The organism is Evansella sp. AB-rgal1, assembly GCF_041820985.1.
Lineage (GTDB): Bacteria > Bacillota > Bacilli > Bacillales > Salisediminibacteriaceae > Evansella.
In genome coordinates, this window is sequence record NZ_JBGUAU010000010.1 from 1 (window position 1) to 57,671 (window position 57,671).

Here is a 57,671-nt window from a genome sequence, read left to right on the forward strand (position 1 = left end):
GGTTATTTTTCACAGCAGATAGCGGATGAAGCTAGACAAAAAAAGTGCTTTTTACTTTTAATCGGTCAGGTTATTTGACACGAGGTCCTGGCGCCTGGAGCTAGACACCTTTCTAAGTTCAAAAAATTTTATAAATTCTTATCTTTCAAGCAAAATCACATGTGACTTTTTTCTGTTAAATCAGTGTTTTATAGATAAATAGATGTGAAATCACAAAGTAAACCACAGCCCTATTCACATAGGTGCAAATAAATATATCCTTCATGTGATTTCGATGTGAATTGCCCTGCCAATTTTAATGTGAAAGGGAAGTACTTGGATATTTATATTTAAGTATATGAAAAGATATATAGAATTTTTCAAGCAATGTAATGAAAGAAACGAGGAGAAATGTTCAATGTTATAAATAAACGGAGAATTTTCCCTTATTTAATAAATAGCACGGAAAACAGTCAGAATAAACGGAGAAATTCCGCTTATTGACTTGATCTATTTAAAAAGGGGGGATTTTCCTTAGTATAGGCGGAAAAACTCCCCTTATTTGCTAAGAAATTAGGTGAATTTTGATTTTAAACGGAATTTCTCCGCTTATTTTATTTCACTGGTCAGTATAGGAATACATAGACTTGGCGATAAGTTACGTTTATCTAATAAACTTCCAAGAAAACCTCATTTACTTCAAGAAACGGTTAATGAAATAAGCAAATATAAAAACAATGGCACGAAGAACCTTCGTGCCATTGTAATATGCGAAATATACTATGGATCTAGTTACGAAAGATGTGTGATTTATCGTGTGAATTCGTCTGTGATTTGACGTTTTGCTCCTCTGAAGTAAACCCGTAACTATTTTCAGTAGGTGCTTTTTTTTGGGCTTCATTCAAGGAATCACGCGAACCGTCCCCACTGCTTCCTCGAAGGGTCTGCAAAACCCGCCATAATACTTCCACTTTATCGGTGGTTTCCCATGGGAATGGGGTGCTGTTTTGTTTAAAATGACCATACACGGCGGTGTTTCGATAGATTGGTTGCTTTAGTTGTAAAGTGTTGATGATTCCCGTTGGGGTAAAATCAAATATTTTCTCTACCAAAACTTGTAGAATCTCCATTGGAATTGTTTCTGTGCCAAAGGTCTCCAGATGAATGGAGATGGGATTTGCTACACCGATGGCATAGGAAACAGAGGTTTGACAGCGTTCCGCCAAGCCTGCCGCTACTATATTTTTCGCTACATATCTAGCCATATATGCCGCAGATCTATCTACTTTCGTTGGATCTTTTCCAGAAAAAGCACCGCCACCGTGAGGAATGATTCCTCCGTACGTATCAACAATGATTTTCCTTCCTGTGAGACCTGTATCTCCTGCAGGACCTCCGATCACAAAACGACCTGATGGATTAATTAATATCTTTGTCTTTTCATCACGTAACTCAGGTGGAATAATAAAATCGATCACTTCTCGTAACACATCTTGCTGAAGCTGTTGCTGGGAGGTTCCTTCATGATGCTGTGCAGAGAGAACGATGCTTGCAATTCGTAATGGAGTGTGATTGTCTCCATATTCCACTGTTACTTGTGTCTTCCCATCTGGATATAAATAATCAATCACTCTATTTTTACGGACAAAAGCTAATCGCTCTGCCAATTTGTTTGCGTAATAAATGGGCGTGGGCATGAAATCCTTTGTCTCAGAACAAGCATAACCATACATAATTCCTTGATCTCCTGCACCAATCTGTTCCTTTGCTGGTGGCACCTTTTGAACTCGATATTCATAAGCAGTATCCACTCCAGCTGCAATATCCTCTGACTGTTGAATTACATTTTTTATAATAAGACACGAATTCCCGTCAAATCCTGTTACCAGCGAATCATATCCGATGGAGCATAGCGTTTTTCTAGCAATATGGTCTATGTCCACTTGTACCTTCGACTTCACTTCCCCAGCGATGACTAATAGATTATTGGAAATCATGCACTCTATCGCCACTCTTGCATCTCGATCCACTGCTACATACGCATCTAAGATGGCATCTGATAGTTGATCACATACTTTATCAGGATGTCCTTCGGTTACTGATTCCGATGTTATGAATGTTGTTTTCCCCATCATAGATCATCTCCAGTCAAACATTAACTCTGTTTGATCATCTCTTTTTTCAATTGATTCGGCGTAATCTTTTCAATCTTTTTGAAAACTTTACAGAAATAACTTGGTTCGCTATATGATAGTTGAAAGGAAATATCAATAATCTTGCTATCATTATAGAAAAAACCTTGCTTTGCTAATTGCATTTTTTTCATTTGAATATACGTGTTAAACCCTTGATTATAGTTTTCCTTAAAGATTCTACTCAAATATCCCTGACTAATATGACAGTTTTCTGCCGTATCATTCAACGAAAGGTCATCATAGATATGTTTGTCTACGAAGCTAAATAATGTAGACAATTGAGGTTTCTTTTGAATGGTGCGTTGTTTGTAAATTTCATCAAACATCGTAAAGAGAAAAAACTGCGTTGGAAATTTATCTTGAAAGGAAATTTCGTCAAATTTGAGCTTCTTATATAGATAATCTTGATTCTCTTTTTCTGTACAATTGATCAACCGAAATATTTCCTTCGACATACTTTCAACGAGGCTTTGCTTATCATTTGTTTGCCCAACTTCTTTTTCCAGCAATTGTTGTAAACTTTCTAACGAATAATACACTTCACCAAAGTTCTTATTCATAACAAGATTACGAATTACTTCCATAACTTTTACCGAAGTATCGAAGCTAGTTTGCCTCTCCTCTAAAACCTCATTTACTTTTGCTATAGTAATCGGTTTGACTAAGTAATCTTGAACGCCGTATTTTAATGTTTTTCTCATATATTCATAGTCATTATAGGAAGATACTATGACTACAGAGGTGCTCTTATGTTCTTGTTGTAAGATTTGAAGCAACTCAAAGTCGGGAACATCAGTGTAGGTAACATCTACAAATAACAGATCTATTTTGTTTTTATAAAGGATAGAAAACAACTGATGGACCGTTTTTGTAACAGCGACAAGCTGATAGTTTTTATTTTTCCCCACGATAGATTCCATGGCTTTTCCCGCTAAATAATCCCGATCAAATATAACAACATTCTGCAAGGATTACTCCTCCTTCGTTTCTTTCGGCAAAATGATTGTCACAGTAGTGCCCTTTAACGGTGCCGAACGAATCGTAATATCATATTTTTCACCAAACATCGTAATCATTCTTTTGCGAGTATTGTTTATATTTAACCCAATGAGCTCTTTATTGGAGCTATTTTTCTCTAACCGTTTCCCGTATATTTTGTCGAGAATTTCTTCCTTCATTCCGCGACCATTGTCTTTTATATGAATGATAATATCATCCTGTTTTTCCTCAATGGAAAGCTCTATTCTCCCTTCCCCATCTCTAGCCTGAATACCGTGAACAACTGCGTTTTCTATGAATGGGAAAAGTACTAGCGGCGGAATCTTTATGTTACTTATTTCACAATCAATTGTAACCGAAAGCTCCAAAGTTTCTCCAAGCTGCATTTTCTTGATGAGCATGTAGTTTTTCACATTTTCTATTTCCTTTGCCAAAGAAACCATCGCTAAATTAGAGCTTTGGTTATATTTCAGCATTTGAGCAAATAAATTCACCATTTCATTCGTTTTGTTTGCTGACTCTATGATGGATAGATTATTAATAGATTCCATGACACTCATGAGAAAATGAGGTGCTAGCTCAATACCTGTTTTCTTGATTTCCATTTTCTTATATTCATTTATCCTGTTATCTTTAATTAGATTTTCCGAGAGGAGGCGATTATTTTCCTTTTTTAACTCCTTTTCCACTCGAAGTGCTAACTGCTTTTCTATCATTTCATTTACTAGAAAATGAGCGAGACTTGCTACTGTCTGCAGACGCTCAATCTCAATAAGAGGTGTTTCCATATATTTTTCAAATAAAGTTGGATGGTCCTCCATCTTCATTTCTTCTTTGATAAAACTGCCAAGCTGTTCTAAATTACCAACATCGTTTACTCGAACTTGGCCCATCAAAACTGCACCAAGATGTTGACCCTGAATAACAATAGGCACTGCGCAATCTACTAATCCAGCAGGGCAACAATAAATGTACGGTTCGTTTTTCATTGCAGCCTTTAACCCTCCATAAGCATCAGAAAAAAAGCAGCTTTGTTTACACGAAGTAACTTCTCTACGAAACTTGCAAAAATCAGAGAAGGAAGTTTCTTTTGTAATAGGCTTTCCTTTATAATCCACTGTAACCATAGAAATGCCCGTAAGCTCTGCTAGTTTATTTTGAATTTGCTGTAGGGTATCTGTATTGATAATCGTCCTCAGTGATAAATCACTAAGAATTTTATTTTCCATGCCCTCATCATCTTCAAATAAATCAAATAAATAATTATTCGTAGATATGCTCAAGTAACCCACCTCCTAAAATAAAGCGCAAAAAAGAAAATGCTTACATTTCATTATACTTTATTTTAGGGCATGTTAATTTAAATTGTTTACGAGTTCACATATTATTAGAATTTATTACCATGAGAGAAGCAGTGGTTAGTCGTATCCAAGAAATTATGGAACTATTCTTCGCTCTTGGCATAGAGCATCGAGCACGTTCACACCCCATACTTCTGGAAAAATAATGCGCGGTACTGACACCATCATTTGTTCTTTTTATATGATAGATAAATATATTCTCGCTAGCTCTTCATTCGACAGATCCACTGGATTTCCAGCATAGGTAAAATCTTTTTTGGTGTTTTCGATCATGACTGGTAATGCGGAAATATACTGATGTTGATCGAATTTTAACGATTGCAAACTTTGCTCACACTGTAAGATTGTAGACAAAGCTTCTACTTTTCTTACAAAAGCTTCTACACACTCTGTATTGGAAGCATGTGCTGGAGAGAACTGTAGTTTCTTCGCTAGATCAGCATACTTTCTTTCCACTGATTTCTCCTTGCTATTATGCTTTACAACTTTTGGCAGGAGAATCGAATTAATGAGTCCATGAGGATAATGAAAATGTCCACCAATTTGGTGTGAAATGGCATGACAAATCCCTAATCCTGCACTTTCAAATGCTAAGCCAGCTAAACAAGAGGCTTCATGCATTTTTTCTCTCGCAACTAAATCTTCTCCATGTTCATAGCATGTTGGTAAGTAGTCAAACACATAAGAAATAGCTTTCTCCGCAAAAGAATCACTGAAAACATTCGCATTTTTTGCCACTAACGCTTCACATGCATGAGTTAGAACATCCATGCCACTGTATGCTGTTACGGTTTTCGGACAGCTTACTACAAGCTCTGGAAGTAATAACGCCACGTCAGGTACTAACCGTTTATCTACGATGGGATGCTTTATCTTCTCGTCGGTATCCGTCACAACAGAAACACTTGTCACTTCTGTGCCAGTTCCACTCGTGGTTGGCATAGCCAGAAAGCTTTTTATCTTCATGTCATGCGGTCCTTCCACAAAATATCGCACCGCTTTTGCCGTATCGATGGCAGAACCACCACCAATAGCAAGAATAACGGACGGGCGAAATGTAACCACCTCGCTTATCCCCTCCACAACATTTTCAAGAGGTGGGTCAGGTACGATATTACTAAAAAGCTGAACAGTATTTTTCTCCGTCAAAAGCTTCGTTAGTTTAGTTAACATTGGTGAACCTACTAAGAAGGCATCACAAACGAGCCAAATTCGCTCCTTCTTAATGTTTGCTAGCTTTGTCTCTACGGATGATGATCCATAAATAATTTCTGTTTTCATGGTAAAAACATTCATTCTGTCACTTCCTCTACTTAATAGAGAATCCATCTGTTAATACGCATCTTCTCGTTCTTGCAAAATGCCTTGCTGTTGTCGTTCCTTCTCCAGTAGGAGTGGCAATGGTAAAGGTAGTTGGTCCTTCTCCTCGAAATCCAATGCCAGCAAAGGATGGTCCATTTTTTACAAAAATAGAAGTTTGTAATTCTCGTGCTGCTTTATTTAAACGAGTAACGTTTTGTGAATGCATTGTTGCCGTATGCTGTAAGCCTTGTTCTACCTCTAACGCCAGCTCCAACGCTGTCTCAAAATCAGGAGTTCGCATAATAGGTACCACCGGCATTAACATCTCTTCTACGGTGAACGTCATTTTCGGATTACCTTCCACCACGACTAATCTCGGCTCTCCTTGGAAGTGAATTCCTGCGTCTCGTAAAATCATTGATGCTGGTTTTCCAACATATGCTTTATTTGGTTTCCCATCGATCACTAGTAATTGCTCTAGTTTGCGAATTTGTGATAACTCTTTAATATAGACTGCTCCTGCTTTTTCCATTTGAAAAATCAAGAAATCTGCGATACTTTCCACAGCGATGATATTTTTCTCCGCAATACACGGAATGTTATTGTCAAACGAAGCTCCATCTACAATGTCTGCTCCTGCTTTTTCAATATTCGCCGTTTCATCTACAATCGTTGGAGGGTTTCCAGCTCCCGCACCTAGCACCTTTTTCCCTGTCATCATTGCTTGACGAACTACGCCAGGTCCTCCTGTTACCACTAATAGATTAATATCTTTATGCTCCATCATTTGTTGTGCCGCTTGGATGGACGGTTTGTTAATCGTTACAACGAGATGGTCGATCCCACTTGCTTCTTTCACTATTTTGTTCATAAGCTCAATCAACCAAATGGACGTTTCTTTCGCCCCAGGGTGTGGACTGAAATACACAGCGTTTCCTGCTGCAAGCATTCCAATGGCATTACTAATCAACGTTTCCGTAGGGTTCGTACTCGGAGCAATGGCTCCAATGACGCCATAAGGAGAAAGTTCATATAGAGTCATTCCACAATCCCCAGTGATCACTTGAGTGACAACATTCAAATCTTCTACCCCAGGTGTTTGGGTAATAGCAATCGTATTTTTTTGAATTTTGTCTTTCACACTACCCATTTGCGTTTCTTCGTAGGCGCGAGTAGCTATCTCCTCTACGATCGGTAATAACTTATTTCGTAAGTCTTCAATGACTTTTTTCCGACGAGATAAGGAGCTATGAAAATACTTTTTCTGTGCTATCTTTGCAGCTTGAACTGCTTCATCTACCGTGTCAAAAATACAAATAGCATCTGTAACCACTGGTTGATGAAACGTTTGTTTCTTAGAAGGAACCTCTTCTTTTTTTATAGAAGTAGTTACTTCTGTTCCACGAATTATTTGGTTCACTAACTCTTCTATATTGATGTTTTCCATAAACGTATCTCCTTCTTTATTATCACTGTTGATCTTTTAAATCCCTTCATAGCTATCGATAATCCCAACGATAGCTGCATCCACTGGAGATTTAGGATTTGCTAAGCTGGCTCTTGCTGAACTTCCAAAGGAAATTAGTACATGTTCTCCTCTTCCCGCACCAACTAAATCCACTGCGACGATGGTCTTTCCAGCATCTAGATCCTTCGATTGAACTAGATTCACAATCATCAACTTCTGACCTGTGAGAGATTCTTCTTTTTTTGTCGCCACAATATTTCCAATAATCTTCCCTATATACATCTTCTTTCAGCTCCTAATTCCTCTTGTTTACTAATCATTGCGATGCCTAGCGGGGTAACAAACTGCGGGAAATCAGGCTGAATCACAGGTCTTCCTAGTATTTTTGAAAATGTAGATGCAAATTGTGGAAAGTCCGTTGCACCACCTACTAAATAGATATGTTGAACCGGCTTTCCATACGCAGTCAAAAAGGAAGTAACAATGGACGCCATTTTTTCAACAACAGGAATGAGAATAGGAAATGTTTCCTCTTGCTTGCTTTTATCCCTCTTGATTTGCTCCCCTTCTTCCGTGGGAACTCCTAAATATCCAGATAACACGAGGGTCATTTGGGTACCACCGGTTGCTTCATCTGCGGAAAACACAACCTCTCCATCTTTGAATATACTGATTCCCGTTGTTCCTCCACCAATATCAATAACGGCACCTTCCTGTATATTCAGTACCGTTGCCGCGGCTGTGGGTTCATCCACAATAGAAACGAGCTCCATACCACTTCCTTCGATGATGTTGCCGACTACTTTTTTGTTATTTCCGATCGTTCCAGGAGGGATCGCCCCCGACGCACATGTTAAGGGAATCCCTAACGTTGACTCTGCAAGTTTTTTTAATTTGGTAGTTTTCTGAAGGGCTTCGATATAATTCACCACTAAACCGTCTCGAACAACATTAGCATTCTCGAATGCTGCAAAAAGTGGTTGATCATCTTCGTCCACAACCACAAGAACAATGGAGGAAGTGCCCAAATCGACCCCCACTTTTGTAATGGATGTTTGTTTGAGTGATTGCTCATTTCCGTTCGCTAACGCATTCACTCTTGCTAAAGTTTGGTTTGCGGTTATTATATTCTCCATAAAGATACGCTCCTTCTTGTTTTTTAAAACTATACATGTTGTCCTATATAGAGTGGATAATCGCTACGACCTTTTGTTACTCTACAAATCTAGCAACACTCTGTGGAGTGATATTTCCTGCGTTTGCTTCGTCTGTATCGATATGCATTTCTAATTTAAATTTTTCACCAATTCGGATAGCACAGTCCTCGAAGATAATACTTCGGCCTTCGCTGTTTACTCGAACGTTCACACATTCTCCTTGGGTTACTTGCAATAGCTTGGCATCTGCTGGTGACATGTGAATATGTCTCTTCGCTACAATGACACCTTTCTCAAGAGTACATTCTCCAAATTCACTTTTTAACGTAATGCCTGGTGTGTGTTCAATTTCTCCAGATAAGCGAATAGGAAGTTTCAAGCCTAACTGTCTTGCATCCGTCATAGAGAACTCAACTTGGGACTCTTTTCGGAACGGACCTAGTATTCTAATATTTCGGAGTTCTCCCTTAGGACCAATGGCAGTTACCGTTTGCTCTGATGCAAATTCTCCTGGCTGGTTCAGTTCCTTCAACACCGTCATTTGCTTGTTCGGAAATAACTTTTGAAAATCAGCTTGTGACAAATGGATGTGTTTGTTGGAAATACCAATAGGAATTGAGATGGCAGATTTTAAATTAGAAACAATTCCTCCGATGATGTCTAAAAGTGCCTGGTCATTCATTCCTTATCCCTCTTTGTTTGTTAAGAATTTCTCCACATCTGCATGGGGTCTAGGTATAACGTGAGTGGAAACAACCTCCCCAACTTTTCCAGCCGCAGCTGCTCCTGCATCTGTTGCTGCTTTCACCGCTCCCACATCTCCTCGAACTAACACCGTTACTAACCCTGATCCAATCTGCTCATAACCAACTAATGTAACGTTTGCTGCTTTCACCATGGCATCTGCTGCTTCCACAGCTCCAACAAATCCTCTTGTTTCAATCATCCCTAATGCATTATTCATGTCTATTCCTCCTATTTTTGATTTTCTGATAAAATATTGAGTGATTTTTCTTTCTCATTGGCCTATTATTTTTCATCCGTTTTTTCTACTGAATCCTCTTTCGGTTCGGATTCTTCTGTTGCTGTTGATTTGGTCACTGGCGCTTTTTCAATAGTATTCGTTGACACGGACTCTTCCTTTGGAGACTCTGTTTGACTTACTTTCTTTGTTTGTTTCTTTGGTGTTGTTTTTCGTCTCGTGCTTTTCGGCTTCGTTTCTTTTTTCGCCGGAGTCTTCTCTTCTGGCTCCTCTTTTGATACATGGTCAACTGTAACGATGAGGGTTTCCTTCAAATCAGCCGCTGGTCTTGGAATCACCTTCGAAGACACATACTGATTTTTTTCCCTGCTATACTGTTCGCCCGTTGCGATTGCTGCCTGAACTGATGCCACATCTCCTTCGATAAAAATGGTCATCCAACCATTCCCACGCGTTTTTTTCATTTCTACAATGGAAATGTTCGCTACTTTTGCCATCGTATCCGCTGTATCAATAGCAGCAACTAGTCCCGCTACTTCAATCATTCCTAACGCTTGTGTCATTTTGCACCTCCTGTTTTGTTATTCACAAATCAGTTGTATGTTTCGTTCTTGTATCAACTCTTTCGCTAATTTCGTAATTATCGTATCTCTTGAAATGAGATAAGTAGAATGTGGTTCTATCATGCGCACATCCTCTGCAGTAAGACATCGTGGTTGTTCCACCTCTTTTATTACCCGACGATAAAATGCCTCTTTTTCCATAATCGATATTCCAAATTCCTGAATAGTTCGTTCATACGCAACAAACATTTTGGAATATTCCGGTGATGTCTGGAATGTGCAGGAAGAAAGTCCTTCCCTCCACACAACAACCTCCATTGAATTCTCTAGCCATTGTTGGACCACTTCTGTCTCGTAATTATCCGCGATACCCAAGGCAATTTTTGCTAGATTACTTTTTGATAAAATTGGAATCAATAAGCAATTTCGTTGATTGTTTCTCCAATTACCTAGTTTCATTGATTGCTTTTCTGTTTCAGAAAGATACACAATCTCATACTGCTTTTTAACACTCTCTATATGTTCAAGAGAAACGTCTCTATTTTTCCCAAGTACATATAAGGAAGGTTTCGTGCTCGATCTTTGCGATTCTTTCTGTTGCTCCTGAGCAACTATCTCAGCAACTACCTTTTTCACAATTTCCTCTATTTGTTCATGAGTCAACGGACTTCCCCCTTCCCATAACAACATCCTCACTTTGCAAATTTCTAAATGTAGGGAGTTGTCACAGATACAGGCGTTTCTCCAAGCGTACCTAATAAGGAAATACCAATATCTCTTGCGGCCATCACTGCTTGTCGAACAGCTCCAGAATCACCACTAACTGTGAGAATCACTTCATTGGAAAAACTCGTGCCATTTGCTGGCGAAGAATAGCTAACTACTTGCACGTTTGCAGCTTTTACTGCTGCATCTGCTAACACAACGCCAATCGCTGCTGGCCCCGCACAAATGAGGCCAAACGATTTCCCAAGAGGCGCTCCGAATGCTTTTTCAATGGCGTAGCTTGCACGAGCAGTATATTGGAACTCTAAGTGACCTGCGTCATTGCTATACACGTCGCCCATCGTTGTTTCAATGGTTTGCAGTGCAACCTCTATGGCACGGCGAGCATCCGATACGTCTTCACTTCCAAGGATAATCAAGCTTCCGTGTCCTGCTCCACCCTTTGTATCTCGTGGTAATTCAATAGAAAGAACTTCTGTATTTGTCGCTTTTACAGCTTCGTCCACCGCCATAATATGTGGTCCTGCACCAGTGCGGGCACCGAGAATTCCGATGGATCGATATTTTTTATCAATATTCATTTTTTCATGAAGTAGTTGATCCACATTCGCGATAACTAAGCCAATGGTATCTCCTATCGCAGTACCAACAAACTCTGTCAAAGAACTTTGCTTTTCACTTCGCTTCAAGGTATTTTTACTAGACTGTAATTGCTTTTCTACTTCTTCCATTACTTTTTTCCGAATTTGTTCGTCCATATCACTACCTCTTTCTCGTGGTATCGTTTACATAGGTACGAAGTTTTAAAATGAGAATCGTCCACTATCCTCATTTCCATTCAGTTCATGCGCTCTCTTTATACACTTCATTTTAAAGAAGTTTAATTTCAAGCATTAATAAAATCACGCTCAATTTATGGTGAAATTCAAACCAGTTGGGGGAAATTGAATGATTTGTCGGTGGGGGAGGCGATCTCTCATGGGTTTTTATTTGGCAGTTATTCTATGAAAAACCTCATTACTGGTACAAGAGCTGCGGCAGATTATCTCACTAAAGGTAACCCGGTAGAAAAATAAAAAGAAGGGCGTTTTTTGCCCCCCTTTAGTTAAATGATTTTTTTTGATTGTACTCTTCTACATATTCTTCATAGTCTAAAACTTCAATTGCATTCGACCAGTGTAATACAGTTCCAACGAAATCTTTTATATCAAGACCTTTCATTTCATATGTATCTTCTGTATTAACTGTTCCTGTTGCATCTTCTATAAAAGTAACCTTGAACCCTCTGTCAAAAGCTGAAATAGCTGTAAACATACAACAGAATTCAGTGTTAAATCCAGTGATAAACAAGTGTTTCACACCCAGTTCCTCTAATTTTTCAGACAAGTTTGTATTAAAAAAAGAACTTGGAGTTTGTTTCTCAATTACATAATCAGCGTAACCTTTTAAGGATTTATGTAATTCAGAACCAACGGAATCCTTATAAAGAGGACTTTCCTCATTCTCATCAAAATGTCTCATAAAAATAACCGGCATCTCATTTCCCTTGAAATCCTTTATTACATTTTCCATAGTGGATAACTCTTGTTTAAAGTTTCCAAAGTTCACAATTCCATTTTGAACATCAATTACTAATAAAGCCTTCATTGTAATATATTCACCATCCTTGTTAGTATTGAATAAACACTTCAAAGAAAACTACGTATTTACTATTTGTACATTAAAATTACAAACATATAATTGTATTGAAATTGCGAGTACCTTTACTCAATATCAACCCAATTGAGTTCATTTCCTTCTACTAGCGAGTGAATCATTTTTAAATGATCCTATCGTTAAGTATTTCATATTGATACACATAACGATCATTTCCATAGAAGGAAAAACGATTATGTGATGTAAGTTCTATACGATACTCCATCTCATACTCTCGTCGCATATCGTCATCCAATTTAAGTTCCATACCAGAAAAGTTTTACACTCCCCATTTGTTTTAGCAGTTTTTCTATCCATTGTTCCATTCGATCTCATTCTTAGAGAATCTCAAAACCATTTTACTCAAAATTCGAAGTAAAAAATAAATTAGGAAAAAATTAAATAAAAAGCCTAATAAATGCAGTGAAACATAGCCACTCGGAAGATAATAACTAAGCCATTGCGCAGGAAATCCATAAAAACGATTTCCATTTTCAATAAACACCCCAATAACAGGTACAAAAGCAATCCCTATCGTAATAACATAACTTAGGAAGTACAAATTTTTATATAACCGCATATCTTTTCCGAATAAATATATACCAATTACTCCAATAGCCAATGCAATAATAATACTCGGTACGTAAAAACTAGGATCTCCTACGTTATACGACCTTGTACTAAAAAACGCAAGAAATAGAAAAACAATAACAATATAAAGAATCTGAAGTTTATTCTTCATCATTTTCCCTCCCCTTTTATCCTAATTCCCCTTAATTCATGAAGTGGATCTTTTGTTTACTCAGGTTAATTCTACCATATATACCCAGTGTAAAATCCTTTTTTTACATGTTTCCTCATAAAAAAAGCAATTGTAAGCTTGACTAACGCGTTTACTTCAGAGGTGCAAACAAGCTAATCACAAGCAAAAACACATGCGATTTCATAGCTTAAATCACATGTGTTTTTTTGTTGATATATAAGTGTTTTATAGTTAAATAGACACAAAATCGCACGTTAATTCACATGCCTATTCACATAGGTGGAAGTAAATATTTCCATCTTGTGATTTTGATGTGATTTGCTATGTGAATTCTAATTCGAAAGAGAAGGATTTGGATATTTATGTTAAAATGAAAGTAAGAAAAACATAGATTTTGTGAATGATTTCACTTAAACTATCGGGGAGATTCCTTTAGGAAAGGATGCCCTTTTTCAATGCCGATAAGGAAATGAATGTTAAACTAAAGGAGCATTAAATTTATTTAGAAAGGCGGGAGGAAATGTTTGCACAGATATTTTTAGGACTTGCATTGATTATTGTAGGGGTATGTCATTTACTAAATAAAAGGTTGTTTCTACACAAAAATATTGAAAGTTATGTAAGTGATGTTCGCTCATTTCAAAAAGGAGCAGCGTTGCCCTATTTTTTATTAGGAATACTTTTTATGGTTATGGGGATTGTTGAAAAAAAGGCAATTCTCGAAACATTAACTTTTGTAATGGTATATATTATTTTAGCTATAGTTCCTCTCACTATCGCGTTAGTAAATAATAAAAAGCATGGAGGAAAGTATTGGTTTCGGTGAATCTAATTTTGTCTTTAATTATTGTGAATAAATGTACTTAAACTATCGCTCTTTAATTTAATAAGCCGCAAGCTCTGTCTTGTTCAAAGGCGGAGTTATATTTGCTTAGATAAGATATAGCTTTCATTAAAAGTAGAGGAGTTTTTTTATGAAAGTAATTTATTCTTTTGAAGAAGGAAATTATGTGATGGAAAGCCCCGAAAAAGTAGAAGTAGCTTTTGGGAGGTTTTTAGCTCTATTACATAGTTCGTATGAAGAAAATGAATTTATAACAATACTGGACGAAACATCAGGAAAGTACATCCAAAAAGGCATACAAGATGTAAAATCAATAAATATTATTTTTGATAACGAACACCCTTCTTTCTGAGTCTGAATTCTTTTTAAAATATGAAAGGAATTTGTGGAAGTTTTAACTAACGGGGTGCGTTTAGTGCGATAAGCAAATATGAAAACAAAGGCATGAAGAACTGATTCTTCATGCCTTTTTAATATGCGAATGATACTGTGATTTCGGTTGTGAAAATTGTTAGCCTGTGAATTTGTCTGTGATTTTCCGTTTTGCACCTCTCATGTAAACCCGTTAAAGCTTGACTAAGTGGTTAAAAATCCTACTATAACAACATAGAAAGACTAACAAACAACCTTTAAGTTTGTTAGTCAAATGAAACTTATTTTTTTAATGTTATAAATCACGGACGGATCCTAAACTAAAAGGAGTTATCCCTCCAGTTCCAATACCTTCCGATAAGCAACCAAACGCGAATACCTTCTCTTTGCATCCTCCTCGTTCTTCAATAGCAGCACCGCCGCAGCCTCACGATTTTTGTTCCATAGACCTGAAAACCGCTTTTCTCCCATTAAAAATTCAAGATAGTTATCCCACTTCGGTTCCTTCGAATCAAGCATCAACCTCGGTTTCCCTGTTTCAGAATCCATCGACGTATAACGAAACAACGGCCAATAACCGACTTCCACCGCCTTTTTTTCCTGCACCAATAAAGACGAATTCTCATAACCATGCAACACACACCGACTGTACGCAATGACAATCGAAGGACCATCATGATTTACCGCCTCCTGAAACGCTTGAAACGTCTGCTGCGGCTGCGCACCAAGAGAAATCTGCGCAACATACACGTTATCATAATTCATCGCCATCATCGCCAAGTTCTTCTTCGCTGTTTTCTTACCACCAGTAGAAAACTTCATCCTCGACCCCACCGGACTCCCCTTCGTCGCTTGACCCCCAGTATTGGAATAGCCCTCATTATCGAGAATCAAAATATTTACGTTTTCACCCTTGGAAAGAATATGATCGATCCCGCTGAACCCAATATCGTAAGCCCAACCATCACCACCAATGATCCACTGACAACGCTCGGAAAAATAATGACGATACGCAAATAACCGCTCCAACTCCTGACTGCTATGCATTTCATTAAGCAACGCCATAGTGAGATTCGTACCAACTTTTTCGGAAAACTCCTGACGTTCGAATGCTTCGCACCAAGACGACATTGCTTGTATTAACACACTACTATATTGAGTTCCCCTCATAATCCCACGCATCATTCCATACAGCTTCCGCTGGATCACTTTTGCTCCCATATGCATTCCAAAACCATACTCCGCATTGTTTTCAAGTAAAGAATTGCCCCAAACAGGTCCACGACCATTTTCATCCGTAGTATAAGGAACAGATGGTGCAGTGCAACCCCAGATGGAAGAACAGCCTGTGGCATTGGCGATGATCATCTTATCTCCAAACATTTGCGTTAATAACTTCACATACGCTGTTTCACCACACCCTGCACAAGCACTGGAAAACTCTAGTAAAGGCTTGGAAAACTGCGAATCTCTAACACTCTTGTTTTTCGAAAAACGAACAAGACTTTTGTTTTTATTCGCAAACGCCCAGTGGTCCGCTTCCTTTTGATGTTCCGTAATCGGCTTCATCATTAACGCCTTCTCTCTAACTGGGCAGACATCATGACAAATCGAGCAACCAGTACAATCGAATGGAGATACTTGTATTCGATATTTTGTTTCCGAAAATCCTTTTGCATCAATCGTTTCCACATTCATAGTTTCCTTATCTAAAAGAAATGGTCGAATCGCTCCATGTGGGCAAAGCAAAGAACATAGATTACACTGACTGCATTCATCCTTATTCCATATGGGAATTTCCGCGGCAATCTCTCGTTTTTCCACTGCTGTTGTGCCTAAAGGCAACGATCCATCGTTCATCCCGTGCTTCTTCAATGTTCCAACGGAGATGTCATTCCCTGTTTGCAGAAGCATCTTCCTTTGTATATCTTCATAAAATGAATGTGATTTTCCCACAAAATGTTCTTCTTTCATACAAGCTAGCCACTCCTCCGGTACAGAGACACGAAGCAAATGTTCAATGGCCATATCCATCGCCTGACAATTTCGATCCACAAGGTTGAGATCTATATCTCCATATCTCAAACGATACTGCTTTTTTAGCTGATCCTTTGCCGCTTCAAAATCCATTAGATTCGTAAGATAAAAGAAACAGATTTGCATAATCACGTTTATATGAGGATACAAACCAACCTTTCGAGCGATTCGGTCTGCTGGGATCGTAAATAGCTGAATGTCATGCTGAGCCAGATAATTCTTCATGAAAGCAGGAAGAATGTTTCCTACCTTCTCTCCCGCTTCAGAATTAAGTAGGAAAATGCCGTTCTCCTTTAAGCCTTCCAGAAGATCATATTTCGTTACATATTGCTCCCGATAACAAGAAACAAAGTCCGTTTTGTTCACAGAATACCTCGAAATTATAGGTTTTCCGGAAAAACGAAGCTGAGATATTGTAACGTTTCCTGACTTTCTTGGATCGAACCAAAACTTCCCTTGCACATAGTTGCTAGTGTTTTCCCCTATAATTTTCACCGTTTCCTTACTACAGCTAACTGCGCCATCGGAACCAAATCCCCAGTTTTTCACCTGGAAAGCGGTGGTGTCTGTCAGATCCTTTCCACCAACTGGATCAAGAGATAAACAAGTCACATCATCGTTAATCCCGATTGTAAATCGCTTCTTCGGTTGAGACTTTTCTGCTTCAAAGAACACTCCACGAATATGGTCCGGAGTCACCTCTTTAGAACCCAATCCATACCTTCCTCCGATGATGACTGGACGGTGTTGCAAATCATAGCACACACTTTGCACATCGAGTAATAACGGTTCCGCTACAGAACCTGACTCTTTTGTTCTATCTAATACTACGATTTTTTTAACCGAAGCAGGGATCGTTTCTCGAAAAGTTTCCACTGGAAACGGTCGGTACAAATGAATTGTTATTACACCATATTTTTCCCCAAAAAAAGCTTGTTCGTCGATGACTTGCTTAACCGTCTCTGACACAGAACCCATTAGGACAATGATAATTTCAGCATCGTCCGCACCATAAAAGTCGACTAGGTCGCAAGCAATCGGAAAAAGTAATGCTAGTTTTTTCAAATTATCTTGTACGATCATCGGTACCTTTGCATATAAATCATTGTTTATTTCTAGCTGTTGAAAAAATATGTCGGGTGTTTGGGAGCTACCATATGCTCGTGGTTGATCATTTCGAATAGATTGCTCTTTGAAAGCTGCATATACATCCTCATTCACACAGATTCGTAGCTCCTCATATGTAGGTAGCTGGATCGACTGCATTTCATGACTCGTATCAAACCCTTCAAAAAAGTGAATGACGGGTAACCTCGTTTCCATCGCAAGGAGGTGAGCAACCGTCGCAAAGTATGCTGCTTGCTGAACAGATGCGGACGACAACAGGATTGCCCCGGTCTGACGAACGGCCATTACGTCGGTGTGATCCCCATAAATGCTCAATGCACTGCTTGATAGGGAACGAGATGAAACGTGAATGACCGCCGGCAATAATTCTCCAACAAATTTATATATGGTAGGCTCCATTAACAACAATCCTTGTGAACATGTGTAGGTTGTTGCCAAAGTGCCTGATTTAAGAAGTCCATGCATCGCACCAGCAACTCCACCTTCGGATTGCATATCAATGGTAGTCACTGGTTGATTGAAAACATTTTCTCTGTTTTTCTGGCTCCATGACTCCACCTGTTCTGCCATTGGAGAAGAAGGGGTAATTGGGTAGATTACCGCTGCTTCTGTGAATGCGTAGGAAATATAGGCAACCGTTTCATTCCCATCCATTACTTTCTTCATTTTGTTCCCTCCCCTTTTTTATTTGAAAAATCTGCTGGTGACTCCGTTCATGGTTATCTAACTCAACTTTTTCATTTATAAATAAGTCTAATGGACTGTTACCAAAACGAGTAAAACGATTATGTTTGTTTTGTTGTAAAATCCAACGCTCTTCCAACAGATTTGCGGTTGTAAGTTATGGGCTCGGCCCCATTACACCACTTCCTTCTATATATAAATCTCTTCTACTCTCTCTCCTAAGGGCATATCCCAACTTAGTAAGTTAGAAAGCTTACTAGAAATCCCCCCCATGTTCTTGCGGTTTGCAATTTACACTTTTTCGGTTGGATAATTGCCTTTTTTCCTTTTGAAAAACATTTATACTAAACTCGTGTAATCGTTTTCGTCCACTTTTGTTTTATTACACACTCTGGTTAGAGTATGTTGATTCTTTCATGCGCGATAAGAATCATTGATTTATAAGATTTTCCATAGTAATGAGTCTTCAACTTTATTTTTCACAAAAGGAATTTCTAATTAAAGGGGCAATGTAATGTCAGATCAAGAGTATCTCACTGCATTGATTAGCAAAGTCGTTGCGAAATACTACGGTATCGGGGAAGCGAATCCGTTCCATGAGGACTATGATTCCATTCAACTAGTAGAGCACCTTACATTTGTCACAAAGAAAGTTATCGAGAAAAGTAACGAGTTAAATGTGAAAGTGTCCATTGCAGTTGCTAATACGACAGGAGAACCCATCTTCTTTTATCAAACACCAGGAAGTATCCTTGCTAGTAATGAGCTTTCTAAACGGAAGGCATATACCGCTGTTGCAATGAAGAATTCAACAAAAGCATTGCACGAGCTCGTCCAGCCAAATAGAGCGTTGTATCAATTAGAAACTGTCACCGATGGGAAAATTGTTACTTTTGCTGGTGGAGTTCCACTCTTTGATAAGCACGATAGGTTGCTTGGAGGAGTTGGAATTAGCGGTGCTCCAATACCTGAAGATGATCACCTATTAGCAACGCTGTTCGTAACAGAGTTTAGAAAACAATGCTTTGGAATTTAAAGGTTTCTTTATTACCATAATTGGTATCGTTTTTTCCATAAAAACTTTAAGTAAAAATGATAACGCTATCTTTTTTTTGGAAAATCGTATCTGATTTTTTACCATACCCGTTCATCAAACTATTTTCATAAATAACAAGGTTGAGAGGAGATAGATTTTTTATGAAAAAATATGTTGTGAAACAAGGTTTTTCTGAGCCAACACAAAGAGTCAAGGATTTAAAAGCAGCTATCTTAAATGCGAACCCTCGTATTGAAGCAGAGCGTGCGGTTTTAATCACGGAATCTTACAAACAAACAGAAGCACTTCCTGTTGTATTACGGCATGCGAAAGGTTTAGAAAATATATTAAACAATCTTCCTGTTGTGATTCGTGATAACGAGTTAATCGTTGGAACGGCAACAGTGGAATCTCGTTCATGCCAAATGTTCCCGGAGTTTGGTCCTCAAGGATTAGATCAAGAGTGGGAAACAGTAGCAACTCGATCTGCAGATCCTTTCGCTATTTCTAGTGAAGTGAGAGCACAATTAGAAGAAGTATTTGCATATTGGAAAGGTCGTACAACGAGTGAATTAGCAACTTCCTATATGTCCGAAGATACAATGACTGCGTATCAAGCAGGAATTTTCACCGTGGGGAACTATCACCAAGGGGGAATCGGACATATTGCAGTAGATTATGAAAAAGTTTTGACAAAAGGAATTAGAGGAGTTATCACGGAAGTCATTCAAGCAATGCAAAAAGCAGATAAAAAAGCTGCAGATTGGATTGAAAAAGAAGCGTATTACCAAGCGACGTTAATTACATTAAAAGCTGTTATTACTTTCGCAAACCGCTATGCTGATAAAGCGAAGGAAATGGCGACATATACAACAGATCCAACAAGAAAAGCAGAGTTGCTAAAGATTGCAGACATTTGTAGACGTGTACCAGAATATCCAGCTTCTACTTTCCATGAGGCTCTACAATCATTCTGGTTCGTTCAATTAGTTATTCAAATCGAAAGCTCTGGTCACTCCATCTCTCCAGGACGTTTCGATCAATATATGTTCCCGTTCTACGACAAAGATGATTCTATCACGCAAGAAGAAGCACAGGAATTATTAGATGTATTATTCGTAAAGTTTAACGATTTAAATAAACTACGCGACATTGGAACAGCCACTGCGTTTGCTGGATATCAGCTATGGCAAAACGTCAACTGCGGAGGGCAAACAAAGGATGGTCGAGATGCGGTAAACGCTCTTTCTTATATGGAAATTGATGCAATGGCTCACGTCATGTTAGCAATGCCATCTTTATCCGTTCGTGTTTGGAACGGTACGCCTGACCAATTTTTAATAAAAGCAGCAGAACTAGCTCGACTCGGAGGAGGTCAACCTGCTTTTTATAATGATGAAGAGATTATCACTGCAAAGGTAAACCGTGGCTTAACGTTAGAAGATGCTCGTAACTACGCGGTCATCGGTTGTGTAGAGCCAGAAAGCCAAGGAAAAGAAAATAGCTGGGCAGATGCTGCGCTATTCAACTTACCGAAAGTATTAGAAATTGCCATGAACAACGGACGTTGTAATGGCGAGCAATTAGGACCTAAAACGGGAGAATTTGCAGATTTCAAAACATTTGACGAGTTCGTCGAAGCTTATGTGGAGCAAATGAAATTCTTCGTAAGTCTGCTTGTAAGAGCTTGTAATGCGGTAGACGTAGCTCATCGTGAGCTTGGGCAAATGGCCTTCGTTTCTACTCTACTAGAAGATTGCATCGGTCGTGGGAAAACGATTGAGCAAGGTGGAGCAGTGTACAACTTCACTGGACCTCAAGGAATTGGATCTGCAAATATCGGTAATGCACTGATGGCTGTAAAAAAACTTGTTTTTGACGACAAATCATTAACGATGAGAGAGCTCAAAGAAGCAATCGATAATAACTTTGGTGCTCCACAAGGAACTATTTCTGATTCTAGTATTTCCTCTACTTCCAGCGATGTAGCCTATGACTCTATCGTAGAAGCGGTAAAACGAGTGCTTGGGGAAAACAGTAGCATCAGTTTAGATAATATCGACATCGATAAAATAATTGCCTCCACACAAGCAAGTCAGCATGTAGCTGCTACTTCTACTGGTGGAAATTCTCGATACCAACAGATTCACCAGATGATCATGGATGTCGACAAATACGGGAACGATTTAGATGAAGTAGACTACTTAGCTCGTCTTGGATCTCGCGTATATTGTGAGGAATTAGAAAAATATCCAACTCCTCGTGGAGGAATCTTCAACGCAGGTCTGTATCCAGTATCCGGGAACGTGTTGTTCGGATCATTCATTGGAGCAACTCCAGATGGTCGCTACGATAAAGAAACGATTGCTGAAGGTGTATCACCTACACGCGGAACAGATGTGAACGGTCCTACTGCTGCATCAAACTCTGTAGCAAAACTAGACCATTTCATCGCATCAAACGGTACGTTATACAATATGAAGTTTAGTCCTTCTGCCGTTGCAGGTACACAAGGCTTACAAAACTTAGTTTCTCTTGTTCGAGGATATTTTGATAAAAAAGGCGGTCACGTTCAATTTAACATCATAGACCGTAGCATTTTACTAGATGCTCAAAAGAACCCTCAGAACTATAAAGATTTAGTTGTCCGAGTTGCAGGTTATAGTGCCCAATTTATTGCACTGGATAAAACAGTACAAGACGACATTATCGCAAGAACAGAATTTTCAAGCTTCTAACCTATTTTTTCAAAAGGAAGGAACTCAAAGGATATGGAACAGGTTGATTATGAAAAACAAGCTTGTGTGTTCAACATTCAACGTTTTTCCATTCACGATGGCCCTGGAATTCGAACAATCGTTTTTCTAAAAGGATGTCCCCTTGCTTGTAAGTGGTGCTTTAATCCTGAATCACAATCCGCTAAGCCTACGAAGGATTTTGGAGAAATGATGACCGTAAAAGATGTGTATGAAGAGATAAAAAAAGATCAAATTACGTATCGCCGTTCTGAAGGAGGCATCACCTTCTCTGGAGGCGAAGCGTTAATGTATCCTGATTTTTTAGATCAACTCATTACGGTTTGCCAAATGAACGGATGGACCACAGCGATCGAAACAACTGCATTTGCTAACGAGGATATTATTCGTAGAATTATTCCCAGATTAGATCATGTCCTTCTTGATATAAAGGCTATCCCGTTCGATGTTCATATAGAAGGAACGGGTGTAAAGAACGATGGCATTTTAAAAAATGCGTTGCTCATTAATGAAATTGCTCAACATGTTATCATTCGTATCCCGGTGATTCCAAACTTCAATTTCAGTGAAAAGCAAATTCACTATATTTGTGAATTTGCGAAGCATATGTCAAATGTGTCAGAAATCCATCTGCTTCCTTATACCAATTTCGGAAAAAGCAAATATGAGCTATTGAATCGCGACTTTGAATGGAAGGATATTGAACCACTTCGCACGGCTGATTTAGAATCTCTGAAGGAATTAGTAGAAGGACACGGATTTACTTGTAAAATCGGCGGTTAACGCAAGATAGGAGGGATTTATTTGGAAGATCTATTACAAAAGGTACTTCAGGAAGTGGAAAAAGAAATTCATTCTAAAAAAGGAGATTCCCAACCAATGAAACAAAAACAATGCTCCATCACAGAGTTCGTTGGTACAGCCATAGGAGATACGATCGGCTTAGTCATTGCGAACGTGGACCATCTTCTCCATGAAAAAATGAACATTGATAAAAAGTATCGATCCATCGGTATTATCGGTGCCCGCACTGGTGCTGGTCCTCATATTATGGCGGTAGATGAGGCAGTAAAAGCGACAAATACGGAAGTTCTTTCTATTGAACTAGCTCGAGATACAAAAGGTGGTGCTGGTCATGGATGCTTGATCATCCTTGGTAGTGAAGATGTTTCCGATGCTCGTCGCGCTGTAGAAGTTGCATTGCAGACCATTGAAACAACGATGGGAGATGTGTACAGCAACGAAGCAGGTCACTTAGAGTTTCAATATACTGCTCGCGCAAGCTACGCTATTGAGAAAGCATTCAGAGCTCCTCTCGGTAAATCGTTTGGTCTCATTTGTGCAGGGCCTGCAGCTATTGGTGTGGTTTTAGCAGATGCTGCGGTTAAAGCTGCAAATGTGGATGTAGTAAGTTACGCATCACCAGCAAGTGGCACTAGCTTCTCTAATGAAGTAATTATTACGGTAAGTGGCGACTCTGGTGCAGTTCGACAAGCGGTAATCGCCGCAAGAGAAATCGGGATTACCTTACTAGGCACATTGGGTGAAACTCCAGTCTCTGTGACGAAACCATATATTTAAAAGATAGGCTATGGAAAGGTGCTTTTGGAAACTATTCCGTAGCTACCCAACTAATGAAGGAGGAACAAAAATGAATTCAGATGCTTTAGGGATGATTGAAACAAAAGGTTTTATTGCTGCAGTTGAGGCAGCAGATGCTATGGTAAAAGCAGCAAACGTTACTCTTATCGGCTATGAGCGAATTGGCTCCGGACTCGTAACAGTACTTGTTCGTGGAGATGTTGGGGCTGTTAAAGCAGCTACTGATGCAGGAGTTGCTTCCGCTCGCAATGTAGGCGAAGTAGTTTCCACTCATGTGATCCCACGCCCACATATTGATACAGAGAAATTTTTGCCCAGTAAGTAATTACTAGAAAACAAAGCCTGTTATGGTAATCCATGATGGGCTTGTTTTTATTCCCTATTCTATGAAGCTACTTACGATCTTAGGAAGTCACTACCAAACGAATTTGAATCTCTGATTTTTGCCCAATCATTTAGTCGCCAAACCCTTTCGCAAACCGAATCAAATGAGGATACAGCACCTCAAAATTACATCTTTTTTGTCATTTTTCGACTTTATCCGTCAATATTAACAAATTCTTAAACTTATTATTCTAAAAGTGTGTTATTATTTATAAAAAGACATGTAAATCGTAGAGGAGTCAAGGTATTCATTACATTCTTAAAATCCTTGAATATGACATTATGATTATATATATTATCATTATATTAACTCAAACTTTATTGAACATATTTTTAATATCTTCCATTGTCATATTTGAAGATAACATCACTATTATTGGTGTACCAGTACACCTTCTTTTCATGATGATGTTAAATATCTTATGTCTCGTTCTATTAGCTGTTACGGCAATAAGAGAACAGAAGCGAAAAATTTCTTTAACAGAAAATACTCATGAAGAACAATTTCAAGCACTAGTTACTTCTGTTCGTTCTGACCGACACGATCTTAACAACCATCTAACTGTTGTGGCGGGCTTAATTAAACTAAATAAATTTCCCTCAGCAGCTAGCTATATTGATAATATCGTTGGTGAAGTTCAAATCACGAATCGAGCATTACAAATAAGTAACCCAATACTTTCCTCTATGTTATATACAAAAATGGGTAATTATGCAAAAGAACAAATCCCATTTGAGCTTGCTATTGAAAGTGAAACCTTTGCAGCTAAGTTATCATCAACAGACTTCATTCGCTTACTAAGTAATTTACTAGACAATGCACACGATGCAACAGTGGAACTACCAAAAGAGAAACATAAGATTGTTCTCGCTATGACAGAAAATGATCGTGGATACCAGTTAACGATAAAAAATACAAGTATACACACAACCTTTAACGAAAAATTTCTGGAAATGGGATATTCTACAAAATCTCAGGGGAACAGAAAGAGAGGCTATGGACTAGCTATCATTAATCAAATTACACAAAAGTATCATGGGGAGTTAAAAATAACGAACGAAAATTCACTCGTTGTAATAGAAATCCATTTACCAAGGAGTTAGATATGATAAATCAAATCAGTCAAAGAACTGCTGTTTTCTTGTGTAATTTAACTGATCGGAATAAAGAAGTGGAATATGTTCGGTATGGACTGGAGATTATTATTGGTGCCATACTCAAAGGCTTCACTCTGCTAGGTTTAGCCTACATCCTTGGGTTTATCATTCCAATGCTTGGAGTTTTTATCACGTTTGCTGTCTTTCGTTCTTTAACCGGTGGGCACCATTATTCCACCTATTCCCGTTGTCTATTTTCTGGAGTTATCATTTTTCTCTCTATATCTTTTGCATCTACAAAATTAGTAAACATCATATCGTCAGAAAAATATGTAGTTCTCTTATTACTTTCTGTTCTATTTGGACTGTTATTGGCTTACTTTTATGCACCTTCTAACCACTTTTATAAAAAAATGAGCGAGCGGCAACTAGAAAAATTGCGCAAATTGTCATTATTTTTCATTTTTCTATGGGGAGGTATAATATACTTCTTACATACGAAATTCGGCCTTCAGGAATGGATACTAGCATCTATCTTAGGGTTTATTGCACAGTTAAGTAGTATTCATCCAATAACATATAAGTTTGTTGAAAGAATGGAAGAGTTTATTAACAGGATGGAGGGAATAAAATGAAAAAACTAATCAAGGCATCTGTTGGTGCTTTAATTACAATTGTAGTACTTGTAGCAAAGGCAGATGTGAGTTCTGCATCTAGTATAATATACTACCAGCCAAAACTCCCTGAAAATAAATTGTAAGATTTAGAATTATTAGTGGATTATCCTAATTAGACTAAAATAAGAGAGTGTGAACATCATGTCTTGGTACAGCTTTATCTTATTATCCGTTCCTGAAGCATTTATTTTAGCATTATTTCTTTTTATTCTTTTTAGGATAAACGTTAGAGATAACACACAGCATCTCATTTTATTTGCAGTTATCTATGGTGGATTTACTTTTTTGCTAAGTGTTTATTTTGATACTTCCTATAAGCCTTTTTTAACGTTTACCATGTTTATATTATTAATGTTACTCCTTTTTCGCTTTAAACCGGTACAAAGCTTATTACTTGGCTTATCAGCTTTCGTAACGCTAGGTCTTATGGAGCTATTTCTAACATTAATACTTATCCATGTCTTTCCAATCAATTTAAATTATGCTGAAATATTAAGTGATCCATGGACTCGCATTTTATTTAGCTATATAACTGCATTGATTCCTTTGCTATTACTCACAATGCTTTTGCATAAACTCCGGTTAAAAATTGATCTCTTTGCATTAATTTCAAAGTAATGAATAAGAGATATATAAGGTCTTACACCTGATGATGAGCAACGCAGCTTTCAATACTTCGGTGTAAGACTTTTTTTTTGTATTTTAGTTGGTGTTCTAAGAAAGCACGAGAACCATTCTAACTGCTGATTAACGGTTTTTGACGTAAGCTGATATTACATCTTTTACTCTTTCTGCATCTTCTGTTTTGATGATGTAATGATCTCCGTCTATCGTGATGGATACATCATTAATTCCTTGAACCTTTAGACTCCTTTTAAATCATCGTTCTGCCCTATGATTAATTTTTTCCCCACTGCTTCCTATTCAAACTTTGGTAGCCAATCTCCGTGGGCTTCGATTAGGTCGTCGCATAGGGAGATGATGTCGTCAATGGATAGCTCTGAAGCTGTATGTGGATCGAGCATGGCTGCTTGGTAAATATGCTCTCGTTTTTTCGTCATTGCTGCTTCAATTGTGAGTAATTGAGTATTAATGTTCGTTCTATTAAGCGCTGCTAACTGTTCTGGCAGTTCGCCCACATACGTTGGGGTCACACCATTCGAATCCACAAGACACGGTACTTCCACACAAGCCTTTTCAGGTAAGTTACTAATTAATCCTCCCGAGTTCAGAACATTTCCACCTATCTTGAACGGCTTATTTGTTTCCATTGCTTCCATAATGAAAGAACCATATTCATTGGAACGTGTATGTGTTAAATTTTTATTGTTCACTAAATCATTTCGCATGTTGTTCCAACCTTCTATCTGATTCACACAACGACGGGGATATTCATCCAACGGAATATTAAAACGGTCAATTAGATCTGGGTATTTGCTCTTGATAAAATAAGGATGATACTCTGCATTATGTTCGGAGGATTCTGTCACATAATACCCAAAACGCTCCATCAACTCGAAACGAACCATATCAAGATGCTTCGTCTTCTGTTTTTCCCGCGCTCTTCGTTTAATTTCCGCATACAAATCTTCTCCATTACGACTGATTTCCAGTAACCATGCAAGATGATTAATTCCGGCTATCTTCCACACCACATTATCTGTTGGCATTTCTAATCCCTTCAGCAAGTGGTCCGCGCAGATTTGAACACTGTGACACAAACCAACTGTCTTGATATTCGTATAACGGAGCATCGTTCCCGTTAACGCAGCCATGGGATTTGTGTAATTCAAAAACCAAGCATCCGGACATACTTCTTCCATGTCTTTTGCAAAATCCATCATCACAGGAATCGTTCGCAAGCTGCGGAAAATCCCCCCAATGCCAATCGTATCAGCTATCGTTTGTCGTAAACCATATTTTTTCGGAATCTCAAAATCAATAATCGTACTAGGATCATATCCCCCGACTTGAATCGCATTGATCACATACTTAGCACCGCGTAGTGCTTCCTTCCGATCGGTGTAAGCAACTACCTTGCATGTTGATCCTAAGCTTTCTTTTAAGTTTTCCAACATCATCTCAGAATCTTTTAATCTTTCTTGATCGATATCAAATAATGCAAACTCAAAACCTTGCAGTGCTGGCACTGTCATACAATCTCCAAGTACATTTTTCGCAAAAACGGTACTTCCAGCTCCTAGAAACGTAATTTTTGACATGAATGAATCCCTCCATTAATAGGTAAAAAAAAATGAATTTTTATTTCCATTAACATCGTCTACAAAATACCTGTTATAATCATCTTAAGAAAAATTAAACGGTTTCACAATGGTAAAAAAAGAGGGGGATGGGTAAAATTTTGCTGTCTGATTCACAACATTATCGTTCCTTTGGTTTTCGCTTCAAAGGAAGTCAGCAGGAGCGCGTTGCAGGTATTTATTCGATAGGCTTGGAAAAACAAGAGAGTACTTCGTATGATTGGGATGGATTAACAAGGAATGAGTTTGGAAAAATAGTTTTTCAGTACACTCTCCGTGGCACAGGGGAAATTACATTGGGTGATCAAACTCACCCCCTTCAATCAGGGGATGCCTTCTTCGTTAAGCTTCCTAGTGCTCACCGCTATTATTTACCCCAACATAGTCAGGGATGGGAATTTGTATACATTACTTTGTTTGGTGAGGAAGCCCATCATATCTATGAATCGATTACGAAAGAAGTAGGAAGCATTATAAAGGTCGACCCAAACTCCACGCCAATCAAACTACTTTTTTCCATTTATGAAAAAGCAAGTGGAAATGAACTACAAGATGCTTTTGCTACTTCCAATCTTGCTTACTCTTTCTTGATGGAGCTGAACCGCTTCATTTTTCATCTAGAAAAAAAGGAGCAGGGATATCCAAAATCCGTTGTCAATGCGGTCACCTTCATGAACAATAACTATGAAAAGCCAATATCTCTTGATGATATCGTTGCGGCTTCCGGGATTTCGAAATACCATTTCACGAGAACATTTCAAGAAGCAACGAATTCTACACCAATGCAGTATGTCACGAAACTGAGATTGAACAAAGCTGTGAATTTATTAAAAAAGGAGGAGCTTTCGGTGGAGGAAGTTGCGGTGAGAGTAGGTTATTCCAACGGCAATTACTTCACGAAGGTGTTTCGCACCCACTTAGGAATCTCTCCTGGAAAATATAGAAGCAGCAAGTCGTTTGTTCCGGTGGATCATTTGATATTGTAAGCTCTGAAGCGGCCTGAATTTGATACCTGTCTTCCAACTGCGAAGCATTGCCATGCTTGGAATGGTAGGGGTAGCCTATATTAAAAAGTTGCCAATCCCCACGGAATTGGCAACTTTTTTTCTATATGGAAGCAACGAGAACCGTCCCCGATGCTTCCTATTACCCTTTAATAGACCCCATCATCCCTGCGACAAAGTGCTTCTGCATGATAAAGAAGATCAGGGCGGTCGGTAAGGTTGCGATAACAATGGCTGTCATAATTACTCCGAAATCAGGGGAATAACTGGATCCTAAGTTTGAGATCAATAAAGGTATCGTCATTTTGTCTGGAGACTGTAATACAACCAACGGCCACAAATAGTTATTCCAACTTGCCATGAACGTAATGATTGCGGCCGCTGCATAGGTAGTTTTCATGGTAGGGAGATAGATTCGGAAGAACAATCCTAATTCCGATAATCCATCCATCCTTCCTGCCTCAAGCAATTCCCGCGGAAACATTTTGGTACTTTGCCGGAAAAAGAAAATTAGGAAGGCCGTTGTCAGTGTTGGTATAACCACGGCAGTTAAAGTGTTAATACCAATCATAGGAAACACTTGGGAGAATCCTGCAAACATACGAAACAAAGGAACCATTAAGGCCGCAAAGGGAATCATCATAGACAACAGTAAAATAGTAAAGACCACATCGGTCGTTTTGCTTCGATAAATTTCAAACCCATACCCCGCTAAGGAAGCTATTAGTAATGAAAGAACCGTCGTAGAAATGGATATTTTTGCTGAATTCATAAGTGACGGAACTAGATTCACCGTATCTATTAGATTGCGAAAGTTCTCGAAGAAATGTGTTCCAGGTAATAACCTCCCCTTTGTAACGTCCACCGAACGGTTAGTAGCACTGACGACCATCCACAAAAAGGGAAAGATAGAAACGAGAGCAGCTCCCGATAAAAAAACATAGATGAATACTCTTCTTAATTTAGCCATTTTTATCACCTGCCACTTTAAACTGAATAATAGAGAAGAAGACAATCATTACCACAATGGCGTACGATACCGTTGCCGCATAACCAAAGTCTGGTGTGTATTTAAAGGAAATATTGTAAATGTATTGAGAAATGGATAGTGTGGCATTTCCTGGCCCACCACCAGTTATATTCATTACCTCATCAAATAATTGAAGAGTACCAATAGTAGAAACAATGGAAGTAAACAAGATAATTGGCTTTAGCATCGGTATGGTTATTTTAAAGAACTGTTGGAAGGCACTAGCCCCATCAATTCTTGCAGCCTCATAGATAGAGTTATCAATGTTTTGTAAAGCCGATAGATAAAAAATCATATTATAACCGGTCCAACGCCAGGTAATCGCAATAATAATCGTTATCTTTGCCCAGAATGGATCAGTGATCCACTGAATTGGTTGAGCTATTACAGCCATTTTCACGAGCATCATATTAATTAATCCATCCGAACCAAATAAGTATTTAAATATGACGGAATAGGCAACCAATGAAGTTACACATGGTAAAAAGATAGCTGTTCTGTAAAAGCCTTTAAACTTTAATCTTTTGTCATTCAATAAAACGGAAATAATTAGAGCTAGAATAATCATTACTGGTACTTGTACAAGTAGATAAATCACCGTATTTCTCACCGCAGCATGGAAAGTTGGGTCACCGAATAATCTGCGATAATTATCTAAGCCAACATATTGTAAATTTGTTCCTGAACCAGATTGAAAGGATAACAATAGTGCTTGAACCATTGGATAGAAATAAAATAAACCAATGAGAAATACAGATAACCCAATAAAAGCCCAACCTACTAACGTATTCTTCGTTCGCAATGTTCCCCTTGATCTTTTTGGTGGTACTGGGAGACTTGCCTTATTTCCTTTAGTATTCTGATTTATCTTAACGGGTGCTGGTATCAAATGAAGTCACTCCTTACCTTTCAATAAAAGAAAAGAGCTTCGGAACAACTCGCCTGGTGCAACCATGTCTCCGCTAGTTACGGGAGTAGGCGAAGCCGGCTTGTTACCGAGGCTCAGTCTCTTATTTTTTAATAGAATGGATGGAAATATAAGCTAATTTGTTTATTACTTAATTTGTGCTTCTGCTTGACGGTGTGCATCAGCTAAAGCTTCGTTAACGTCTTTTCCATTTAGATAGTTCTGCATTTCCACCACTAAAATGTCCTCAATAGCGTACGTGTGTAATCCAAAATTCACTTGTGGAATAGCTTCCGACCAATTAGAGAAATCAGCAAGAATTGTTTGACCGCCAAAGAAATCATCTTCTACTTGGTAAGCATCTCCTTTTGCTGCGGGAAGGTACGTACCCATAGCACCAATCTCTGTTACGAATTTCTGATACAATTCAATATTAGAACCGAATGTTTTTGCTAGAAAATCCGTTGCTTGCTCTTTACCATCAATATCAAGGACATACCAAGAGCTACCACCAAGGTTAGAGGCATTAACGGAATTGGCCATTCCTGCCATTTTAGGTTGTGGTACTACTGCCCAATTTCCTGATTGAGAATCTTCTGCTTTTACAGACGGAGTGATCCAGTTACCAGTAACAACGGTGGCAACGTCTCCATTATTAAACCCAGATACGAACTGACTCCAATCGGAAATAGGCTTCACTAAGTCTGCTTCAATCAACTCTTTGTAAGTAGCAAATGCTTCTGCCAACGCTTCATTTCCATCGATGTCAGGTGTTGATCCATCTTCTTTCACATACCAAGATCCGCTTGATTGTATCATCATACGAATAATCCCAAGATCGTTCGGATCTAATGTAATCATGTGCTTTCCAGTTGCTTCCTTTACTGCTTTACCAATTTCAATGTACTGGTTCCAATCAATATTTGTTACATCTTCCACTGTATAGCCAGCTGCAGCTAAATAATCTGTTCGCACGTACATTCCCGTAACACCGGTGTCAAAAGGAAGTCCGTAGTTTTCCCCATCAAGACTTGTAGGGGATAATTTGTAAGGTGCAAAATCATCAGTATCAAATGATCCTGTTATTTTGTGAAAAGCATCTGGGTATGCTTGTAGGAAACTTTGTGCACGGTAATCCTCAATAAGCACAATGTTTGGTAATCCTGTATTCGTTCCAGAACTTAAGCTAGTGTTTAATCTTTGGATAATATCATCCTGTGCGTTTTCAACGATTTCAATTTCCAAATCTCCGTCTACGGAAACATAAACATCTTTCGCCAAGTTCAAGGCCCTAATGTTAAAATTTGGGTCCCATGCCCATACCGTAATCTTATCAACTTCGCCTCCAGAAGATGCATCATCGGAACCCGATGAACAGGCTGCTAACACTATGAAACTTACTAATAACAAAACGATAATTACTTTTTTCATCTTTTCTTACCCCCTATGTTTTAGCAATTTCATTTTTGTAAGCGTTTACTCTTACACTTTTCATGTTAGCATCTGCCTCCATATTACTGTTAGGACGATATTTTCTTAGATTTGTTATATTTTTATATTTTGAATTTTCTTTCTCTATAAGATTGGGATTATTTTTAGATTGTATAAAAATCTTTAGTTAACATCCGTAGGTAGGGTGATTCTTACCTTTGTCCCCTTACCTATTTCGCTCGTAATGGTCACTCCGTATGGCTCACCATAAATCATTTGAATACGATCATGAACATTTTTTACACCAATCCCACTGAAAAGGTGCTGATTTCGCTTTGTACTCGGTAAGTTATTTTCCTTTCCAACTTCCATCCCATCACCGTCATCCACCACTTCACAAATGAATGTATCACCTTCCTGCCAAACAAGAACATTTATCTGCCCCTCGCCCTTTTGGTTAAAGCCATGGAAAAAGGCATTCTCCATAAATGGTTGTAGGACTAGCTTAGGAATATGATAATGAACACAACTTGGGTCTATGAAGTAATTTACCTTGATTCGGTCTCCATACCGCTTCTGATTTATGAAAACATAGCTTTTTAGATTATCGATTTCTTGCTCAATCGTTACCGTTTCACTTACATTTCCAATGGTATTTTGCAACAAAGATATAAGGGCATTAATGGTATGCGATGCATCTTCCTTATCCCCTTGGAGCACCATGAATTTAATAGATGTTAGGGTATTGTATAGGAAATGTGGATTGATCTGCTGCTGCAATGCCGCAAGCTCGGCCTTTCGTTTTTGTTTTTGTATAAGGACAAGCTGATCTACATACTCGTGAAGTTCATCCAACATAGCGTTAAAGGCATTACCTATCTGTCTCGTTTCATACATCCCTGAAACTGAAACGTATTGGTGAAACTCTTGTTTCGGTGCATTTTCCATATGTTTAACTAGATTCGTCAAAGAATTGGTCATTTTTTTAGATATGAAAAAGATAATAATCAATACAACGAAAACAATCGCCATACTAATAAGAACAATGGCCTTTTTATCTACAAAATTTCCGATAGCTGTCCTTTTATCAATCAAATTCAATAAGTACATATCATATGTAGGAAGGTATTCTGACAAGATGATATAGTCCGCTCCCCTGAAAGTGGTATCTTTATAGTTCTCCGCCCCATTTGTCAATGAGAATGCATGATCAAGGAGATCTTCTGCTTCCTGCCCAATGAGTTCTGTACGATTACTGGAGACTATTACACCTGAATCATTTAGAACGAGGACATCATTGCCAGGACTGGTGAAATTGGAGTAAAATTGGCGGAAATCACGTTCATTAATAGCAAAAAACATAGCGCCATATACGTTCCTAGACATTCTTTCGTAAAAGGCTCGTGAGGCTACTATGTAGTTATTCTCTAGCATATTGGACTCATCAATACGGTGATAATAGTGATACTTTAGCCAATAAGGTTCATTGAGGGTTTGGATAGCAATTGGATGGTTTTCTAATTCCTCATCAGTGATAGGCCAATGGGTACGGTGGTCCGTTGCATACCTAATACCATTTGTACCCATTACCATCATTCCCAAGTCATAGGCACCAAAGTTCAATTTTACCCGTTCCATTTGGATATTTAGATCATAGTAAATATTCATTAATTGAATATTCGTATATTCTTCTAAAAGAATTTGCTTCATCGCTCCGTTTTGCAACAGATTGTGGGAAGCAATGACGACAGAGTAGTTCAAGGATTCAAAGCTCTCCTTTATTTGGTTCACCACTTTTGCATTGGTAATACTAAAGGTTTCAATGAAGAATTCTTCCGACATCCGCATGGTTGTCCAGGTGATAATAACCGTTACGCTGATAATACTAACGACAGTTATAACAAACATGATAAGAAACATACTACTTGCTTTTAACCGTTCCACTATTTTTTTCATAAAAACACATCTCATCTCTTATTCAATTGTTGTGTCCTTCGATATTGACTGGGGGACATTCCCTTTACTTTCTTAAAAACTTTACAGAAGTAACTGTGATCGGAATAGCCAACCTTACTTCCTACCTCTGAAATGGCAGCTGATTTTTTTACTAACAGCCTAGATGCTTCTTCAATTCGAATCCTATTCAAGTATTCTATAAAACTCTCTTTATTATGTGTTGCAAAATAGTTTGATAAATAAGAAGGATTGAAATGAAAGTGCTTCGCGACCTCTGTCAGGGTGATTGGCTCTGCATAATGGTCCGTAATATATTGCATGAGCTTCTTCATATTTGGATTCCTGGCTTGATTTTTCCCAGTGGCAAGTAGTTGTTTCACTTCAAGCAAAAAATGATCCCACTGTTGAAGAACTTCCTTAGCCGTCCTGGCCTCATCTATGGATTTAAAATAGGTGTACTTCGCCTTGTCCAACTGCTGGATATCGTAATCCATATTGCTGAGAAGGATAGTTATGTTAAAAATAATATTATTGAAAAAGGACTTAAATTCGTACACATCCTTCGTGTAGCAAAAGGAAAAGGAGGATATATGCTCCTCTAAATAGGTAAATGACGAATCAAACTGCTCCCTTTTAAATTCACTTATAAAACTGTCCAAGTCAAAACCCTTGCAGGTTGGTAATGGTTTGGGTAGCTTATCAAAGGTGAGAAGTGCCTCTTCTGAAAAATAAAAGGTGTACTTCAGTAATTTCATCAGATCCACTTTGTAAGCGTTTACTAAATTGTCTATTCCTTTAAAACCCGTAATAACGATAGTGACTTCTGACAGAGATTCTGCTAGTTTCCTAGCTGCCTCCATGAGAATATTATCTTCCTCCTTATCTAAATTAATTAGGATTACAAGCATATCTTTCTGCGGTCTAAAGATGGAAACTAGTTTATTATTTAAGTGTTGCAGTAACACCTTTTCTATTTGCTGTTGTTTAATCGTCATGTCAATAGATGCCTGGTTATTATAATGCATTCCCATTAAATAAAAGTAATCATGCGAGAATGCTTGGTTAAGTATATCAAGCATTTGTATATTCTGTTCACCAGTAATTAGTTTGGTAATGCAATCTTCTATCGTTAATTCGGGATCTTCTCCTTGCTTCACCAATTGAAAATGAGGTATTCTAGTAACCGCTTTTTTAAGAGCATCTAGTAGAATTTCCCCATCTAGTTTAGGCTTTAAAATATAATCAACCACGCCGTGTTGAAAGGTAGAACGGACGTAGTCAAATTCTCCGAAACTGCTAAGTATGATTACTTGAATCTGAGGAAACTCCTTTCTCACGACCCTCGTCAACTCTTCCCCATCCATAACAGGCATGACAATATCTGTTATGATAATATGTGGGGCCTTGGTACGGATGAGTTCCATTGCTTCCTGTCCGTTGGAAGCCTCCCCGACAATTTCAAAGCCTTCTTGCTCCCACTCTATATAATGTTTAATCCCCTGTCTAATCAACAACTCATCGTCAACAATAATAACTCTACATAATTCTCCGTGACTCAACTTACTCCACTCCCTCATTGGCGACGAATTTAATCTATAATTTTTATTATAAACCTTTCGAGGGGCATGTTGAATGAAATTCTTTTTTTAGCACATTTTAAAAAGGTGTTTGATCCCCGCTGCGTTAAAGCTATATTACACTAGGGGTTAGGCACTTGCTAGCATGGTACATAAGAAATGCGCAAGGCGCCCTTTCATGACCTATATGCAAATGTTCTGGACGATAAAAAGTACTTTTGGCTTTTAATCGGGCAGGTTAATTCCTGATATAACTAGTAGTATCTATATTTATTCTGAATGTTCAGTCTACTTACTGCGTAATTTGAACTAACCAATAATGACCTTATCTCAACTCTTCCTTTAGATTACTAGAATTCTTTTCTTAGCCAAGATCACCTCCATATTTAAAAGACTATAAATCTAATCCGCTAAAGAAGACAAAAGAAATATCCGCTTCGAATGGAAGCGCTTTCTATTTTATTCGCAATTATTGTAACACCACATAAATAAAGGTGTTATAACATTATTTTGATTAACTTGTAATAATTAAATGATGTAATGGGAGGTAGGTGTGGAGGAGTTTGTATTATTTAAATAAATTTGTAATTTTTTTAGATGAAATCTCAACTTTCCCACTCCTAGTACATTAAATCAACCGATATTGCTTCTTGGATGGATAACATTTAAGTTAGTAGACTTGAAAAGAAAGAAAACAAAGTACCTGAACGATTTGTCCGAATTCAGGTACTTTGCATCATTTCTTTATATACTTCTCCATCATGACATTGGATATTACTTTTTGGAAAAATATAGTGGGGTTACGGAGCATGCAGACATTTTACATGTCCGTTCCTTCCACTATTAAATACCTGATGGGATCTCAAATGCTATCAACACTACCTACAATGACTTTCTATCATCACTGTAAGACAGCTACTTATTGAATAAAATGATGCCTCCTCACGAGGAACAGGCACCATTTTTATTCGCAGTATTTGTCGAAAAGGAAGCAGCGAGAACCGTCCCCAGTGCTTTCTTCAAATCCTTTCCAACTTCTTTCCTATATCTTCGAGAGTCTTTTGAGTAACATAACTTGATATCAATTTATTAGCTCTAATTTCACGAAGTGGAATATCTAACAACTCGCCCTTATATAGCTCTTGTGTTGCATAGTGATACTGAAGATCTTCTTGAATAATTTTTCTCGTTTTTCCATTAATCAATAACTCTCTCAACGTACTATCTATACTATATTTCTTTACGTAAGTACGAGGAAGTGGATAAATGATTTCATAGTCACCAGCAGTTAACTGTGTTATTACATTTTCACCATGTTGCCTCGCATCAACATAACTAGCACTTTCACCATTAATTTTGATATCATCAACACTAGCATTTGGTAGGATGAGATCTGCCTTCGTATCAAATGGCACACTGAATGTAAAGACTATTTCTTGATCCTTCCTTATCTTCCACCCTGACTTAATCGTTCCTGATGCAGATTCAAAGCTTGCTTCTACAAACTCTATGCGGCCATCCGGTTTAGGCTCTAACGTAAATTGACGATATCCTGGATAATCCTCATTTGGACGAATTCCACACATATGTTGGTACATCCAGTCAACAATCGATCCGTATGCATAATGATTTAATGAGTTCATGCCAGTACCGCTAATACTACCATCCTCTAATACAGAGTTCCATCTCTCCCAAATCGTTGTTGCTCCTAAGTGAATGGAATAAATCCAGCTTGGATAATCCTCATTTAGCAACAGACTATAAGCATACTCATTTCCAGCGTAATTGGATAATGCGTGACAAAAATATGGTGTACCAACAAAACCAGTTTTCAAATACATATTATTATCAATCAACTTTCGTTTTAAATCATCAATCACACGAGGTTTGTAATCTTCATATATCAAATCCATATACAGAGCTAGTATTAATCCAGTTTGTGTATTTATTGCCAACCTCCCATTAGTGGTGATGTATTCTTTATTCATAGCGTCTTTAATTTCAGTAGCTAATTGAGCATACTTTTTCCCGTCGGATTCTTTCCCAAGAATGTACGCGGCTTTTGATACAATATTAGTAGAATAGTAGTAACAAGCAGAAGCAATATAGAATTGGTCTGTTCCTCCTAATCTACCCGCGGGATCTTCTCCATCAAGTGCAAGCCAATCTCCTAAATGAATACCTTTCTTTAACAAGCGTTTACCACCTGTTTCTTCATCAAGTGATTTCATATATTCTACCCAATCTTTCATCGTATCAAATTGAGATTGTAACAATTGCTTGTTACCATAATGTAGATAAACCATCCAGGGAATAATTGTAGCTGCATCAGCCCAAGCTGTGGATCCATGTCCCATTACAAACCCATGTACACCTTTTGGTTTGATAGCCGGAACAATAAACGGAACAGACCCCTGTAAATACTGCTGCTCTTTTCGAAGGTCAAACATATATTTTTTAAAAAATGCTGGTGAATACATATTAAAGCAAGCAGTAGAAGCAAAGATTTGTGCATCTCCTGTCCACCCCATTCGCTCATCTCGCTGAGGACAATCGGTTGGAACATCCAAGAAATTACCTTTCTGACCCCACATAACATTTTCAAATAATTTATTTACTAAAGGATTAGATGTTTTAATGAAACCTGTTTTTTCCATTTCACTATATACAACACAGCCCGTAAAATCTTTTATATCAGGACATTCACCGAATCCCTCTAATCTCACATAACGAAAACCGTAGAAAGTGAATTTTGGCTGAACTTCCCGCTTTTCCCCATTTGAGATATACGTATATTGCGCCTTTGCGGAGCGGAGATTCTTGTTATAAAAGTTACCCTCTTGAAGAATTTCCCCGTACTCTAACTTTTGCTTTACGCCTTTCTTTGCTCTTGAAGCAAATTTTACCCATCCAGTCATATTTTGACCAAAATCTAACACTGTTTCACCTGCAGGAGTTTGGATCACTTTTAGAGGTTTGATTTCCTCCATAATTTTTACAGGTAAACTATATCTTCCTTGTAGCTTAGGGAAGGAGTCTTTATTGAAATACACTTCTGTTGTTGGTTCTTCTTCCAACTCTGGACTACTCCATAGACTTTCTTCCTTATTAGCGTCATACACTTCACCATCATATATCCCGCTAAAAGTAATAGGTGCTTGCATACATTTCCAAGTATCGTCCGTCACTACTACTTCCGATGTTCCATCTTTATATCTTAGATGCATTTCCGCAATGAAGGAAAAGGAATCACCGTATATATTCTCATATCCTCCACCAAAACCAAATCTTCCTTTATACCATCCATTTCCTAGCATAATTCCTAATGCATTTTTTCCTTGTTTCAAATCTTTCGTAATGTCGTAAGTTTGATATTGTAACCAAAAATCATACGAATGAAAACCAGGGGCTAGATATTCTGAACCTACTTTTTTACCATTTAATTCAAGATCGTATAAACCAAGTCCAGTTATATACATTCTTGCATTCACTACCTCTTTCTTGATTTCGAATGGGCGACGAATGATAGGGTGAATATCTGAAGGTAAATTGGGACTAATCCACTTTGCCTGCCACTCTTCAGCTATTTTACCAGTTTCAAACCAAGCAGCTTCGCTCACTCCGACTTCCTCATTCTCTCCCCATACCGTAACACGCCAATAATATCTGGTACGTGGGTGTAAAATTAGATCAGGCTGATAACAAAGTCGGTTCATTTCTTTCTTTTTTCCACTATCAAATAGTACATCCTCAAATCCAGAAGACAGTGAGATTTCTACTCTAGCTTCCGACTGGAAACTTGCTGATGATTCCGCTCTATCAATTACCCAAGATAAACTTACATTATCTAATTCAAATCCTAATGGATTCGTAACATTATTTGTTCTCATATTATATATCCTCATACGACATCCTCCTCTATATAAAAGAAGCAAGGATGTTCCTTGCTTCTTTTGCATAATCATTGAAAAAAGTAACTTAAGAATTTCATAAATACTTGTTACTATTATTCTAAGTATCTTTTACTATTAAAATGTAATTAAGTCATCCACTTCCACCGCTTGACCAGTTTGTAAGGAGATATTCCCTGCAATTCCTGTTAATATGGACATTGCTCCGTCAACATGGGAGGCCGCTCTATGAAACTCATCTTCTGTTGGAGTACCAAAGATATCCTGAAGTAATATTGGATCGCCTCCTCCATGACCACCTATCCCTTGGACTATTTCTACTTCATAAGGTTTTCCAAACATAGGTAGGACTTGAATAGACTTTTCTTTTAAAGCACCTTCCTTTGACTTTTCACCGCCAGCATTAATGTACGACCGTTCTCGAACTTTCACTTCAATTCTTCCTTTACTACCATTAAATGAAACGATAAATCCTTCCCATGGCAAGTAAGCATTTAACGAATAGGTTAAAATTGCTTTATTTTTATAAGTAACCATTACACCAAGTGTATCTTCAATACTTATCCCATCACCGAAAACACTTTGGTCTCGTTGATAACCATCTTCTTTCTCTGCATCAAGATACATCGCTTTTAAGTGATCATTCTCCTCTAATTGGATTGCAAATGGATCTCCACTTGCATTTTCACTTCCATGTGCTCGCTGATAAAACTTTGTTACTCCTCTCGATTCTGCATTCTCTTTACCGTAAAAACGCAGTCCTCCGTTTGCATATACTTTTTGGGGCTCTGATCCAAGCCAAAAGTTTACCAAATCAAAGTGGTGAGTAGATTTATGAACGAGTAAACCACCGCTATTACGTTTATCACGATGCCATCTTCTAAAATAATCTGCACCGTGTCGTGTATTTAATGCCCATTCAAAATTTACGGAAAATACATCACCAATTACTCCGTCTTTAATAAGCTCTCGAATTTTTGTGTTATGTGGAGCGTAACGATAATTGAACGTCACACGAACCTCTTTTCCAGTCCGGTTTACCGCATCAATTATTTCCTGACATTTCTCCGCATCTACTGTCATAGGTTTTTCCGTAATAACATTACACCCTAGTTCCAAAGCTTTAATAATATACGTATGGTGAGTTCTATCTACCGTTGTAACAATAGCAAAATCAGGCTTTTCTTTCTTTATCATCTCTTCGAATTGATCACTCATATAGGTGTTGATTGCAGGATGCTCATATTTTTCCATCAGTAATCTATTTGCATAATTCATTCGAGTTTCATTTATATCACAGAACGCCACTAATTCTCCTGTTTCTTTAAAATCCCTTGCTAATGCCCCATAGAAAAACTCTGCTCTACCACCGGTTCCTATTAATACATATCTCTTTTTCATTGAAAATTCTCCTCTCGAAATATTGTTTCCCCTGAAAATACGTATACAGACTAATATGGAATATTAACTTTGTTGGTTTGTATTCCATTCGCTTCAGCCAACTCCCTTTCCTATGGGGAGTTGAGTAGGCTTACGCTCATTGCATATATAGAAGATGTTTCTAACATCTTATAACGTATTTTCATTCTCTATAGTGCAAATTCTCATCTGCATGGAGGTCTACTCTATAAAAATTACTCTATCTCGTCCATCATTGGCAGCTTTTCAAATGATGGAACGTCTACTAAATAGACATTTGCATAGCCATCCATATCGCTTGTAAATAGTACTTTTTTTCCATCAGGACTAAACCTTGGATGCACATGCACTTTTTGAGTATGGAAACTTCCTCTATGCTTACAGAGAATTCGAGGTCCTTCTAGGTCATCATTTACTTTTTTCCAAAGATAAATGCAGTCACTATTTGTATTACCGTAAGCGCTTGCTTGTTGTCCATCTCCAACGATCATACTAGAATCATTTGAATGAATATGCATATTTTGATAGGGGAAGTCATATTCCTCAAGATTTGTATTATCATATTTTATCGACCCCAGAAACTTCCCATCTTTCCTGGCTACTGATTCAGTAAATCCATGAAATCCAATATGAATTCCATCATCATGCCAATATTCATGTCCTGCAAATTGGTTTGGATATCCGTCTCTTAGTTTCCATACCTGATTTTTACTTATATCCATTACCCACATTCGATGATCAACTCGACTCCAAGGCCCTTCATGACAAAAAGAAAGCAAATGAGGTTGAGTAGGAGACGTGTTAATATGGCCAATCCAACGATTTTCTTCATGAATCACGTTCATCGTGTTTGTTTGTAGATGTAACATACAAATTTGTGTATGTGGCCTCGCTGCTTCCACTTCCTTAAACCCAACATACCCATTCGATAAATTACTATGAATTCTATGTGATAAATCTTCCCTTAGTCCAAAACAAAGGTTTTCTCCGTCAGCCGTGCAACTTAAACTACTATAGATGTATCCATTTGGTAGCGTAAAAATTTCTTCTTCCTCTAATGTATCAAGGTTCAATGCGATAATTTTGTCATTGAAAGTGAAATAGGCTTCCTTTTTTGTGGGGTTAATATACGTACCCTGAATTCGAGCATCGTCATTAATAGTGAAATTTGTTAATTGCGTAAGTTTTCCAGTTTTCAATTCTAAGCTATATAAGTTAGAGCAATTCCCTCTATCAGAAACTAATAATAATTTACTGTTTTGTTCGTACCACCCGTTATTTGTAAAATACGTGTGAAAATTATGTGCAAGATAATTCGTTAATTTAGTAATCTTTACACCACTTATAGAATCAGTAAAAACAGACATTTCACTATCGTATACATATCCTTTTCCCATTTTTTTGTCCCACCTTATATATCAAATTTAACTATGAAGTTACATTACGTAGTTGATATCATTACTTTTTGATTTGGATACATTTCAACATCATAATAACTTCCACCTAATGAAGAGTTTGAAATTTCCACTCCATCGCCTATTAGATCATAACCAGTAAAAACGCTTGGTAGTTGTAACGTAGTCTTAGTTTTTCTATCTGCAACAAGTGATGCTTGAAAGAAGTTCGTATCCACATCCCAAGAAAAAGAGATTTTTCCCGTACAAAATCGAAAATCTCGAACACTACCTTTTTTCCACTTATCAGGCAGAGCTGGTAAGACTTTCAACATATCTTTGGAAACAAAGAGAAGCATCTCTTGAACCGCATTGACCCACCCCATATTCGCATCCATTTGGATAGGAGCAGTTTCAATTTCCATACTTAACCCCATATTTCTCCAATCGTTATGAAGTGTATAAAAGTTATTTAATAAACAAGAACGGGATAAATATTCTAAACTTTGTAGTGCTTTATTTCCCTCATGTAACCTAGCATAAATACACGCCATATGCATGAAAGACCAACCTGTTTGAGCACCAATGACACGGTTTTCTACTGCTTTTTTGAAAGCACCGAATAAATGCGTTCCCGTTTTTTGCATACATTCGTTACCTGGAAATAAGGGGTAAATATGAGAAAGATGACGATGATCATTTCTTTCTTCAAATGCTGGATGCAACCATTCCTCTATCGCCCCATCTTTCGTTACTGTATACTCTGGTAAACGGGAAATCATTTCTTCCCATACACGAATTTCATCTAAATAGACTGATCCTTCTCTACATCCCTCTACCAAGTTAGTTAACAACTCTTTTACAATAGCGATATCCATTGTTGCATTAATAGTTGTAGGCATAGGATGTGCAATAGGATTTCCATCCTTTGGCATGAAATTTTGTGGAGTATTTTCTGGAGAAACAGATGGTAGATAATCATATTGATTATCATCACCTAGAACTAAGAAGTCTTGATAGAAAAGCGCAACCTCTCTCATATATGGAAGTAGTTGATTCGTTAAGAAATCTTTATCACCTGTATATAAGTAGTAATCATAAAAGTGTTGTGCAAGCCAACCAGCGGCACCTGTCCAATTCATAATAACGGGAACAATTTGATTAGGAATTCCAATATTCGGTGTAGTTCCTGCAGGTATATAAATTCCACGGCATCCATATAGCTTTTTGGCACTATCACGGAAATCGTTTATCATTTCCTTATAATAATAAAACAACGTTGTTATTGAATCTGTGAGTCCGCCCACGTTTGCATGCCAGTACATCATTTGGATATTTTCATTTGCCATTCGATGACACCACATCAAATTGTAATCTCCACCCCATAATCCATACATTCCAAATGGCTGCCCTTCCTCTCTAGTTCCAGAGATGAAGAGATATCTACCATATGACCACATTTTCTCTACAAGTGTTGTAGAGACTTCTCCCTCATATGCATCTAGTAACAGTTGTTCATTGGAGTGCTCGTTATCATTGCCATCTAAAAATAAAGAAGCTGAATGGAAGAGTTCCTGATGTAAAAGCACATGTTTACCTAACAGACCTTTATATATAGGGTCTAACGACAATAGTTCCGATCTTAACTTTGGCCATTCCTTTTTATAGTCCGATTTCACAAAGACTTTGATAAGAGCAACAACTTTACTCGTATTTTTACAACAAATAGAATCATACTCAGGGAGACATTCCCCACCGGTTGGAACGATCCGGATAACAGCACCGTAATCCGTGTTGTCATCATTTGTTGCAGAATAGTAGAGGAAGTTGTCCTCTGTTTTTATTTGCACTGTCTTTTCTAATTGTTTTATTTTGTTCTCCATTTTATGACTATCACTCTTATGCAGTTTGAACTGAAAGTCTGCGGAAAACAGTAGTTCAGTAGAATTTATTTCGTAAACAATGACATCATCTGCACGTGATACAAATAAGCTTCTCATAAAAATGTTATTTTCTTCTTTCCAGCTTACATGAATCTCCCCTGTTTCCATGTCAAGAACTCTACGATAATGATGAAAACCGGACTTATTGTGCATTCTCACTTTCAAATCAACGAGAGGTAAAATAGAGGATAGTTGTGTACTATATCCTTTTTCTTTTAAAGACTTCGTCAAATTCCAATTTGCTTCCTGATATTTTTCCTCTTCTATCAATCTACGGGTTTCACGAAGTGTGTGGCTAACTTCTGGTAGCTCATCCTTTTTCCCTCCATGCCACAGTTCCTCGTGATTAATTAACACCGTTTCAAGGTTCACTCCGCCATAGACAGCAGCACCGATTTTTCCATTTCCTGAAGGTAGTGCCTCTCTCCACATGTTTCGCCACCATGAAGCTGGATACTTCAACACTAGTTTATTTCTATTATTATCAGTACATGGCATTGATACAAACCTCCATTAATTCGATTGTCCAGACTGCAACTTTACAAATTTGATATGCGACCTCATCAAACCCTTCCGAATGATCGTATGTTTTGGTAAGGGATTGAAAAATATCAACACTAAATTAACGAAAACTTAGATGTAAGGTTCAATTCCTTCCCACTTTACTGTCCAACTTCCATTACTAGGGAATCCTGGGCAGTCATTGGTTGAAGATCCTTCCCATCCACATATCATCATTGCTACAGCAGTTAACAAACCACCATTTCCTGGTAAGTAAGCAGTTAAGCCAGGTCTTTGATAATTATGACCATTTGCAAGATACGTATTTTTCGTTGCATCCATTAATAAAAAGTTGATAGCCATCTCTCTTTCTCCTAATCGTGCTGCGGTCATGGCACACATCGGGAAATCCCATCCCCAAGCAGATTCCCAATCCCATACCTTTTCTACTTTTTTCAATGTGCTTCTCATAACCTCTAAATCTACTAATGTTCCTGGGAGTATTCCTAATGCCCCAACCATAGATGGGTGATCATGATTTTTTTCAGTGAATGTATCTAGGCAATTTTCATGGGCTAGATAAACACCTTCCGATTGTGGAAGAGGAGCCATTGCATTTGCAATCTTTTCCCATATTGGATTATTAGAAACACGTAAACGCTGCGCCCATTTCATCGCTATTTCCAATCCATACTTCCAATACTCCACTTCATAAGGAGGATTTAAACTATCTTTCATACGATGACATTCCTGAGCAGGAATGAGAGGTGGTCCTAATACATAAGCATTCTTTTCCTCATCCCAATGAGCAAACGAAGCCATGAAATCAGCGGATTCAAAAACGATTGACTTATATTTTTCTAGTATTTCTTTCGACGGCTTAGACCGATAAAGTAATTCGGCTAATGCAATCGGATGTGGTTGTTGCCATATTAATCCTGGTGCAACAGGGGAAGGAGTTTGAATTCCATCATATCCAACCATTTTCGGCCAACGAGCACCAACATAGCCTTGAGAACGTGCTAACTCTCTTGCATTGGGTAAAATAGATTGATACCAATCCATACTTTTGGATAAAAGACTTGGTCGACTCCAAAGTGGAAAATGTGCAGCATGCCACCAGTGCATTTCTAAATGTAACTTACCAAACCAACTATTATACATAAGACCTGTCTCTTGAGGTGGCAATGACCCTCCACTATGAATAGCACATAAATATTGCGAAAGGACAACTCTTCTTTCCAATTCGTTCGCTCTATTATCCGTACTTTCTGAAAAATCAACTAAGCCCCCGTCTAACCAAAACCTTTCCCAATGATCCTCACTTAACTTACGTATCTCTCTCATAGTGGTATCTGCTGGATTTTCAGTTGCAAATGAAAATGTACATTCTATTTCATCTGTCTCCCCATTGGAATATAAAGTAAACTCATGCGTATTCGTAGCCTTAAGTGTTCCTGAACTCCAATTCCACTTTACATCATAGTTGTCATTATCCATCTGTCTTTTTAAAATGGCAGTATTCGTATTTTCAAGGTGTAAATCCGTACTATGTCTATCTTCATTTTCATAGTTTAGCTGGACTGACTTGGCCCAGTTCGTATGAGTAATATCTGGATTAGGAAATATAGTAAATACTTCAAGCCGCTTTTCCTTAATCAATGGAGACGATACCTTTACTCCAATTGCATCATATATAGGATGGCAAACTGTTTCTACGTTAACAGGAACTTCCTCTACCATAAACTTACTATGTATCGTACCTGTCCATAGATTCAATTTTTGCTCTATATTAGTAATTTGAGTACAATTTACTTCCGCTCCCTCTTGAGTATAAAAACGGAATGAAATTCTCCCGAGCTGAAGTCGATGAGGATTCTGCCTTAACCAATGATATGCTTCCGGCTTATCCTCTGGTTTCATTGGATATTTAACGTTACGTCCATACGTTTCAAAACTTTGAAATGTAATATCATCATTTGTATATAACTCGGGTCCATTCGTATAATGCCAGCCCCAATTAGACTGTGTTCCAAGTGGAGTTTCATATTCTTCGGGAAAGGTTTGTAAACCAGTAAAATCAACACTAAATCCAAACTCCCCGTTCCCAAGGGATAATGGAGATAACGAGTCTACTTTTGTTATAAGTGGATTATGTCTCTCCACAACCATCTTCTTATCCATTGTTCCACCTCATTTAATTAATCGATCTTTTGAAGTATTCTCTTCGGAACTCTTTCTATATTTCGTCATCTCTCTATATTTACCAGGAGTTACATCTTTATATTTACGAAATACACGAATAAAGCTATTCTCATGTTGATAACCAACCTTCATTGCAATCGTAGACATTTTCTCTTCTGTATTTAGAAGAAGTTCAGCAGCGTAGTCCATCCTCAATTTTGTAAAATAACCATAAATCGTTTCGTTCATGATGTCCTTAAAAATTTGACTTGCTAAACTAACACTAATACTGACAGATTCTGCAATCTCTGGAATTCCTATTTGTTTATCCAAATTTTGTTTCATGTACATTATCATTTGCTCACAAACAACATACTCCTTTTGCTGTTGAGACAATCGGGAGCTTTCTGCCAATCTATCAACAAGTTCTACAATGTCCTTTTCCATATCTACTAAATCCATAGTTTCTAATTTATTCCATATGTCTTGTTCATTCTGTACTTCTCCCTTTTTCGTTTTATTCATGTGCTGAAAACGTTCTTCTAAACGCACGATGAAAGCTAGTACTTTTAAAGGAATACATTGTTTTTCTCGAATAATCTCTATCATTGATCTAACCATATTTACTGCTTTTGATGTATCCCCTGATTCGATTATCTCAGCTAGATTATTAATATATTCTTCTTTTATCGTAACTTCGTTTTTATCAAGATTCGTCAATTCATTGAAAGTTAGTAAACTTCCATATCCTTTATACAATCTAAGTCCGAGAGTATCTTTCGCTTCTTTCACAGCTTGAGGCAAAGCTCCTACATCCGATTGAGAATTACTAAAAGAAATGGAAATACTGAACTCCAGCATTCGAGATATCACTGAAACCGCTTCCAACATTTTGATTTCTAACGAAGCTTTTTTCTCAGTTGATTGAAGTAAAATAACTATTTTATCTTTACCCAAATCTACACACTCGTTACGCCAATTAGATGATAGTACCTCTGAAACGATATTTGTTAATGCAAACTTTAACAAGGAATGATCTGATTCTGGAAACTTCGATAACCATCTAGGGTAATTATCAATAGAAATAATCGCAATTGTATAAGGTTCTTTAGCCCATCCTTGGAAATACACATCCCACTTTTCGTGAATTTCTTCTTTACTATTCATATTACCTGTATAAATATCTTGAAAAAATTTGGATACGGCTTCTGTTTTTACTTTTCTAACTAGATCTGATAAATCTGTGTAATTACTCATTAAATCACCTGTCAGGTTTTCTAAGTGTAATAAATCATGACGATCAATCTCTCCATCTTTTACTTTAAAGAGTTGCTTCATTCGACGAATAGGTTTGAAAGCAACAGTATTAATACGGAAAATTGTTACGAATCCTAATAATAAAGCCAATAACGATACTGAAAAAACAATATCTCTTATTTTCTTGGATTTTGCTAACAATTTATCCTGAGAGACGAAGGACACATAATTCCACCCTGTAAGAGGGGACTGAATAATATTACCAAGAAGTTTATTTCCATCATAGTCAATCTCGCGCAATCCTTTTTCACGTAAATTGGTGATCATTTCATCTATTGTTCCTTGCGCAAAAAACTGATTTGTTTCTGAATAAAGCATTTCATTATTTCCATCCGTAATGAACCTTATACTATTCATGTTTTGTGTTTGAGAAGGGTTTAATTTTGAAAACAAATCCTTTTCTTCTAGATTAATTGCAATAATTCCCCTTAAATCACCATTCATCATTATTTTTCGAAACAAAGTGATTTCGGAGCTACGTGACCTTGCCCCTTCTGGAATAACTCTTTTTTTCACAATCATTCTTTCATCACCGAACTCGTCAGCAATGTCGACCCATTCTGAATCTATAAATGTAAGTTTCTTAGAACTGAAGCCTTGTGGCATGGAAACAAAGCTATCTTTTTCTGTATCATAAATGTATATACTTTTTATATAAGAAGAATTATTTATCATCGTTGATAACAAATCATATATTCTAGTAATATTATAATAAGAGTTCTGATTATTACTTTTTAAAAACTCATTTACATGGGGATCTAATGCAATATTAATAGCTGTTTTATTACTATCTGTAATATATTCATCTATTAAGTTCATACTAATTTGTAGCATTTGTTGCTGTGGTTCATTCAATTGATCTTGCAACACAGATTTGGAAGAATAGTAAGAAGTAATACCCACGAGAAGAATAATAAGAAATATAGCGATTGTGATAAAGAGTACCAGTCTAGTTTCCGTGTTTGAAATGGTATTCTTCATCCACTTTTGCATCCTTTGGGGCATGAAGGGTCCCTCCTTTTTTTCCTTCCATTATATCACATAGCCCCTCTAGTAATTCAAAGTATCAAAATATTCTAATATTTTTCCGATCGAATTTTTCCTACATTCGATTAGCCTTTTAAAAAATTAAATATCGTCTTCTTCCTTTATGCTTTCTATGAAATTACCGGTAGATATTCAAATTATTATCATCTTACTTTCGCTTGATCATCTATATCCACGGAACCAAGTACTTCCCTTAACGTAATTGGGCGGTGCTCCAGTACCGATCTCCAAACAGCTTCTCCAGTTCCTACGGAATAAGCTCCATCAATTGCCCCGGATAAATGTTTGAAAGGTTTATTCTCCTCTTCTCCTAGAAAAAGGTCTTCTAATAGTAGTGGATCCCCACCACCATGACCACCTTCTTGATGGACAACGTGGATGGTTTCCTTTGAACCAAATAAAGGGAAATAATCGATCGTTTGAACAGGCGTCGGAAACGGAGTTCTTCCGGGAGCATGGTATTCCATTGTTTCTATTCTCCCTTTTGTTCCATTTATCGCTAGACGATAACCTTCATAAGGCAATGAAAAATTTACTGAATAGCTTAATAATGCACCTTTATCATATTTAATCGTTGCAGTGTAAGTATCTTCAATTGTAATTTCAGAATCAAAAATACATTGATCTGGCCGATAATCTGTATAAGGAAAGTCAATCTTCTTCTCAGTAAGTGAATTTAGGTGATCATCAGGTACCTGGATATTTTTTTGTCGTGAATTCCACCTAGAGTAATAAGAACAGTCCTTTTTATCCTTGCATGTACCACAGTGTCTTCCATCAACTTTCTTTGGATTTAATTCTCCTTCTGATCCGTAATAGTTTAATGCTCCATATGCAAATACTTCTGCTGGTTTTTGGGTTATCCACCAATTAACTAAATCAAAATGGTGGGTGCATTTATGTATCGACAAACCACCAGATAGATCCCTGTCTCTATTCCATCTTTTAAAGTAGCTTGAACCATGATACGTATCGAGGTACCAATTTAAATCGATCGAAGTAATTCTTCCAAGTTTCCCATCTTGCACTAACTCTTTAATTTTTGTATGAATAGGTGTGTACCTATAGTTAAACGTAACCGTTACTTTTCCTTTACTCCCTTTCTCCGCTTCTAGAATTTTACGACAGTCTTCTCCTGTTGTTACCATCGGTTTCTCCGTAATAACATCAAGATCATGTTCTAATGCAGAAAGAATATACTTTGCATGAGTATCATCTCTTCCAGCGACGATAATAACATCTGGTTTTGTTTCTTTAACCATTAAATCAAATTCATGTTCTCCATATGTATCTATAGGAGTTTGACACTGTAGCTTTGAATGATATACTTCAAACCGTTTAGGATCTTGATCTAGCAGTCCTACTATTTCGCATGTTTTAGAAAAGGTAGTAAGGATAGGTTTGGCAAACATTCCAATCGCTCTACCACTAACACCACAGATTGCATATCTTTTTTTCACAAGATTCATTCCTTTCCTTTTTTTGAGTAAAAAAGAATTATTATTGAAGGAAAGTGTTGCCCTTAAAGGGAAACACTTTCCTTTTTTCTTAAATCCTAATTACTCATTCTGTCATACCATTCTTGTACTCGTTCTGTAACCTTATCTCCACCAGCTTGATACCATCTATCCACAAATTCATCAAATTTCTCGATTGGCCATTCACCAATTACGATCTTCGTTAAATACTCTTGGAATAGTTTGTGAGATTGAATATCCGGGTAACCTTCATATACCGTAGCAGGCAACCCATCACCAGCAATTCTTCTAGCATCAGCCGTACTTACTACAAAGATATCTCGAACCATCTGTTGTTGATGTTCTGGAAATGTTTCTGAAATTCGAATTTCCATATCTTCTTGAGTAGTTAAATTTCTCATTCCTAATGCAATTGGCGTATCATCAGTAGCAGGTATGAGAACTTTTTCCCCATTTTCCACTTTATGTTGTGCCCCTTCAATTCCATAGCGAACAAAATCGTCATATTCACTGTTATAGAAGAAGTCTAGTAATCGTAATGCTGCGGCTGCTTTATCTTCCGATGCTTTTGGAATCATCCATTCGGGTTCGCCCATACTTTTTTGAGTAATAAACCCTTCAAATCCATCTGCTTTCGGCATTGGCATACCAACTACATACGCATCTGGAGCACCGCTTTCAATCATTGCATTGTGGCGATCACGTAAGTTTGCAGGTAAATGGTACCAACTACCTACTAAGTTATTATTAATTTTGGCAGTCCAAACATCACCTTTATTCAAAAAAGTTTCATTATCAAGTAATTTCTCATCATATAATTGTTGAATAAATGTTATAGCTGCTTTCATGTTGTCTGTGATTCCTGCATATTGGATTTCACCATCATAAATATCCCACTCAGGCTTTCCTTCCCACATTGCAACTCCATAGATAGCAAATAAGTGGTCCATCCATGTACCAAATTCTCTTCCTGAAGTAGGAAGTTCATCATTTTCACCGTTCCCATTTGGATCTTCGTCACGAAAAGCTCTTAATAAATCTACATATTCGTCTACCGTAGTTGGCATATCATGACCAACCGTATCAATCCAATCTTGTCGTATTAAGGCTGCTCGCTCTGGAACTAGGTATACTTTTGGAACGTAATAGATTTTCCCATCAGGAGTTGCTGAGCGCACCACATCCCAAGCCTCTTCTGGAACACTTTCCCAAACATGTGGAGCATGAACTGGAAGAAGATCATCTAAAGGAAGTGCTGCTCCCTGTTGTATTAACGTTCTTTCTATTCCACCAATCGGACGGAAAATATCAGGAAAATCCTCTGAAGCAAACATTAGATTTAAGTATTCGGTAGCATCCGCACCAGCAGGAGGAGTTAACAATTCGTATTCTACCCCTGTCTCACCTAAAACATATTGGACATGTGGATCGTCACTTTCAGGCAGTGTGCCTTTAGATAAATGACTTTTAAAAACCCGAACATGCTCCATTTCTACTTCGTTTCCATCATTAGCATCATTATCGTTATTAACATCATTATTGCTTCCACTATCCGACGGCGTTCCTGTCTCTGTGTTTGTATTATTGCAACCGACTGTGATTACTAATACAAACAGTAAAGTAAATAATCCTAATAGTAATTTCCCCGAAAATTTTGGCATTCTTTCTCCTCCTTGTTTTATAAAAATGAAATATTATATCAAACCGATTTGTAATCGGTTTCATAACTTGCTAGCTAAAAACATTATAGGTTTAAGAAGACATCTTGTCTCCTACTAATCTTTTAGCGACCCTAGTACTGCGCCCTTAACGAAATACTTTTGTAGATATGGATAGACCAATACGATAGGTACAGTGGCGAAAATTATCGTAGCGGCTTTCAATGTTGTTGTATTAAAAGCTAATTCATTCATAATTAGATCTACTGCAGCCAATTCTTCTGGAGCCTGGAAATACTCTCTTAATCTTAACTGAAGTGGATATAATTTGGGATCCCGTATGAAAAGTACCGCTGTTTGAAATATGTTCCAATATCCAACTGCATAAAATAAACTGATGGTAGCAAGTACCGGCTTCGATAATGGTAGGTAGATTTGAAATAATAATCGAAAATCATTACAACCATCAATTTTTGCAGCATCATCCAAACCAGATGGAACTCCCATAAAGAATGTTCTCACAATAATCATGTTAAAAGTACTTATTAGAGCAGGAATTATTAATGCCCATAATGAGTTCATTAAACCTAGCTCCCTAACCGTTAAGAAGAAAGGAATCATGGGTGCGTTAAAAATCATTGTAATAACAATCGCAAACATTATTGGCTTACGTAGCATAAAATCTCTTCTAGATAAAGGAAACGCTGTTAATACAGTGAAAAGCATACTTAATAATGTTCCAACTACAGTAACATATACTGTTACTCCAAATGATCTCCAGAGTACTCCATTTTGAAGAATGTGATTCCACGTATCCAATGTAAACCCGACTGGCCAAAGGAATACTTGTTTAGAATCTGCAGCGATAGGCGAGCTAAAGGACACTGCCAAAAGTTGAAGTAACGGAAGAATCATTGTTGTAGCTAGCAAAATCAGTATTGTGTAATTAAATACTTCAAAAGTAATTTCTCCAAATGATTTTTTCATTACCATAACCCCTGTTCTGTTTTTCTTGCGAGTCGGTTAAATATATACAGTAGCGTAAATCCAACAAGAGATTGGAATAATCCAATAGCTGTTGTTAAACTGTATTGCCCCTGCAATACACCGGCTCGATAAACATAAGTTTCAATAATATCACCTACGGAGTATGTCATAGGTGTCAATAAGTTATAAATCTGGTCAAATCCAAGCTCTAGGAAGTTTCCGATATTAAGTAAAAATAAAACTAAGATAGTAGGAAACATTAAGGGAAGAGTAATGTGCTTCACTTGTTTCCAACGGTTTGCCCCATCAATTACTGCTGCTTCATACAAGTTAGGATTAATAGAAGTAATTGCAGCTAAATAGATGATTGTTCCCCATCCAACGTTTTTCCAAATACTTGATAGTACTACGATAGAACGAAAGTAACTTTCTTTTTGCATAAATAGAATCGTTTCTAATCCGAGCCATTCTCGAACAGCATTCACTACACCTTGTGATGATAACAATTCGAAAACAATTCCACCAACGATAACCCATGATAAAAAGTGTGGTAAATAAAATAAACTCTGAACTGATTTTTTAAGGAACTTTATTCTTATTTCATTAAATAGTAGTGCTAAAATAATTGGAGCTGGAAATCCAAAGATCAGTTGGTAAAAAGCAATTAATATTGTGTTTCTCAGTACATTATAAAAATCTTGATAAGAAAATAAAAAAATGAAATTTTGTAGTCCCACCCACGGACTTGCTAAAATACCATTAAAAATCTGATAATCTTGAAATGCTATTACTGTTCCCATTAAAGGTATATATTTCAAGATGATGTAATATAAAACACCCGGAACAATCATTACATATAGCATCCAGTTTTTCTTCATATTCCTTAATAATGATTTTTCTTTTTTTGGAACAACTAATTTTGTATGCCCTTTCATTTCTGTGTTTACTTGGCTCACAAATGTGCTACCTCCTTTGCCGCAAGATTTTGTGTTTGTTTTGTTAGCATTACTATACCGAGTTATGATTAAAAGTAGCAATTGTCCATTTCAGTAACCAGTCTACAATTCCTATTTCTGAAGAAAATAATGGATTAGTTTGTTCTTTACAGGATGTGTTTGTTATAAATGATTGTGGTAGAGTCTGAAATTATCGGCTTTTTGTGGGAATTGCTCATGCATTGTGGAAATGGTTGATTGAAAAGATAAGCATATAAAAGTGTAGGTAGTATATCTCCTTCTCGTTACTAGAAGGAAGCATAAGAACCGTCCCCATTGCTTCATTTATGTTAAAATCTTTTTATTGATAACATAGCCATTGTGTGGCAAACCGGTGGATCATACATTTAAAAGTATAATAGTTTTGGAGCTGATTTCTTATGTATAAAATTAGATTAGCAACATTAGATGACTTATCAAGGATAGCAAAGGTTCATATTGATAGTTGGCGTACAACTTATAAAGGAATAGTGTCTCAAGAATTTATTGATAGTCTCACTTCTGAATGGTCTGAAGAACGCCAGAAAAGTGTAATCACAAACCAAAACAAGTTTATCTATGTTGCTGAAGATATATCAGGTAAAATTGTTGGCTTTGCTTCTGGTGGTCCAGAGCGTATGAATGACCAACTATACAAAGGTGAGATTTACGCTATTTATCTGCTGGAAGAGTATCAGGGGAAAGGTATAGGAAGAGATTTATTTATTGCTGTAATAAAAAAGCTAAAAAGAAATGGGATTAATTCGGTTATTGTACTTGTCCTCGAAGATAATATTTCAGCAATAAACTTTTATGAATCACTTGGAGGCTTGAAAGTAAAAGAAGGCTCTTTAGAACTTCAAGGAATTCAGTATAAGGATATTGGGTACGGATGGATGGACACATCATTCTTAACAGTCTAAATTTATATTCCGTGGGAAATCCAGATTTCAGGTATGCTTCTACTTTATCTATTGTGTGGTATTGCAGTTGGCAGTTATGCTTCCAATCAAGAGATAGAAAAAGCAATTATAAAATATTGGTCTATTATCGCTCTATTGTTTGTTATAGGTTTATTATTTATTGGTATATATAATTTTCACAACGGTAGTTGAAAAGCTAATGTAATGTTTATAGGCACGAAGAATGATCTTCGTGCCTTTTTACAACGCGAATTTATTCAAACTATTTGATGAAACGGAAGCAGGAGAACCATCCCCATTGCTTCTAGTGCTTCTACATTAAAATGCATGGTCTATTGGAAATTCTTTCCCTGACCAAGCCCTCTTTGAGGTCCATTCCATTGGTGGATCACTCCAAAATGGGTCTGAACTTGGTAACCCCAATGGTAAAAACCCTGCTGTACATAGATAGAGACTACCTGTCGAAATATACCCTTCCCCTATTCCTGGTTGATGACCACAAAAACCTATCGTGAGCCATCCATACTCCGTAAAAGTTCCTGAAGCCAAAAGCGACCTTTTTATGACTTCAGTTAGAGCACTCCTTACCTGAGCCGGTTGAAGTTCTTTTGGTAAATCTTTTCGAAGTGCATGTTGAGCTAAAGAATGGAATACACCAACACGATAGGCAAGAGACCTACCCACTGGTGGATATGTTCCCTCAGGTGAAATGGTTCGCTCCTGAATGACAGCAAACCTTTGAGACCTTTTTATGATCACATCTTTCAGTACCGCCCAATCCCTATATTCATCTCCAACTGTTTCAATTAAATCTATTAACATGGGATGTATAACAAAACTGTTATAGTAATCATGATGATATTCTGGACCATCACTATAGACCCCGTCCCCCAGGTACCATTGATCAACCTGTTTGATCGCGTAATCTATACGCATTGGGTCCCAGCTTTTTTCTCCTACTTTGTACATAAATGCTTCAATTATTGCAGAAAACAATAGCCAATTAGAAAAGACTGGCTTTCTTGCTCTTGTTGCTTTTATAGCTTGAATCACATTTTGTTTAACCCTATCATCAAGTTTTTCCCACAACTCGTTAGGTGCTCTCAAGATAGCATGAGCAAGAAAAGCAGTATCTACAATGGGTTGAAAATCATCCGAAAAGTTCATATAATCTGGTGATTTGGGATCTGTTCCTGCATCAATTGATGCTCTTGTGAGTTCAGCATACTTCAAGCGAATGTTTTCTTCCTGTTCATCCTCACATTCCCTTTCTAACCAAGGTGCCATTCCTACTAATAACCGAGAGAATGCCTCAAGATGTGAAAACTTCTCACGATTTGTTCCTTCTTTCATCTCTACAGGCATTTCTTGTTTTAATGTTCTATTCTTCAAATGAAGCAGAACGGGATTTGCTATTTCCAACATGGTGTCCAACCAAATCTTTCGGTCGTTATTTTGTAATAACATTTTATTCCCCCATTTTCTTGTTTTTATAAAGGCTCCGTTTTAAAAAAATTGTAGGTGTTTAATCAATTTATTCGCAAGAACGTTAGGGTCAAAAGGGTAATAGAGATGAAAATTATCTCTATTACCACTTATCAAATTGTTAAAAAATACGTCGCTCCCACTTATTCAATTTAGCTATAGCTTCTATATAGAAATAATCACCATATATAAGTGAAACATTTATATTATCATTAGCAGGCTTATGTCCTGTTCCTCCCACTAGAATTCCTTGATGCTCTGGTTGATCCCATGTTCCATAATTTTTAGTAAGAGAAGATACTATGTTTGTTGCAGCATCTAAATAGAGTCTACGTTCATTACTAGGTACCGATTCAGCAATTTCTAGCAACCCCGAAGCTGCAATTGCTGCTGCAGAAGTATCTCTAGGTTCATTTTCTGTTGAGTCTAATCGAAAATCCCAATACGGAACATAATCTGTTGGAAGACCAGCAATG

Annotated in this window: 45 protein-coding genes and 1 pseudogene (1 of these 46 running past the window's edge); 13 read left to right on the plus strand and 33 right to left on the minus strand. The window is 37.5% G+C overall.

From position 1 onward, the window contains the following. Positions 1 to 938 precede the first annotated feature (938 nt). The 14 genes and pseudogenes from metK to ACERII_RS10085 all read right to left on the minus strand — a co-directional run. Positions 939 to 2,114: pseudogene (gene metK / locus ACERII_RS10020) on the minus strand (methionine adenosyltransferase); the annotation flags it as partial. Between the two features lie 20 nt (positions 2,115 to 2,134). Next, a complete protein-coding gene (locus ACERII_RS10025) occupies positions 2,135 to 3,142 on the minus strand; it encodes an AraC family transcriptional regulator (protein ID WP_373642016.1) in 1,008 nt (335 codons plus the stop codon). A gap of 3 nt (positions 3,143 to 3,145) precedes the next feature. Then, on the minus strand, positions 3,146 to 4,456 hold the full coding sequence (locus ACERII_RS10030) for a sensor histidine kinase (protein WP_373642017.1): 1,311 nt from the start codon (positions 4,454 to 4,456) through the stop codon (positions 3,146 to 3,148). 255 nt (positions 4,457 to 4,711) lie between these two features. Continuing rightward, positions 4,712 to 5,830 carry a 1-propanol dehydrogenase PduQ gene (locus ACERII_RS10035; protein WP_373642019.1) on the minus strand — a complete coding sequence of 373 codons (1,119 nt, stop codon included), beginning with the start codon at positions 5,828 to 5,830 and terminating at the stop codon, positions 4,712 to 4,714. Positions 5,831 to 5,843: 13 nt separating this feature from the next. Then, positions 5,844 to 7,283 (minus strand): aldehyde dehydrogenase family protein, encoded by a 1,440-nt coding sequence (locus ACERII_RS10040; protein WP_373642021.1) that lies wholly within the window; start codon positions 7,281 to 7,283, stop codon positions 5,844 to 5,846. A 36-nt stretch (positions 7,284 to 7,319) separates the two neighbouring features. Further along, positions 7,320 to 7,586 carry a EutN/CcmL family microcompartment protein gene (locus ACERII_RS10045; RefSeq protein ID WP_373642022.1) on the minus strand — a complete coding sequence of 89 codons (267 nt, stop codon included), beginning with the start codon at positions 7,584 to 7,586 and terminating at the stop codon, positions 7,320 to 7,322. After that, a complete protein-coding gene (gene eutJ, locus ACERII_RS10050) occupies positions 7,577 to 8,440 on the minus strand; it encodes an ethanolamine utilization protein EutJ (protein WP_373642024.1) in 864 nt (287 codons plus the stop codon). The genes ACERII_RS10045 and eutJ overlap by 10 nt, the downstream gene beginning before the upstream one ends. A gap of 76 nt (positions 8,441 to 8,516) precedes the next feature. Next, positions 8,517 to 9,143 carry a phosphate propanoyltransferase gene (locus ACERII_RS10055; RefSeq protein ID WP_373642025.1) on the minus strand — a complete coding sequence of 209 codons (627 nt, stop codon included), beginning with the start codon at positions 9,141 to 9,143 and terminating at the stop codon, positions 8,517 to 8,519. A gap of 3 nt (positions 9,144 to 9,146) precedes the next feature. Beyond that, positions 9,147 to 9,425: a BMC domain-containing protein gene (locus ACERII_RS10060; protein WP_373642027.1), complete on the minus strand. Its 279-nt coding sequence runs from the start codon at positions 9,423 to 9,425 to the stop codon at positions 9,147 to 9,149. 65 nt (positions 9,426 to 9,490) lie between these two features. Next, entirely contained in the window at positions 9,491 to 10,006 is a 516-nt protein-coding gene (locus ACERII_RS10065) for a BMC domain-containing protein (protein ID WP_373642029.1), read from the minus strand. An 18-nt stretch (positions 10,007 to 10,024) separates the two neighbouring features. Beyond that, complete coding sequence (locus tag ACERII_RS10070; protein ID WP_373642031.1) at positions 10,025 to 10,669, minus strand: hypothetical protein; 645 nt, start codon at positions 10,667 to 10,669, stop codon at positions 10,025 to 10,027. Between the two features lie 44 nt (positions 10,670 to 10,713). Continuing rightward, entirely contained in the window at positions 10,714 to 11,490 is a 777-nt protein-coding gene (gene pduB / locus ACERII_RS10075; protein ID WP_373642032.1) for a propanediol utilization microcompartment protein PduB, read from the minus strand. A 343-nt stretch (positions 11,491 to 11,833) separates the two neighbouring features. Further along, the gene (locus ACERII_RS10080; protein WP_373642033.1) at positions 11,834 to 12,379 is read right to left on the minus strand and encodes an isochorismatase family protein; all 546 of its coding nucleotides are present in this window, start codon (positions 12,377 to 12,379) and stop codon (positions 11,834 to 11,836) included. A 358-nt stretch (positions 12,380 to 12,737) separates the two neighbouring features. After that, positions 12,738 to 13,169: a hypothetical protein gene (locus ACERII_RS10085; protein WP_373642034.1), complete on the minus strand. Its 432-nt coding sequence runs from the start codon at positions 13,167 to 13,169 to the stop codon at positions 12,738 to 12,740. A gap of 541 nt (positions 13,170 to 13,710) precedes the next feature. On the opposite strand from ACERII_RS10085, the gene ACERII_RS10090 reads away from it, so the two are divergent. Then, the gene (locus tag ACERII_RS10090) at positions 13,711 to 14,016 is read left to right on the plus strand and encodes a hypothetical protein (RefSeq protein ID WP_373642035.1); all 306 of its coding nucleotides are present in this window, start codon (positions 13,711 to 13,713) and stop codon (positions 14,014 to 14,016) included. A gap of 148 nt (positions 14,017 to 14,164) precedes the next feature. Beyond that, positions 14,165 to 14,386, plus strand: a complete 222-nt coding sequence (locus tag ACERII_RS10095) for a hypothetical protein (RefSeq protein ID WP_373642036.1) — start codon at positions 14,165 to 14,167, stop codon at positions 14,384 to 14,386. Between the two features lie 350 nt (positions 14,387 to 14,736). Here the strand turns inward: ACERII_RS10095 and nifJ are convergent, their stop codons facing one another. Beyond that, positions 14,737 to 18,237, minus strand: a complete 3,501-nt coding sequence (gene nifJ, locus ACERII_RS10100) for a pyruvate:ferredoxin (flavodoxin) oxidoreductase (RefSeq protein ID WP_373642038.1) — start codon at positions 18,235 to 18,237, stop codon at positions 14,737 to 14,739. Positions 18,238 to 18,769: 532 nt separating this feature from the next. On the opposite strand from nifJ, the gene ACERII_RS10105 reads away from it, so the two are divergent. The 9 genes from ACERII_RS10105 (at position 18,770) to ACERII_RS10145 (ending at position 26,426) form a co-directional block, all read left to right on the plus strand. Next, the gene (locus ACERII_RS10105) at positions 18,770 to 19,291 is read left to right on the plus strand and encodes a GlcG/HbpS family heme-binding protein (protein ID WP_373642040.1); all 522 of its coding nucleotides are present in this window, start codon (positions 18,770 to 18,772) and stop codon (positions 19,289 to 19,291) included. 161 nt (positions 19,292 to 19,452) lie between these two features. Further along, positions 19,453 to 22,029 (plus strand): glycyl radical protein, encoded by a 2,577-nt coding sequence (locus tag ACERII_RS10110; protein ID WP_373642041.1) that lies wholly within the window; start codon positions 19,453 to 19,455, stop codon positions 22,027 to 22,029. Positions 22,030 to 22,062: 33 nt separating this feature from the next. Continuing rightward, complete coding sequence (locus ACERII_RS10115; RefSeq protein WP_373642043.1) at positions 22,063 to 22,830, plus strand: glycyl-radical enzyme activating protein; 768 nt, start codon at positions 22,063 to 22,065, stop codon at positions 22,828 to 22,830. Positions 22,831 to 22,851: 21 nt separating this feature from the next. Beyond that, positions 22,852 to 23,628, plus strand: coding sequence for a propanediol utilization microcompartment protein PduB (pduB, locus tag ACERII_RS10120; RefSeq protein WP_373642045.1), 777 nt, complete (start codon positions 22,852 to 22,854; stop codon positions 23,626 to 23,628). 70 nt (positions 23,629 to 23,698) lie between these two features. Next, the gene (locus ACERII_RS10125) at positions 23,699 to 23,974 is read left to right on the plus strand and encodes a BMC domain-containing protein (protein ID WP_373642047.1); all 276 of its coding nucleotides are present in this window, start codon (positions 23,699 to 23,701) and stop codon (positions 23,972 to 23,974) included. A gap of 341 nt (positions 23,975 to 24,315) precedes the next feature. Further along, complete coding sequence (locus ACERII_RS10130; protein ID WP_373642049.1) at positions 24,316 to 25,137, plus strand: sensor histidine kinase; 822 nt, start codon at positions 24,316 to 24,318, stop codon at positions 25,135 to 25,137. A gap of 2 nt (positions 25,138 to 25,139) precedes the next feature. Next, positions 25,140 to 25,766 carry an accessory gene regulator B family protein gene (locus tag ACERII_RS10135; protein ID WP_373642051.1) on the plus strand — a complete coding sequence of 209 codons (627 nt, stop codon included), beginning with the start codon at positions 25,140 to 25,142 and terminating at the stop codon, positions 25,764 to 25,766. Continuing rightward, positions 25,763 to 25,891: a cyclic lactone autoinducer peptide gene (locus ACERII_RS10140; protein WP_373642053.1), complete on the plus strand. Its 129-nt coding sequence runs from the start codon at positions 25,763 to 25,765 to the stop codon at positions 25,889 to 25,891. Before ACERII_RS10135 ends, ACERII_RS10140 begins: the two co-directional genes overlap by 4 nt. Positions 25,892 to 25,949: 58 nt before the next feature. After that, complete coding sequence (locus ACERII_RS10145; protein ID WP_373642054.1) at positions 25,950 to 26,426, plus strand: hypothetical protein; 477 nt, start codon at positions 25,950 to 25,952, stop codon at positions 26,424 to 26,426. Between the two features lie 302 nt (positions 26,427 to 26,728). On the opposite strand, the gene melA is transcribed toward ACERII_RS10145, so the two are convergent. Beyond that, on the minus strand, positions 26,729 to 28,030 hold the full coding sequence (gene melA / locus ACERII_RS10150; protein WP_373642055.1) for an alpha-glucosidase/alpha-galactosidase: 1,302 nt from the start codon (positions 28,028 to 28,030) through the stop codon (positions 26,729 to 26,731). 128 nt (positions 28,031 to 28,158) lie between these two features. On the opposite strand from melA, the gene ACERII_RS10155 reads away from it, so the two are divergent. After that, a complete protein-coding gene (locus ACERII_RS10155) occupies positions 28,159 to 29,055 on the plus strand; it encodes a helix-turn-helix domain-containing protein (RefSeq protein WP_373642057.1) in 897 nt (298 codons plus the stop codon). 160 nt (positions 29,056 to 29,215) lie between these two features. On the opposite strand, the gene ACERII_RS10160 is transcribed toward ACERII_RS10155, so the two are convergent. From ACERII_RS10160 to ACERII_RS10230, 15 genes are all read right to left on the minus strand, one after another. After that, positions 29,216 to 30,043, minus strand: coding sequence for a carbohydrate ABC transporter permease (locus ACERII_RS10160; protein ID WP_373642058.1), 828 nt, complete (start codon positions 30,041 to 30,043; stop codon positions 29,216 to 29,218). After that, positions 30,036 to 30,905, minus strand: coding sequence for a carbohydrate ABC transporter permease (locus ACERII_RS10165; RefSeq protein ID WP_373642257.1), 870 nt, complete (start codon positions 30,903 to 30,905; stop codon positions 30,036 to 30,038). The genes ACERII_RS10160 and ACERII_RS10165 overlap by 8 nt, the downstream gene beginning before the upstream one ends. 252 nt (positions 30,906 to 31,157) lie before the next feature. Then, entirely contained in the window at positions 31,158 to 32,441 is a 1,284-nt protein-coding gene (locus tag ACERII_RS10170) for an ABC transporter substrate-binding protein (RefSeq protein WP_373642060.1), read from the minus strand. Positions 32,442 to 32,624: 183 nt separating this feature from the next. Then, positions 32,625 to 34,397, minus strand: a complete 1,773-nt coding sequence (locus ACERII_RS10175) for a sensor histidine kinase (protein ID WP_373642062.1) — start codon at positions 34,395 to 34,397, stop codon at positions 32,625 to 32,627. Positions 34,398 to 34,408: 11 nt separating this feature from the next. Beyond that, complete coding sequence (locus ACERII_RS10180) at positions 34,409 to 35,956, minus strand: response regulator transcription factor (protein WP_373642063.1); 1,548 nt, start codon at positions 35,954 to 35,956, stop codon at positions 34,409 to 34,411. Positions 35,957 to 36,993: 1,037 nt separating this feature from the next. Then, positions 36,994 to 39,879: an alpha-L-rhamnosidase gene (locus ACERII_RS10185; protein ID WP_373642064.1), complete on the minus strand. Its 2,886-nt coding sequence runs from the start codon at positions 39,877 to 39,879 to the stop codon at positions 36,994 to 36,996. Positions 39,880 to 40,002: 123 nt separating this feature from the next. Then, entirely contained in the window at positions 40,003 to 41,286 is a 1,284-nt protein-coding gene (locus ACERII_RS10190; protein ID WP_373642066.1) for a Gfo/Idh/MocA family oxidoreductase, read from the minus strand. Between the two features lie 233 nt (positions 41,287 to 41,519). After that, positions 41,520 to 42,701, minus strand: coding sequence for an oligogalacturonate lyase family protein (locus tag ACERII_RS10195; protein ID WP_373642068.1), 1,182 nt, complete (start codon positions 42,699 to 42,701; stop codon positions 41,520 to 41,522). Positions 42,702 to 42,745: 44 nt separating this feature from the next. Further along, positions 42,746 to 45,139: a glycosyl hydrolase family 95 catalytic domain-containing protein gene (locus tag ACERII_RS10200; protein WP_373642069.1), complete on the minus strand. Its 2,394-nt coding sequence runs from the start codon at positions 45,137 to 45,139 to the stop codon at positions 42,746 to 42,748. Positions 45,140 to 45,274: 135 nt separating this feature from the next. Then, entirely contained in the window at positions 45,275 to 47,326 is a 2,052-nt protein-coding gene (locus ACERII_RS10205; RefSeq protein ID WP_373642071.1) for a glycoside hydrolase family 65, read from the minus strand. 9 nt (positions 47,327 to 47,335) lie between these two features. Beyond that, positions 47,336 to 49,648: an AraC family transcriptional regulator gene (locus ACERII_RS10210; protein WP_373642072.1), complete on the minus strand. Its 2,313-nt coding sequence runs from the start codon at positions 49,646 to 49,648 to the stop codon at positions 47,336 to 47,338. Positions 49,649 to 49,833: 185 nt separating this feature from the next. Beyond that, entirely contained in the window at positions 49,834 to 51,159 is a 1,326-nt protein-coding gene (locus tag ACERII_RS10215) for a Gfo/Idh/MocA family protein (RefSeq protein WP_373642073.1), read from the minus strand. 86 nt (positions 51,160 to 51,245) lie between these two features. Then, positions 51,246 to 52,829 (minus strand): type 2 periplasmic-binding domain-containing protein, encoded by a 1,584-nt coding sequence (locus tag ACERII_RS10220; protein ID WP_373642075.1) that lies wholly within the window; start codon positions 52,827 to 52,829, stop codon positions 51,246 to 51,248. Positions 52,830 to 52,943: 114 nt separating this feature from the next. Next, positions 52,944 to 53,813, minus strand: coding sequence for a carbohydrate ABC transporter permease (locus ACERII_RS10225; RefSeq protein ID WP_373642076.1), 870 nt, complete (start codon positions 53,811 to 53,813; stop codon positions 52,944 to 52,946). Continuing rightward, on the minus strand, positions 53,813 to 54,691 hold the full coding sequence (locus ACERII_RS10230; protein WP_373642258.1) for an ABC transporter permease: 879 nt from the start codon (positions 54,689 to 54,691) through the stop codon (positions 53,813 to 53,815). Before ACERII_RS10230 ends, ACERII_RS10225 begins: the two co-directional genes overlap by 1 nt. Before the next feature lie 497 nt (positions 54,692 to 55,188). On the opposite strand from ACERII_RS10230, the gene ACERII_RS10235 reads away from it, so the two are divergent. Then, the gene (locus ACERII_RS10235) at positions 55,189 to 55,710 is read left to right on the plus strand and encodes a GNAT family N-acetyltransferase (RefSeq protein ID WP_373642078.1); all 522 of its coding nucleotides are present in this window, start codon (positions 55,189 to 55,191) and stop codon (positions 55,708 to 55,710) included. 318 nt (positions 55,711 to 56,028) lie between these two features. Here ACERII_RS10235 and ACERII_RS10240 read toward each other — a convergent pair whose 3' ends face one another. Further along, positions 56,029 to 57,177 carry a DUF2264 domain-containing protein gene (locus tag ACERII_RS10240; RefSeq protein ID WP_373642080.1) on the minus strand — a complete coding sequence of 383 codons (1,149 nt, stop codon included), beginning with the start codon at positions 57,175 to 57,177 and terminating at the stop codon, positions 56,029 to 56,031. A gap of 139 nt (positions 57,178 to 57,316) precedes the next feature. After that, a protein-coding gene (locus ACERII_RS10245; RefSeq protein ID WP_373642081.1) for a glycoside hydrolase family 88 protein crosses the window boundary here: on the minus strand, positions 57,317 to 57,671 show its final stretch. Its footprint extends 758 nt past the window's final position; only the last 355 of its 1,113 coding nucleotides appear in the window; its start codon lies beyond the right edge, outside the window; the stop codon is at positions 57,317 to 57,319.

Excerpts from the sequence above, each read along its gene's own strand:
- nifJ (WP_373642038.1), bottom strand. The coding sequence starts at position 18,237 with ATGAAGAAAGTAATGGATGGGAATGAAACGGTTGCCTATATTTCCTAC.
- ACERII_RS10190 (WP_373642066.1), bottom strand. The coding sequence starts at position 41,286 with ATGAAAAAGAGATATGTATTAATAGGAACCGGTGGTAGAGCAGAGTTT.
- ACERII_RS10140 (WP_373642053.1), top strand. The coding sequence starts at position 25,763 with ATGAAAAAACTAATCAAGGCATCTGTTGGTGCTTTAATTACAATTGTA.
- ACERII_RS10185 (WP_373642064.1), bottom strand. The coding sequence starts at position 39,879 with ATGAGGATATATAATATGAGAACAAATAATGTTACGAATCCATTAGGA.
- ACERII_RS10095 (WP_373642036.1), top strand. The coding sequence starts at position 14,165 with ATGAAAGTAATTTATTCTTTTGAAGAAGGAAATTATGTGATGGAAAGC.
- ACERII_RS10215 (WP_373642073.1), bottom strand. The coding sequence starts at position 51,159 with ATGAATCTTGTGAAAAAAAGATATGCAATCTGTGGTGTTAGTGGTAGA.
- ACERII_RS10040 (WP_373642021.1), bottom strand. The coding sequence starts at position 7,283 with ATGGAAAACATCAATATAGAAGAGTTAGTGAACCAAATAATTCGTGGA.
- ACERII_RS10125 (WP_373642047.1), top strand. The coding sequence starts at position 23,699 with ATGAATTCAGATGCTTTAGGGATGATTGAAACAAAAGGTTTTATTGCT.
- ACERII_RS10045 (WP_373642022.1), bottom strand. The coding sequence starts at position 7,586 with ATGTATATAGGGAAGATTATTGGAAATATTGTGGCGACAAAAAAAGAA.
- ACERII_RS10235 (WP_373642078.1), top strand. The coding sequence starts at position 55,189 with ATGTATAAAATTAGATTAGCAACATTAGATGACTTATCAAGGATAGCA.
- ACERII_RS10200 (WP_373642069.1), bottom strand. The coding sequence starts at position 45,139 with ATGCCATGTACTGATAATAATAGAAATAAACTAGTGTTGAAGTATCCA.
- ACERII_RS10110 (WP_373642041.1), top strand. The coding sequence starts at position 19,453 with ATGAAAAAATATGTTGTGAAACAAGGTTTTTCTGAGCCAACACAAAGA.
- ACERII_RS10210 (WP_373642072.1), bottom strand. The coding sequence starts at position 49,648 with ATGCCCCAAAGGATGCAAAAGTGGATGAAGAATACCATTTCAAACACG.
- ACERII_RS10055 (WP_373642025.1), bottom strand. The coding sequence starts at position 9,143 with ATGAATGACCAGGCACTTTTAGACATCATCGGAGGAATTGTTTCTAAT.
- ACERII_RS10170 (WP_373642060.1), bottom strand. The coding sequence starts at position 32,441 with ATGAAAAAAGTAATTATCGTTTTGTTATTAGTAAGTTTCATAGTGTTA.
- ACERII_RS10195 (WP_373642068.1), bottom strand. The coding sequence starts at position 42,701 with ATGGGAAAAGGATATGTATACGATAGTGAAATGTCTGTTTTTACTGAT.
- ACERII_RS10155 (WP_373642057.1), top strand. The coding sequence starts at position 28,159 with ATGGGTAAAATTTTGCTGTCTGATTCACAACATTATCGTTCCTTTGGT.
- ACERII_RS10035 (WP_373642019.1), bottom strand. The coding sequence starts at position 5,830 with ATGAATGTTTTTACCATGAAAACAGAAATTATTTATGGATCATCATCC.
- eutJ (WP_373642024.1), bottom strand. The coding sequence starts at position 8,440 with ATGGAGAATATAATAACCGCAAACCAAACTTTAGCAAGAGTGAATGCG.
- ACERII_RS10135 (WP_373642051.1), top strand. The coding sequence starts at position 25,140 with ATGATAAATCAAATCAGTCAAAGAACTGCTGTTTTCTTGTGTAATTTA.
- ACERII_RS10145 (WP_373642054.1), top strand. The coding sequence starts at position 25,950 with ATGTCTTGGTACAGCTTTATCTTATTATCCGTTCCTGAAGCATTTATT.
- pduB (WP_373642032.1), bottom strand. The coding sequence starts at position 11,490 with ATGGACGAACAAATTCGGAAAAAAGTAATGGAAGAAGTAGAAAAGCAA.
- ACERII_RS10105 (WP_373642040.1), top strand. The coding sequence starts at position 18,770 with ATGTCAGATCAAGAGTATCTCACTGCATTGATTAGCAAAGTCGTTGCG.
- ACERII_RS10060 (WP_373642027.1), bottom strand. The coding sequence starts at position 9,425 with ATGAATAATGCATTAGGGATGATTGAAACAAGAGGATTTGTTGGAGCT.
- melA (WP_373642055.1), bottom strand. The coding sequence starts at position 28,030 with ATGTCAAAAATTACGTTTCTAGGAGCTGGAAGTACCGTTTTTGCGAAA.
- ACERII_RS10160 (WP_373642058.1), bottom strand. The coding sequence starts at position 30,043 with ATGGCTAAATTAAGAAGAGTATTCATCTATGTTTTTTTATCGGGAGCT.
- ACERII_RS10080 (WP_373642033.1), bottom strand. The coding sequence starts at position 12,379 with ATGAAGGCTTTATTAGTAATTGATGTTCAAAATGGAATTGTGAACTTT.
- ACERII_RS10220 (WP_373642075.1), bottom strand. The coding sequence starts at position 52,829 with ATGCCAAAATTTTCGGGGAAATTACTATTAGGATTATTTACTTTACTG.
- ACERII_RS10175 (WP_373642062.1), bottom strand. The coding sequence starts at position 34,397 with ATGAAAAAAATAGTGGAACGGTTAAAAGCAAGTAGTATGTTTCTTATC.
- ACERII_RS10115 (WP_373642043.1), top strand. The coding sequence starts at position 22,063 with ATGGAACAGGTTGATTATGAAAAACAAGCTTGTGTGTTCAACATTCAA.
- ACERII_RS10065 (WP_373642029.1), bottom strand. The coding sequence starts at position 10,006 with ATGACACAAGCGTTAGGAATGATTGAAGTAGCGGGACTAGTTGCTGCT.
- ACERII_RS10240 (WP_373642080.1), bottom strand. The coding sequence starts at position 57,177 with ATGTTATTACAAAATAACGACCGAAAGATTTGGTTGGACACCATGTTG.
- ACERII_RS10205 (WP_373642071.1), bottom strand. The coding sequence starts at position 47,326 with ATGGATAAGAAGATGGTTGTGGAGAGACATAATCCACTTATAACAAAA.
- ACERII_RS10090 (WP_373642035.1), top strand. The coding sequence starts at position 13,711 with ATGTTTGCACAGATATTTTTAGGACTTGCATTGATTATTGTAGGGGTA.
- ACERII_RS10230 (WP_373642258.1), bottom strand. The coding sequence starts at position 54,691 with ATGAAGAAAAACTGGATGCTATATGTAATGATTGTTCCGGGTGTTTTA.
- ACERII_RS10130 (WP_373642049.1), top strand. The coding sequence starts at position 24,316 with ATGATTATATATATTATCATTATATTAACTCAAACTTTATTGAACATA.
- ACERII_RS10225 (WP_373642076.1), bottom strand. The coding sequence starts at position 53,813 with ATGAAAAAATCATTTGGAGAAATTACTTTTGAAGTATTTAATTACACA.
- ACERII_RS10085 (WP_373642034.1), bottom strand. The coding sequence starts at position 13,169 with ATGAAGAATAAACTTCAGATTCTTTATATTGTTATTGTTTTTCTATTT.